A 57,671-nucleotide genomic window follows, 5' to 3' on the forward strand; every position below is an offset into this window, starting at 1 on the left:
GAAAATCTTTCAGCCTTGCAGGGTGGCGATGAAGCGCTCGGCGTCCAGCGCGGCCGCACAGCCCGTGCCGGCCGCCGTGATGGCCTGCCGGTAGGTGTGGTCGACCACGTCACCGGCGGCGAAGACACCCGGAATGCTGGTGCGGGTGCTCGGCGCCTGCACCTTCACGTACCCCTCGTCGTCCAGCTCCACCTGGTCGCGGAACAGCTCGCTGCGCGGGTCGTGACCGATCGCCACGAAGACGCCGGTGACGTCGAGCACCTTGCTCTCGCCGCTGTGCACGTTGCGCAGACGTACGCCGCTGACCTTGCCGTCCTCGCCGAGGATCTCCTCGATGACGCTGTTCCACTCGACCTTGATCTTCTCGTTGCCGAGGGCGCGGGCGGCCATGATCTTGCTGGCGCGGAACGAGTCGCGGCGGTGGATGATCGTCACGGACTCGGCGAACCGCGTGAGGAAGCTGGCCTCCTCCATCGCCGAGTCGCCGCCGCCGACCACCACGATGTGCTGGTTGCGGAAGAAGAAGCCGTCACAGGTGGCACAGGACGACACGCCGTGGCCCAGGTATTCCTGCTCGCCCGGCACGCCCAGCGGGCGCCAGGCCGAGCCGGTGGAGAGGATGACCGCCTTGGCCCGGTAGGCCGTCTCGCCCACCCAGACGGTGCTCACCGTGTTGGAGCCGACCTCGCCGGTGTCCTTCAGCTCGACACGGGTCACGTCGTCGGTGAGGAACTCGGCGCCGAACCGCTCGGCCTGCTTGCGCATGTTGTCCATCAGCTCGGGGCCGAGGATGCCGTCCGCGAACCCGGGGAAGTTCTCCACCTCGGTCGTGGTCATCAGCGCACCGCCGGACTGCACGCCCTCGATGACCAGCGGCTTGAGGTTGGCGCGCGCGGCGTAGACCGCCGCCGTGTAACCGGCCGGCCCGGAGCCGATGATGATCAGGTTGCGGACCTCGTCCACTGCCGTCTCCCGATGTGTGTGTTCGTCACCGGCGCGCACCGATGTCGATCCCGAGTGCCGACAGCTCAGCGACAGCGGCACCTGACTTGCAGAACGTCATCGTACGAAGCGGGGATTCCCGAGCCGGTCATCCGGTGGGTCACGTCACGTGGCAGAACCCGCCCGGGTGACCGCGACCTCACCCTACCCGCGTGGTGAAGCGGGTGTCCGCGCCGGACCCGGGGACCCCGCACTCGGGTCCGCTCACCCAGGCCCACCTGGCGCCACCCGCGTCGGTGAAGGTGACGACCAGCGCCGGGCGGCCCTGGAACCGGGCGTAGTCGATCAGATCGACGGTGAGGGGGCCGGCGCGGTGTTCGGCGCCGATCTCGGACAGGCAGGAGGCCAGCGCCTCGGGACGGGCGAGCCGTTCCAGCCCGACGGCCTCCGAGAGCCGGTGCACGTCCTGACCCTCCGCCGAGCTCGCCTTGTCGCTCGCCGTCGCCGAGGGCCCGGCGATCTCGGTTCGCAGCCCGGAGAAGGCGTCCGGGGTGTAGTCGGTGCCGCTGTGCCGGGCCGGCCCGGTGGTCTGGAACGGCGCGGCGGCCATCGGGGCGGCCCCGCCGTCGGCCCGGCTGCCCGCGTTGTCGACCGCCCCGGTGGTCTGGCCGGCACCCGTGTCGACCAGGTGGCTGACCCCGAACCCGACAGCGGTCACCGACGCGGCGGCCAGCGCCACCGGACCGGCGAGCCGGGCCCAGCGCCGCGAGCGGCGACCCGGTCCGGTGTTCCGGTCCTTCCGACCCGCCGCGCTCGCCGGGTGGGCACCCCGGTTGGGTTGTGCCGGCACGGCGGCCGGGGTCGAGCCCGGCTCGGCCGGGTCGAAGGCCAGGTCGCCGGCCGGGGCCGGGCCGGCGCCGGCGAGCGCCGCGGTGATCCGGTCCGCCACGGCGGGCGGTAGCTCCGGCGCGGGCGCGGCGGCCCACTGGGCCAGGTCGGCCTCGACCAGGTCGACCGCCCGGGCCAGAGCGGCGTGCGCCTCGGCCCAGGCCGGGTCCTGCTCGACCAGCCGGGCGACGGTGGCCTGCTCCGGGGTGCCGTCCAGCGCCCCGCCGAGGTAGTCGGCGAGCAGGTCGTGGTCGACCTCGCTGAACTTCCGGGACGTCACGTCTCCTCCTGGCTGGCGTCGCGCCGGGACCATCCCGACGTGGATCCGACGCCCTCGGGTGGCCGCGGGTTCCCGCCGGTGACCCGGGGCACGTCCGCGACCTCGTCGGAGCCGGTCCGCAGGTGCCCGAGGAGCACGGCCAGCCGGGCCCGGCCCCGGGCGCACCGGCTCTTCACCGTCCCCTCGGCGACCCCGAGGATCCGGGCCACCTCGGCCACCGGGTAGCCCTGCACGTCCACCAGCACCAGCGCGGCCCGCTGCTCGACCGGGAGCGCGGCGAGGGCCTGCCGGACCACCAGGGCGGTGTCGTGGTCCCGGGCCGGCGCGGCCGGCTCCACCCCGCCGGTGTGCGGGCCGGGCTCCCCGTCGGTGTGTACGCCGTCCGGCAGTGGGACGGTCGCGTGCGCCTGCCGCCGCCGGATCCGGTCCAGGCAGGCGTTGACCACGATCCGGTGCAGCCAGGTGGTGACCGCCGAGTCGCCCCGGAACCGGGCCGCGGCCCGGTGCGCCGACAGCAGCGCGTCCTGGAGGGCGTCGGCCGCCTCCTCGCGGTCCCCGAGCGTCCGCAGGGCCACCGCCCAGAGCCGGTCGCGGTGGCGGTGGAACAGCTCGGTGAAGGCGTCCCGGTCTCCGGCGGCGTGCGCCCGCAGCAGGTCGAGGTCGGACACGCCGGCCGCCGGGCCGTCCCCGGTCGCCGGCTCGGGCGTACGCCCACCGCGACCCGCCATCACCACGTCCGGCGGAGGCGGTGCACCGGGTGCGGCGAACGGCTCACGAGCCCTCGACCGTCAGTTCCTGGACCCCGAGCTTCCAGCCACCGCCGCCGTCCTTCTCCGGCAGCTCGGTGATCCAGAAGAGGAGGTACTGGTATTTCTTCTCCGGGTCGAACCCGTCGAAGACCATCGTGGTGCCGTCGTGCTCCTCGAACGGTTGCCCGATGCGCTCCGTGTAGGCGTCGACGAGCTTCTTGTCGCCGGAGGAGCTGGACTCGAACTCCTTCGTGCCGGCGCGCAGCTCGGCCGAGGCGCCGGTGGACGACAGCGTGGCCTGGATCGACTTGACCGTGTGCGGGGCGCCGAGGTCGATCCAGATCCCCATGCCGTCCTTCAGGCCGCCGAACTTGCCGTTGTTCCGGTAGCTCTGGGTCTCCCAACCCTCGTTCGGGTCGCCGTCGATGACCTTCTCGGCGTCCCGCACCTCGGCGCGGTCCCGGCTGTCCGGGTCGATGATCCGCACGTCCTGGATGGTCAGCTTGCGGACCGGCGCGGCCGGCGCGCTGGTGCCTCCCCCGGCGGGCGCACTGCTGGACGGCTGGCCCACCGGTTCCTGCCGAGGGTCCTTGTCGTCGCCGAGGGCGCTGATCCCGATGAGCAGCCCGACCAGGGCCACCGCCAGCAGTGCGGCGATGCCCAGGGCGACCTTGCGGCCGCCGGCCGCGGCCAGCGGCGAGGGCTCGTCCCCGGTGTCGGCGGTGAAGCGCAGCGGGCCGGCCTGCTCCAGGAAGTGCTCGTCGGCCGGGATGTCGAGCCGGTTCAGCTCGGCCGACAGCACGTCCGACGAGGGCGGGGCCATCTCCGGGTCGAGCAGGTCCATGCAGAGGTCGTCGAGGTACGCCGGCACCCCGGCGCGCACCTGGCGGGGAGCGGCGATGGCGCCGCCGGCGTCCCGGACCGCGTCGGGGAGGGCGGCGCGACCGTGGCCGGCGGTGGCGCCGTGCAGCGGGGCCTCGCCGTGCGGCCAGTGCCCGGTCAGGGCGAAGTAGAGCACCCCGCCGACCGCGCGCAGGTCGTTCTCCTGGCTGTCCGCCCCGTCGGTGCGCGCGTCGGCCAGCACCACGCGGCCGTCGTCGCTGATCATCACGGTGCCGGGGTGGACGTTGCCGTGCACCATGCCGGTGGCGTGCACGGCGGCGAGGGCGCTGGCGACCGCGCTGCCGATGGCCGTGGCGCGGGCCGGGTCCAGCGGACCGTCGGCGGTGACCAGCTCACGCAGCGACTGGCCGTCCACCCACTCGCGGACCACGTAGGCCCGGTCGGCCTCGTCGATCGCGTCGTAGACGCCGACCAGGTTGGGGTGGATCACCCGGCTCGCCGCGACGGCCGCCTGGAGCATCTCGGTGGCGGAGTCGCCACCGGGGTAGCGGAGGACCACCGCGACGGGGCGGCGCAGCACGACGTCGACACCGCGCCAGACCAGCCGGCCCGCGCTGTCGTTGTTGATGTGCTCGACCAGCTCGTACCGCTCGGCAAGGACTTCACCGACCGCGGGAGCACCGAAGGTCACGACCGGAGGAGAAGTCTCCTCCGCCTCCTGACCCTCGCCGACCTGGGTCACCCGTCCTCCCTCGGTGATCGTGTCGATCGATGGACCCGTGCTGCTGGGCATGTGGCTTCCCGCTCTGCCTTGGCTGGAACCGGCAGACCGGTGTCGACGCCCACGTCGGCACCTGCCGTACCCGTCGAGAGCGACCTTACCCGGGATGCCCGGTTCTCCGACATGTCATCTTCCCGCCGGAGCCGGTGGGACGCCAGTGACCATGGTGATCGGCCGGGTGAACGGCCCGGTTCGGCCACGTCGCTGGGACACGCACGCCCAATCTAGATGTTGACGGCAAGTAGTCGGCGCAGGGGCGCACCGGTGTGGCGGCCTTTGCGACCCGGGTGAGTTTCCCCAGCTCCGGCCCGTCACCCTCAGCCGTACGGTTGGTTGTCCACAGGCCGAGAGGCCCATTGGGCGGGGGAACACCGAGTTATCCACAGCCGTATCCCCAGGCTGGTGATCGTCGTTCACCGTCCGTCATCGGGGCTGGTCGACGTCACCGGCCGATCCGACGGCGGACCATCCCGACCACCTCGGTGATCTCGCCGATGCGCAGCGCCATGGCCAGCCCGAGGTACGTCACGCCGATCACCGCGCCGCCGATCACCAGCTGGACGGCCGCGGCCAGCCAGCTCAGGTGCGCCGGGTCGCCGGGAAGCACCTTCACCACGAGCAGGCCGACCAGCGCGGCGCCCAACGCGGCGACCACCACCCGGCCCATGGTCCGCATGATCCCGCCCAGCCCGATCCGGCCCACCCGGGGCCGCAGCAGCAGCGCCGAGACGACCGCCGCCGCCACGTACGAGATCGCGTTGCCGAGCATCATGCCGGCCGCCGCGAAGGTGGCCGAGAAGGCCAGGTAGAGGCCCACCTGGAGGAGCACGCGCAGGGCCACCACCGGGATGTTGACCAGCGCCGGGGTGCGGGTGTCCGGCAGCGCGTAGAAGGCGAAGGTGAAGAGCTGGCTGATCGCGAAGGGCACCAGGCCGACCGCCGCCACCAGCAGCACGGTCGACGTGGCCACCGCGTTGTCGCCGGTGAAGGCGCCGTACCGGAAGACCACCACCGAGATCGGGCCGGCCAGCACGGCGTAGCAGACCGCGACCGGGGCGAGCACCGCGGTGACCATCCGGGTGCCCCGGGACAGGTCGGCGGTGACGTCGCGGAACCGGCCGTCGGCGGCGGCCGCGCTCATCCGGGGCATGAGCGCCGTGATGATCGAGACGGCGATGATGCCGTGCGCCATCATCAGCAGCAGGAAGACGTTGTTGTAGATGAGCAGGCCGGCGTTCTTGCGGTCGCCGCCGGAGGCCCGGGTGAGCAGGTTGACCACCACGAAGAGACCGAGCTGGTTGACCGCGACGTAGCAGAACATCCAGGCGCCGAGCCGGGCCAGCTCACGCAGGCCGAGCTCGCGGAAGTCGAAACGCAGCTTCCACCGGAAGCCGACCTTCCGCAGCGCCGGCAGGAGGCCGACCGCCTGCACCGCCACGCCGAGCAGCGTGCCGCCGCCGACCAGCAGGATCCGGTCCCAGCCCACCTCGCCGGGCCGCAGCGCGGTCGCGCCGTACACGACGATGTACAGGCCGAAGGTGCCGATGGAGACGATGTTGTTGAGGATCGGTGCCCACATCGGGGCGGCGAAGTGTCCGCGGGTGTTCAGCACCGCGGCGATCAACGCGCTGATGCCGGTGAAGAACAGCATCGGCAGCATCAGGTAGGACAGCCGGGTGACCAGTTGGGTGTACTGCGGGTCCTTCCCACCGGCGGCGTAGAGCGCGGTCAGCACCGGGGCCAGCAGGACGGCGATCAGCGCGGTGGCGGCGAGTGCCAGCACCGCCAGGGTCAGCAGCCGCTGCGCGTACGCCTCACCGCGGTCCGTGTCGACCTTGCGGCGGCGGACCAGCACCGGCACGAGCACGCTGGTCAGCACGCCGCCGAGCAGGAACTCGTAGACCTGGTTCGGCAGGAACTGAGCGGTCGTGAACGCGTCGCCGACCATGGTGCCCAGCGCGGCGCCGATCATCAGGTTGCGGACGAAGCCGGTGCCCCGGCTGACCAGGCTGCCGATCGCCATCACCGCGCTGTTCGCCGCGGCGCTGGTCTCGGCCACCACCTCCTGGGGCGGCGCGGTGGCCTCGACGCCCGGCTGGTTCAGCGGCTCCGCCGAGATGAAGGTGGCACCGTCGTCCGGCGGCAGGCCGCCGCCGTGCGCGTTCGCGCTGCGGTAGAGCCCGCCGCTCATCTCCCAGCCTCCAAGGGGTACGCGAGAGCCGGGCCTCCCCGGCCCCGCCCAACGGAAACCTTAGTCAACCTCGGCCGGATACCCGCGCCCGGCGCAGGAGCCACGGCCCCGGCCCGATAGGCTGGCGATCCCATGTCCGAAGCCTCCGCCTCCCACGCCGCCGACCGCCGCGACCTGACCGCCGCGCAGCGCAACGCCGTCGCCGAACTGCTCCGCGTCTCCCCGGTCGCCGACGAGCTGGGCCGGCGTTTCGCCCAGGCCGGTCACGAACTGCACCTGGTGGGCGGATCGGTCCGGGACGCCCTGCTCGGTCGCCTCGGCGACGATCTGGACTTCTGCACCGACGCCCACCCGGATGAGACCATCCGGATCATCCGCGGCTGGGCCGAGTCGATCTGGGAGACCGGGCGGGAGTTCGGCACCATCGGCTGCCAGCGCGACGGTCTCCGGCTGGAGATCACCACCTTCCGCGCGGAGGCGTACGACCAGATCAGCCGGAACCCGGTCGTCGAGTACGGGACCAACCTGGTCGACGATCTCAAGCGCCGGGACTTCACCGTCAACGCGATGGCGGTCAGCGTCCCCGACCACCGGTTCACCGACCCGTACGGCGGCCTGGCCGACCTGGCCGCGAAGGTCATCCGTACCCCCGGCACGCCGGAGGAGTCGTTCCGGGACGACCCGCTGCGGATGCTGCGCGCGGCCCGGTTCGCGGCGCAACTGCGCTTCACGGTCCACCCGGACGTCCGCGCGGCCATGACCCGGATGGCGGCCGACCTCGACCGGATCACCGCCGAGCGGATCCGGGACGAGTTCACCAAGCTGCTCTGCGGCGCCGACCCGATCACCGGGCTGCGGCTGCTGGTCGACACCGGCCTGGCCGAGCGCTTCCTCCCGGAGCTGACCGGGCTCAAGCTGGAGATCGACGAGCACGCCCAGCACAAGGACGTCTACGAGCACACGCTGACCGTGGTCGACAACGCCATGTCGATGGAGGAGGACGGCTGCGATTTCGTGCTGCGGATGGCCGCGCTCATGCACGACGTCGGCAAGCCGGCCACCAAGGCGGTCGGGCCGGACGGCCGGGTCAGCTTCCACCACCACGAGATCGTCGGCGCCCGGCTGACCAAGGCCCGGATGAAGGCCATGCGCTACCCCAAGGACGTGACGTCCCAGGTGGTCAAGCTCGTCGGCCTGCACCTGCGCTTCTACGGGTACGGCCGGGGCGAGTGGACCGACTCGGCGGTCCGCCGGTACGTCACGGACGCCGGTGACCTGCTGACCCGTCTGCACAAGCTGACCCGCTCCGACTGCACCACCCGCAACCGGCGCAAGGCGGCCCAGCTCGCCGCCGACTACGACGCGCTGGAGGAGCGGATCGCCCGGATCGCCGCCGAGGAGGACCTGGCCCGGGTGCGCCCCGACCTCGACGGCAACGCGATCATGGAACTGCTCGGCGTGCCGCCGGGGCCCGTCGTCGGGCGGGCCTGGCAGTACCTCAAGGAGCTGCGGCTGGAGCGCGGCCCGCTGGACCGCGACGAGGCGGAGGCCGAGCTGCTCCGCTGGGCCCGGGAGCAGGACGTCCTCGGCTGAGGCCGGCGACCCTCGCACGACGATACGCCGGCGTGTCGACCGAACGGTTGACGCGCGACGGTCGATGTCTCCCGCATGATGTTGGTCATCACCGACCTCCCCGGTACCGAGGGCGAGGCGGTTCTGATCGCATCCGCCCGTCCGATCCGGACGGTCGCCGGACACGGGGAGAAAATCTCAGTGAGACGTCACGGCGTGTTGCGCCGCTCTGCGCTGGTGGGGCTCGCCCTCACCTCGGCAACCTCCGTCATCTGCGCCGCCACCGGCGGCCCCGCCCTGGCCGACCCGAGCAACCCGCCGCGGGCCGCGGTCCGGGGCGCCGACACCGCCGGTGCGGTGCCGGACCGCTACATCGTCGTCCTCGCCGACGGCAAGGCCACCCCCGCCGAGGTGCGGGCGAACGCGTCGGCGCTGGCCGACGAGCACGGCGGCTCGGTCCGCCGGGTGTTCAGCAAGGCACTGCGCGGCTACTCCGCCACCATGAACCGCCGGCAGGCGGAGAAGCTCGCGGCCGATCCGGACGTCGCCTACGTCCAGCAGGTCCAGCGCTATTCCGCCAGCGGCACCCAGAGCACCCCGCCCTGGGGCCTGGACCGGATCGACCAGACCAAGACGAGGACCGACGGCAGGTACACGTACCCGGCGACCGGTGCCGGGGTGACCGCGTACGTCATCGACACCGGCATCGACATCGCCCACCAGGACTTCGGCGGGCGGGCCAGCAACGGCTACGACGCCGTCGACCAGGACAACGTGGCCCAGGACTGCGACGGGCACGGCACGCACGTGGCCGGCACCATCGGCGGCACGAAGTACGGCGTCGCCAAGGACGTCAACCTCGTCGCCGTACGGGTGCTGGACTGCGAGGGCAGCGGCACCTCCGAGCAGGTGCTCGCCGGCATCGACTGGGTCACCACCAACGCCGTCAAGCCGGCCGTGGCCAACATGAGCCTCGGCTTCGGCGGCACCGACCAGGCGGTCAACGACGCGGTCAACCGCTCGATCGCCTCCGGGGTCACGTACGCCGTGGCGGCCGGCAACAGCATGCAGAACGCCTGCGGCGTCTCCCCGGCGAACGTGCCGGCGGCCATCACGGTCGGCGCCACCGACCAGGTGGACTTCCGCGCCTGGTTCTCCAACTACGGCAGCTGCCTCGACACCTTCGCGCCGGGCACCGGCATCGTCTCCGCCAAGATGGGCACCACCGACGGCTCGGTGGCCATGAACGGCACGTCGATGGCCTCCCCGCACGTGGCGGGCGCCGCCGCGCTGCTGCTGGAGGCGCACCCGACCTGGACCGCGCAGCAGGTGCGCGACTCGATCGTCACCACCGGCCTCGGCGGCGCCGTGCACGACACCATGGGTTCGATCGACCGGCTCCTGCACGTCGGCACGGTCCCGACCGCCCGCGGCTCGTACGGCCTGAAGTCCCGGTACAACGGTCGCTACGTGACTGCGGAGACCGCGGGCACCAAGCCGTTGATCGCCCGGGGCACCACCATCGGGGCCTGGGAGAAGTACGACGTGGTCGACGCGGGCACCGGCCTGGTCGGGCTGCGAGCCCGGGTCAACAACAAGTTCGTGACCGCGGAGAGCGCGGGCGCGAAGCCGCTGATCGCCCGCGCCGCCACCATCGGCGCGTGGGAGCAGTTCCAGATCATCGACAACACCGACGGCACGATCAGCCTGAAGGCGGTGGTCAACGGCCGGTACGTCACCGCGCCGAGCACCACCTCGCCGCTGATCGCCAGCAAGACCGCGATCGGCACGGCCGAGAAGTTCGACTTCGACGCGCCGGCCCCGGTCGTCGGCATCAAGTCGCTGGCCAACGGGCAGTTCGTCACCGCGGAGAGCGGCGGCAGCAAGCCGCTGATCGCCCGGTCCGCCACCGTCGGGGCCTGGGAGAAGTTCGAGATCGTCAGCGTCGGCGACGGCTTCTTCGGCCTCAAGGCACTGGTCAACGGCAAGTTCGTGACCGCGGAGAGCGCGGGCGCGAAGCCGCTGATCGCCCGGTCCACCGCGATCGGCCCGTGGGAGACGTTCGACTTCCTCGACTACAACCCGGACGGCTCGATCTACCTGCGGGCGTACGTCGACGGGCAGGCGGTCACCGCCGGCAGCACCGGCACCAGCCAGCTCATCTCCAGCCGCACCATCGACTGGGAGAGCGAGACCCTGGGTCTCGGCATCGGCGAGAAGTTCGTCGTCGCGGTCATCTGACCGTCCACATAACGGCGCCCGCCGGAATCCCCTGCAGGGGACCGGCGGGCGCCGTCGTGTCAGGTCACGGGTTGACGGCGGTGCCGTCCACGGTGTTCCTGCCGTTGGCGTGGGCGCTGCCCAGCTTGGCGAGCAGCCCGGCCAGGTCGATGCCGGTGAGGTCGCTGCCGAGCTGGAGGCCCTGCGCCACGTTGCCGGCGACCGACTTCGTCAGCGACGAGGCGCCGTCCGTCGAGATGACCGTCATCTTGTCGATCGCGCCGATCGGGGCGCTGGCCGCCTCGACCACCTGCGGCAGCACCTTGACCAGCAGGTCCAGCACCGCGGCCTCGCCGTACGCGGCGAACGCCTCGGCCTTGCGGGCCATCGCGTCGGCCTCCGCCTGCCCCCTGGCCAGGATGGCCGCGGCCTCGGCCTGACCCTCGCGCTCGACCGCCTCGGCGATCGCGGAACGCCGGCGCTGCTCGGCCTCACCCTCCTTGGCGCCCTCGATCGCGTTCGCCTCGGCCAGCGCGGCCCGCCGGGCCCGCTCGCCCTCACCGGTGAGCCGGGCCTGCTCGGCGGCGGCCTGAGCGGCGGCGATGGTGGCCTGCCGCTGCGCGTCCGCGTTGAGCACCGCCGCGTTCCGGGCCGCCTCGGCCTCCTGCTCGACCTTGTAACGGGCCGCGTCGGCCGGCTTGCGCACCTCGGTGTCGAGCTGGCGCTGCTTGAGCTCGGCGTTACGCTCGGCCACCTTCTGCTGCTCGGTGAGGATCGCCTGGTCCCGCTCGGCTTGGGCGAGAGGGCCGGCCGCCGCCGACTTCGCCTTTGCCGCGTCGATCTCGGCCTGGATGGCGGCCTGCTTGAGCGACAGGTTCCGGTTCGCCTCGGCGATGGCCTCCTCGGCGAGCAGCCGCTCCTGCTCGGCCTGCTGCCGGGCCCGCGCCTCGGCGATGGCCGCGTCCTTGAGCACCCGGGCTGCCTCGGGCCGGCCCAGGTCGGACAGGTAGGACCCCTCGGCCAGGATGTCCTGGAGCTGGAAGGTGTCCAGCACCAGGCCCTGGTTGGTCATCGAGTGCTCGGCCTCCTCGGCCACCGCGCTGGCGAACGCCGCCCGGTCCCGGATGACCTCCTCGACGGTGAGCCGGCCGACGATCGAGCGCAGCGCGCCGGCCAGCACCTCCCGCGTGAAGTCCTCGATCTCGTCCTGCTGGTGCAGGAACCGCTGGGCGGCCGCGCGGATGGCGTCCTCGGTGCCGCCGACCTTGACGATGGCCACGCCGTGCAGGTCGGTGCGGATGCCCTGCTTGCTCACCGCGCCCTTGATGCCTACGTCGATCCGCCGGCTGGACAGGTCGAGGGACTGGAGCTTCTGCACCACCGGCAGCACGAACACCGAGGCGCCGAGCACGACCTTCTGGCCGGACATGTCGGTGGAGCGTCCGCCGTCGGCGGTCTGGGTGGTCCGGCCCTTGCGGCCGGTGACGATGAACGCCTCGTTCGGGCCGGCCACCTTGATCCGGGAGAGCACGAAGAGGACGAGGACGACGGCGAGGAGGACCGCGCCGCCGATGGCGACGAGCAGGGGCATGGGATTTCCCGTCTGTGCTGGGGGAATCAGTAGGTCTCGACGTGCACGCTGGTCTCGCTGAGCGCTTCGACCACGAAGATCCGGGCGCCGACCGGGATGGGACGGTCGGCCCGGGCGTTGAGCTTGACCGGCTGACCGGCGAGGCGTACCCGGACCTCGCCGTAACCGTCGGCGGGGACCGGGGTCACCACCAGGCCGATCGCGCCGACCAGGTGGTCCCGGGTCGGCGTGGCGTCCGTGCGCATGTTCCGGGCCGCGCGGCTGAGCCGGGCCGCCAGCCAGCCGGTGGGCACGGCGGCGAGCGCGCCGCCGGCCACCGCCGCCGCGATCATCCCGGGGGTACGCCCACCGAGCAGCTCGTTGACGATCGCGGCGCCGAAGCCGAACGCCCCGGTGAACCCGGCGGCCGCCTCCAGCGACACCGGCCCGTCGACGTCCGGATGGCCGAGGTGCAGCACGCCCGACCCGAGCAGGGCGAGCGTCAGCACCGCGACCCCCGCCCCGCCGATGATCAGGAAGATGAGCGTCCCCGTGGCCACGACCTGCACGGTATCGACGTCGCGCAACATCAACGACCGACCGAACGGTCAGCGACGAGCGACGCTCAACTCAAGATCGACCAGCTGCTTCGGCAGTGGCTGGCGGACCACGGGGCGGGCGGAACTTTGTCTTACGGCACGGGGACAATGAGTGACATGCGTTGGACCGTGCTCGACTCACCGATCGGGGAGTTCTCCGTCGGCACCGACGACGACGCCGTCCGCGGGGCGCACTTCGGCCGCGTGGCGTCGGCGACCGACGAGCCCGGCGACGAGGTCGCGCGGCTGGCGGTGGCCGAGCTGCGGGCCTACTTCGCCGGCGACCTGACCGGGTTCACCGTGCCGGTGGTGGCGCCGCGTGGCTCGGAGTTCGAGCGCGCGGTCTGGCGCGAGATGACCCGGATCCCTTACGGGGAGACGAAGACCTACGGCGAGGTGGCGAAGGCCGTCGGCGACCCGGGCGGGGCCCGGGCGGTCGGGGTGGCCTGCAACCGCAACCCGATCCCGGTGCTCGTGCCCTGCCACCGGATCGTGGGTGCGGGCGGCAAGCTGGTGGGCTTCGGCGGGGGGCTGCCGCGCAAGGTGACCCTGCTCGAACTGGAAGCGGCCGTGGCGCTGCGGCGCGCCTGGTCCTGACGTACGCGAAGAAGAAGGCCGGGTCCGTGCGGACCCGGCCTTCTGCTCTGTGCTCAGCGCGTCAGCGCTCGACCTCGCCGGCGATGAACGCCTCGACGGCGGCGTGCGCGTCGTGGTCGGCGTACTGCTTCGGCGGGGACTTCATGAAGTACGAGGACGCGGAGAGGATCGGGCCACCGATCTTCCGGTCCAGCGCGATCTTCGCGGCCCGGACGGCGTCGATGATGACGCCGGCCGAGTTCGGCGAGTCCCACACCTCGAGCTTCAGCTCGGCGTTGAGCGGGGTGTCACCGAAGGAGCGGCCCTCCAGGCGGATGTACGCCCACTTGCGGTCGTCCAGCCACGGCACGTGGTCGGACGGGCCGATGTGCACGTCGCTCTTCTGCATCTCGTGCGGGATCTGGGAGGTCACCGACTGGGTCTTCGAGATCTTCTTCGAGACCAGGCGGTTGCGCTCCAGCATGTTCATGAAGTCCATGTTGCCGCCGAAGTTGAGCTGGTACGTGCGCAGCAGCTCGACCCCGCGGTCCTCGAAGAGCTTCGCCAGGGCGCGGTGCACGATGGTGGCGCCGACCTGGCTCTTGATGTCGTCACCGACGATCGGCAGGCCCGCGTCCTCGAACTTCTTCGCCCACTCGGGGTCGGAGGCGATGAAGACCGGCAGAGCGTTCACGAACGCGCAGCCCGCGTCGATGGCGGCCTGGGCGTAGAACTTGTCGGCCTGCTCGGAGCCCACCGGCAGGTAGGAGACGACCACGTCGACCTGCGCGTCACGCAGCGCCTGGACCACGTCGACCGGCTCGGCGTCCGACTCCTCGATGATCTCGCGGTAGTACTGGCCGAGACCGTCGAAGGTCGGGCCGCGCTGCACGGTGACGCCGGTCGGCGGCACGTCGCACAGCTTGATGGTGTTGTTTTCGCTGGCCACGATGGCCTCGGCGAGGTCCATGCCCACCTTCTTGGCGTCCACGTCGAACGCCGCGACGAACTTCACGTCGGAGACGTGGTAGTCGCCGAAGGTGACGTGCATGAGACCCGGGACGCGGTCGTTCGGGTCGGCGTTCCGGTAGTACTCCACGCCCTGCACGAGGGACGAGGCGCAGTTACCCACACCGACGATGGCGACGCGGACGGAGCCCATAACGTCTGCCTCCTTCTTCCTTCATCACGGCCGCTTCGTCCTGGACTCTCCAGGCGGGGGCGGGCTGTCGTTTTCTCTGCGGCCGCCGGCCGTCCCGGGTTGGGGGACCGTCGGGGCCCGGCCGGAGCGCTCGTTGGCGATGAGCTCCTCCAGCCAGCGGACCTCGCGCTCACAGGCGTCGAGCCCGTGGCGTTGCAGTTCCAGGGTGTACGCGTCGAGCCGCTCGGCCGCCCGGCCGAGCACGTCACGAAGGCCTTCGCGACGCTCCTCGATCTTCCGGCGACGACCTTCCAGGATCCGGAGACGGGTGGCCTGGTCGGTCCGGGCGAAGAACGCGAAGTGCACGCCGAAGCCCGTGTCGTCGTACGTCTCGGGTCCAGCCTGCGCTATGAGCTGGGCGAAGCGTTCCTTGCCCTCGGCGGTAATGGTGTAGACCACCCGACCGCGTCGGCTGGTCAGCGCGGGAACCTCCTCGGCGGTGGCGGGTGTCTCGGCGGCTTCGGTGATCCATCCCGCCGCCTGCAACCGGCGCAGGGTCGGGTACAGCGAGCCGTAGCTGATCGCCGCCCGGATCGCGCCGAGCTTGGCGGTCAACTCCTTGCGCAGCTCGTAGCCGTGCATCGGAGCCTCCTGCAGGAGACCCAGGATGGCGAACTCGAGCACGGGCCATCCCTTCTTACCCCCGGCGCGGAGCGGTAACCGCCGCGATGTATCGGTCCGATACATCGCACGTTAGCGGAGACGCATGATCAGGGCAAACCCCCGATTACGCGGTTCTGTCGTCACGGATCGTGACGGTGGTCGCCTCGTCCCGCCGGACCGCGTACCCTTTCCCGCATGCGTACGCAGCGCCAGGTCGTCGACTACTCGCTCCAGAAGCGAGCGGTGCTGCGTGAGCTCCTCACCGGGCGGATCGGCACCTACGACGTCTGCGACGCCTCGCCGTACCTGAAGAACGCCGCCCGCTTCCACGGTGAGCCCACCGACGAGCGCTGCCCGATCTGCCGCAGTGAGAACCTCATCCACGTCCACTACATTTACGGCGACGAACTCAAGCAGTCGGCCGGCCAGGCACGCACCCGGGCGGAGTTGCCGGTCCTGGCCATGACGCTGCGTGAGTTCCAGGTGTTCGTGGTGGAGGTGTGCCCCGGCTGTGACTGGAACCATCTCGTCGAGCAGTTCCTGCTCGGCCGGGACGGGCTGGTCGGCACGGAGGACGCGGCGGAGCAGGAGGCCGCGACCGGCTCCACCCCTCGGCGAAGGCGAGAGGCGCAACGGTGAACCCGGCTGTCCCGATCGAACCCGGCCCGATCCCCGGGCGGGACGACCGACAGCTACCAAGTCTGATAATTCCGAATAGCTCGGATTTGACGCCCGCGCCCCGGCACGCCCGGGGTGTAGCGTCTCGTGTTCCAGCTCACGGCAACCCGGTGGTGGCGCTGCCGCGCCCCACCGCGACCGGCAGGGTGTGAGGAATGAACTACGGCGATCCCAGTTCTTCGCGTGGGCGGGCCCAGATCCCGGGCCCGAACGGCGAGCCCGGTTCTCCCGGGAACGGCTGGTCCTCCGGGTCGGAGGGCGCTGCCTCGGCCCGGGCCTCCGTGACGCCGCGCGGCTCCGCGTCCGGCGGCCGGGCCTCGGTCGGCGGTGCCGCCCCGGCACCCCGTGGTGCCGCGGGCTCGGCCTCGGTGGGCCGGGCCGGCCCGGGGCGCGCCTCGGTGCCCGTCTCGCCGGCACCCGGCGGGCGGGCTTCCGTGCCGGTGTCCCCGGGAGCACCGGCCGGGCGTGCGTCCGTCGGCGCGGCGAGCGTCGGCACGGCCGGGCGGGCGAGCGTCGGCTCGGCGGCCGTGGGCGGCCGGGCCACGGTGGCCCGGGCCGGCATGGCCGGTGGCGGCCCCGGTGGGCCCGGCGGTCCGACCGGCCCCGGCCGGGGTGGTCGCGGCGGGCGCGGGGACGACCCGGCGTCGCGAGCCCGGGCGAAGAAGCGCCGGCGCATCAACATCATGATCGCCGGGTTCGCCGTCTTCATCATGCTCGCCGGCATGGGCGTGGTCGGCTTCACCTGGTATTCGCAGAAGGTGCTGCTCCCCGAGGACACCATCCCGCCGCTGTCGACCACCATCTATGACAGCACCGGCAAGACGGCCATCGCCAAGATCGGTGACCAGAACCGGCAGCTGGTCACCATCGACCAGATCCCGGAGCACGTCCAGCACGCCGTCGCGGCGGCCGAGGACCGGAACTTCTACCGGCACTCCGGTGTGGACTACAAGGGCATCGCCCGGGCCGCCTGGAACAACATCAGCGGCGGCGACAAGCAGGGTGCCTCGACGATCACCCAGCAGTACGCCCGCAACGCCTTCGACAACCTGAACCAGGACACGTACGGCCGCAAGGTGAAGGAGGCGATCCTCGCCTCCAAGCTGAACGACAAGTACGACAAGAAGCAGATCATGCAGCACTACCTGAACGTGATCTACTTCGGCCGCGGCGCGTACGGCATCCAGGCGGCGGCGCAGACGTACTTCAAGAAGGACGTCTCCAAGCTGACCGTGGCGGAGGCGGCCGTGCTCGCGGCGCTCATCAAGCAGCCCGAGCCGAGCGCCACGCACAAGGGCTACGACCCGGCCATCAACCAGCAGGCCGCGCTGGACCGGTGGAACTACGTCATCAACGGCATGATCACCGAGAAGTGGCTCGACGCGCCGAACATGCCGGAGCACCCCACCGAGTACCCGACCAAGACGCTGCAGAAGCCCTCGAAGACCAACGGTGGCTTCGGCATCGACACCCCGTACGGCAACGTCGTCAACTACGTCTCGCAGGAACTGCGCGAGATGAAGCTCTGCACCGACAACGAGGCCGAGGTGACCGAGAACAAGCCGCTCTGCTCGAAGGCGCTGAGCCGGGGCGGCTACAAGATCACCACCACCATCGACAAGAAGATGCAGGAGGCGGCGCTCGCCGCCGCCCAGCGGGCCAAGCGGGGCTCCGAACTCTACGGGCAGCCGAAGAACCTGATGGCCGCCGTGGTGTCGATCGACCCGAAGACGGGCCGAGTGCTCGCCTACTACGGTGGCGACAACGGCACCGACTTCGACTATGCCGGCAAGAACGTCGACAACGGAGTGTTGAGCGGTGGCCACTCGCCGGGTTCGAGCTTCAAGATCTACACCTTGGCCGCGGCGCTCGACAACGACATCTCCATCAAGTCGCGATGGAAGGGCAAGGCCTTCACGCCGGAAGGCTTCAAGGATCCGATCAGCAACGCGGGCGATCCCGACCCGTCCTGCCACGACTCGTGCACCCTTGAGAAGTCGACCCTCCTCTCGTTGAACGTACCGTTCTGGCACGTCACCCAACAGATCGGCCCGGACAAGGTCGTCGACATGGCCAAGCGCGCCGGCATCAGCACGATGTGGCGGACGGACACGACCCCGGCGAAGCCGTACGACCTCACCAAGGTAAAGAGCTCCGATGTGGCCCCGGAGCCGTTCTACTACAACGTCGGCTTCGGCAAATACCCGATCACGGTGCTGGACCACGCCAACGGCGTGGCGACCTTCGCCAACCGGGGCGTCTACAACAAGGCGCACTTCGTCAAGCTGGTGCAGAAGCAGAACACCGTCACCGGCAAGTGGGAGAAGATCGGCGGCGAGAAGCTCAATAGCCAGCCGCGCATCCGAGCGGACGTCGTAGCGGACGTCACCGCAGTGCTGCAGCAATACCCGGCGCAGGTGAACCGTCGACTCGAAGACGGCCGCAAGGCCGCCGAAAAGACGGGTACCTGGGAGCTCGGCGACCCGAAGGACCCGTTGGCCAACGGTGATGCCTGGATGATCGGCTTCACGCCGCAGCTCGCCACCGCCGTGTGGGTCGGCAACAAGGACGCCCGCAAGGCGATCGAGGACAAGAACGGCAACAAGATCAGCGGTGCCAAGATGCCCGGCGCCATCTTCCAGCGGTTCATGAACGAGGCGCTCAAGGGCGAGGACAAGGAAGACTTCCCGCCGGCCGCACACATCGGCAAGGACGACGCCGGGAACGGCGAGCAGCCGCCGCCGGAGGTGCCGCTGCCGGGCCAGCCGGGCGGAGCGGGCTGTGACCCGCTGGGCCTGTTCTGCCCGGGGGGCAACAACGGCGGTAACAACGGTGGCGGAGGGAACAACGGCGGCAACAACGGGCCGGGCCTTCCGCCGGGACCGGGTGACACCGGTGGTCGGGGTGGCGGCCTGCTACCGGGGACTCGCCAGACGTACTGACCACAGAACCAGGCGGCGGCCGAACCAAACGGTTCGGCCGCCGCCCAGTTTTATGCCTGACCTTTCCCGTGATTGGCGGGGTGTCGCTCAGGCGAGGGCTATCGCCAGGATCGACAGAGCGCGGGTCGTCTCGGTCAGGGCGCGGCGAAGCGCGTCCGCAGCGTCGCGGTCGAGTTGCAGGACCGTCGATGAAGTGCTTTCTTGACCCACCAGGATCCATCGCTCGAGATCATGTACGGCAGCGCCGGGCGCGATGCCCAGCTCCGCGTCGAGCCGCTGCCGCAGTTCGCGGACGACGGCCAACGACTCCGCTGTCCGACCTGCCTCGTGGAGGGCCTCTGCCAGCCGACAATGCAGACTCTCATGATAAGGATATTCGGCGATCCAGGATTGTAGTTCCGGAATCATCGCCGCGCTCTTACCCTGGCTGAATTCCATATTCACCAGTTGCTCGATCGCGTGGAGCCGCGACTCCTCCCACCGGACCGCATCAGCCTGCAAGGCGTTGGAATTAATGTCCTGCAGAGCGTTACCTCGCCACAATGTCAAGCCCTGCCGAAGGAGACGTGTAGCGTGTGGCAGATGGCCATGCCGATGCGCGATCTCGGCCTCGCCGCAGAGTTTACGGAACCTGAGGCCGTCCACGCACTCCTCGGCCGCGTCGAGCTGGTAGCAGTCTCCGTGGCGTTGAATCCGCTGGCCAGGTGCGTTGTGTGACACCATGAGCCGGAGGCGCCCAAGCCGGTTCTGGATCTGCTGACGAGCGGTGGCAGGTGGGTCGTCTCCCCACACGATGTCGATGAGCCGCTCGATACTGATTTTCTGGTTTGCGTGGACAACGAGACCGGCCAGCAGCTTTCGGCTTCGTTCGCCCGAAACGCTTATCGATGAATTGCCGGACCGCATGGTCAATGGACCAAGAAACTGATATTCCAACTTAGCCCCCGTGGTGCTGCCTTCCTGGCCCTGACGAGCCGCGCTCAGCATAGCTCTTCCTCGATGGCCGTCAAGAGTGACAATAGGGGCGAGTGGCTCTTTTGGTGGTTCGGTGGTGTGTCTGGCGCAACTGCTGTACCCAGGCAGTCGTGGCAGGGTGGGCAAGGTACTCGTTCTCCTGCCTGGCTTGGGGCAGGATGCATCCTCATGAGCATCCAGCCGGTCCCAGGCATTGGCGACGTCGCGCCCAGCGACCACCCGTCCCGGTCGGACGGCATCATCCGTGGCGTTTCCGAGCTGATCGGCGGCCCCTTGGGGGATCATGCCGTCGCGCTGGACCGACCGGTCGGGAGGGAAGGTCGGTTCTGGACCGCCGCCCGTATCGTTCTCGCCCTGGTCTGCCTGACCCTGGCTCTGCACTGGGTGCAGAAGTCCCCGTGCCAGGACGGCGCCTGGCAGAACAACGTCCAGTACACCCGGATGTGCTACACGGACGTGCTGGCGCTGTACTACGCCGAAGGGCTCAACGAGGGCAAGGTCCCCTATGCCGATCACCCCGTGGAGTACCCGGTGTTGACCGGCTACTTCATGGGCGCGATCGGCCTGCCGGTGCACGCCCTCGGCGTGGACAATCCGGGCATCAACCAGGGGCAGTGGTTCTACAACCTCAACGCGCTGGTGCTCAGCGCGCTCGCCGTCGCCACCGTCGCGGTCATCCTCAGCCTGCGCCGCCGACGACCATGGGACGCCGCCCTCTTCGCGCTTTCACCGGCCCTGGTGCTCACGGCCACCGTCAACTGGGACCTGCTCGCCGTCGGGCTCGCCGCGTTCGGGCTGCTGGCCTGGGCGCGCCGTCACCCCGCCACGGCCGGCGTGCTGCTCGGCCTGGCCGGAGCGGCGAAGATGTGGCCGCTCTTCCTGTTCGGTCCGATCCTCGTGCTCGCCCTGCGCGCCGGCCGTCTTCGGGCCGCACTCACCGCCGCCGCCACCGGCGCGGTGGCCCTGATTGCGGTCAACCTGCCGGTGGCGATCCCGTACCGGGAGAACTGGGAACGCTTCTTCGATTTGAACACGACCCGGCCGATCGACTGGGGCACGCTCTGGTACATCGGCCGTTACCTGGACGGCAGGATCAGCCCCTCCGCGCCGGGCGACCTCGGGCCCTTCGAGTGGCTGAACGCGCACATCTCCGCGCTCAACTGGCTGTCGTACCTGCTCTTCGGGCTGGCCTGCCTCGGCGTGGCCGCGTTGGGGCTGCTCGCCCCGCGCCGACCCCGGCTCGCCCAGTTGGCCTTCCTGGTGGTCGCCGCCTTCCTGATCTTCAGCAAGGTCTGGTCCCAGCAGTTCGTGCTCTGGCTGCTTCCGCTCGCGGTGCTCGCCCGGCCGCGCTGGGGTGCCTTCCTGGCCTGGCAGTTCGCCGAGGTCTGCTACTTCGCCGCCTTCTACGGGGAGCTGCTCGGGGCGGCCACGACCCGGCCGGTCTTCCCCGAAGGCGTCTTCGTGCTGGCCGCCAGCCTGCGCCTGATCACCGTGGCGGTGCTCTGTGGCTTTGTGATCCGGGACATCCTGCAACCGGAGCGGGACCCGGTGCGCGCGACCTACGCGGACGACCCCGACGGCGGTGTCCTCGACGGCGCCCCTGATGTTGGCTGGCTCCCGCGTCGGCGGCAACGGCCCGAACTCGAGGCGGGCACGCCCGCTGGCACGCCCGCCTGAGTTCGCCGCCGTTTCACCACCAGCGGGTGCAGTTCCACCCCTCGTACGGACCGTTCGGGTGGTAGCAGGCCTGTGCCTCCAGCCCGGCGTCGTTCACCATCACGGTGTACTCGGCGGGGGAGCTTCCCGTCATCGTCGTCCGGTAGGTGCCGCTGGTGTAGCGGCTGACCACCTTGAACTGCACGTCACCTGCGCTGGTTCTCGCCCAGGCCGTGCGGCACCGCGGGCTGTACCGCAGGGTGACATTGCCCAGTACGTCTGACGCGGTGTAGACGTATGTGCCGGACGTGGGGATGATCGCGTCGTCGTTGCAGGTGTAGTAGCTGGAGCCGTTGTAGTAGATCTTGAAGTACGGGCTCTTGCCGTCGCACGAGGCTCCGCAGCCGGTCGTGGCCAGCGTCGTCGCGTCGATCCTGGTGCCCTCACCAGCGGCGATCACCGCGTCGACCTCGGCGGATGCAGTGGTCTGGACCGGTGCCGCCTGTGCCGGGGCGGGCGGCCCCAGCAGGCTCAGAGCGAGGGCCGACATGAGGCCGGGAATGAGTAGCAGTCGCTTCACGGTCTCTCCTTCTTGAGTAGGACGGACCGTGGCAGCCTGACGTCGCCTCTCATCGTCGGGCCATCAATCGCTCATCGGCACCGAATGAGCCGAGAGCACCGCTTCCGCAGCTCCCCGCCTCGCTGCTCGTCCGCACGGCGTCATACGCCGCGCTCCGGTGATGACGCCGTGGCCGGAACCGCCATCGTCCGTTGGTCCCCGTCCCTCACCGAAGAGGTAGGAAGGCCATGGACCGAAGACGTGCCGCGTTGGCGGCGGCCGCCGCCATCACGATCTCGATCATCCCCGGGCTCCCGGCGAGCGCCGCGACGCCCGATCCCGGCCCACCCCCACGGGCCGATCAGGAGACCAACGCCAGCAGCGTCCCACCCGCTCAGCGGGACCGGATACTGCCGAAGGGATGGCGTAGTTCCGCCGACCTCGCCTGGACGACGTCGGGTGACGCCGACGGTTTCCATGTGCTCACCGCCACCGCTCGCGACGGTTACACCTGGCGGACGGTGGCCGACCTGGCGGTGCCGGGCGTTGAAGCGGATCAGTGGATCGGGAACGCCTGCCTGACCGCGTCCGGCCGCCGGCTCGTGGTCGTCTACGCACCGCGGGCCTTCACCAACAAGGCGGACCTCTTCGACCGGGGCGGGTTCACGGCAACGGTCGACCTGAAGACCGGCGCCGTGACACGGCTGCCCATCCGGACGTCGCTGGCCTACTTCAACCCCGGCTGCGGGGCCGGGGAGACTGCGGTGCTCACCCAATTGAACGGTCAACGTGAGGAGAAGCTGACAGACCGTGCGCGTACCCGGCTGACCACCCTCGACGCCGCCACCGGGAAGCTCTCGCGGTCCACCGTCGTCGAAGCCGAGCTCACCTCGGCCGTGCCCACTCCGGCGGGCGTCGTGGCCGCCGGCGGTTCCCGGCTGGTGCGGGTCGAGAAGGGCGGTCGGCTGCTCCCACTCGTCCGCACCGCCGGCACCCCCTTCCAACTCGCCGCCGACCAGCAGGGCAACGTCGCCTTCGTCGACCGTCCGGACGGACGCGCGCGAGTCGGATACACCGAGCCGCGACCGGGGGCGAACGTCCGAACCCTGGCCACGGGGCGTCTCGGCGAGGTGTCGATCGAAGCCGGTGCACACCGTCGCCTCTTCATCACCGGACGGCCGATCGAGCTGCGCCCGTTGCCGGCCGGGATCGGACGGCTCGACGTACCGGCTGCGGCGGAGGTGTCCTCGGAGGGGCAACTGGCACTGACCGAGGTGCAGCGCACCGAGCAGGGCTCGGCGCCGCCGGCCGCCACCGACCTCAACCGGGTCGCCATCCGGGCGCGGGTCACCGGCACGGGCCGCGACGTCAGCTTCAAGGTGGTCCCGCGCTCCACGGGACTCGACCCGTCAGCGGGTCCGCAGCCCGGTCCCACGTCCGGCGGCGCGCAACGGTCAACCGATTCCGCCACGACATCGGGCGGCTCGGCGACGGATCCGCTCGAGGACGAGCGTTGGTGCTCGGTACCCCGTAACGATCCCCGCAGCCAGGCGCTGCAGCCCAAGCCGCGCCAGGTGGAGTGGGCCATCGACCAGGCCATCACCAAATCGTTGTACGTCCAGCGGCCGGCCAACTGGAAGAACCTCGGCATGCCGGCCTACACCCCGCAGGGACTCTTCGAACCGCACGACCTGCTCGGTGGCGGGCGGGTGCCCGCCCAGGTGATGCTCGGGATCGTCGCTCAGGAATCGAACATGTGGCAGGCGTCGCGCAACGCCCTGCCGGGAGTCACCGGCAACCCACTGATCGGCAACTACTACGGGCGAGACATCTACAACGAGAATCCGGACGACGACTGGGACGTGCACTGGGACAAGGCTGACTGCGGCTACGGCGTGACCCAGCTCACTGACGGGATGCGCCGCGCGGGCCACGCGAAGCCGGGTGAGACCCTGCTGCCGTACGACTCGCAACGGGCGGTCGCACTCGACTTCGCCGCGAACGTGGCTGCTGGTCTCCAGGTGCTGCAGGACAAGTGGAACCAGGCGCGGGCCGCCAACCTCATCATCAACGACGGCGATCCGGCTGGCCTGGAGAACTGGTTCTTCGCCCTGTGGGCGTACAACTCCGGCCTGCACCCGAACCTGGGCACCGGGGAGCCCTGGGGTCTCGGTTGGGGCAACAACCCGGCCAATCCGAGGTACAAGCCGGACCGTCGGCCCTTCCTCGAGGACACCTACAGCGACGCGGCCCACCCCCAGGACTGGCCCTATCAGGAGAAGGTGCTGGGCTTCGCCGGGCACCCGCCGAACCTGCTGGAGGGACCGGACACGTTCGTGGCGGGCTTCCGGGCGGCCTGGTGGACCTCGGTCGACGACCGGGTCAACGTGAAGCCACCGACCAACCTCTTCTGTGACGACTCGAACGACTGTCATCCCGGAGAGCTGCACACCCCCGACGATCCCGACGTCGTCGGCGAACCCGCGGGACCCTGCGCGCACCGGAACGCCGCAGGCAGGTACGACCTGGTGTGCTGGTACCACCAGTCGGCCACCTGGAAGGGCGGCAGCCAGCTCGGCAACGAGGTGCTCCGGTTCGATCCCGGGTACGCGTACCAGGACGACGCCAACACCTACCCGCCGAAGTGTGACCTGTCCGGCCTGCCCTCCGGCAGCCTGGTGATCGACGACCTGCCCGGTGGGACCCCACCGGTCCGCACGGGCTGCATGAACAGCTGGACCAACTCCGGAACCTTTGGCTTGACCTTCGCCAACGACTCGGCCGGCCAGTTTCCGTCCAAGGTCGACTTCCATCAGATCGGGGGCGGCTTCGGAGCCCACTTCTGGTTCGCCCACACCTGGAAGCCGGGTGACCTGGGCGGGAAGATGAAGGTCACGGGCACCTGGACCTTGAACCAGGCGGTCAACGGCTGGGCCCGCGTGATGGTGCACGTGCCGGACCACGGCGCGCACACCCGGCAGGCCGCGTACGAGATCGACCTCGGCACCGGATTCAGTGCCGACAGAAAACGCGTGATCCTGCAGCGGGTACAGCGCAACCAGTGGGTATCCCTCGGGGTCTTCAAGTTCGCCGGCACACCGAGGGTGCGGTTGACCAATGAGGCGTACGACGGCACGGGCGACGAGGACGTGGCGTGGGACGCGATCGCGGTCAAGAAGCTGAGCGCCAAGCCGCGACACCAGATCGTCGCGCTCGGCGACTCGTACTCCTCGGGTGAGGGCGTCTCCAGCCTCGACGGCGCCGACTACTACCCCGAGACCAACTACAAGGAGATCGTCAACAACAAGGTTCTCCACCAGGACGTCTGCCACCGGTCGCGGAACGCGTGGTCGCGGTTGGCGGTGCTGTCCGACAGCACGTCGAACATCGGCAGCCGGGCGGACAACTGGGACCCGAACATGGACTACCAGTTCCTCGCCTGTTCTGGAGCGGAGACGGAGAACCTGCTTCCGGCCTACACCGTGCCGGTCGGGCAGCCGTGGCCGGAGAACGCCTGGCAGCAGCGTGCCGCCTACCACTGGGGAGAACTGCCTCAGCTCGACCGGGGCTTCCTCGACGAGAACACCACCCTGGTGACCCTGTCCATCGGTGGTAACGACGCGCGCTTCGCCGATGTGCTCCAGTTCTGCATCCTGCACAGCTACCAGTGCGACACCGACACCTATCCGGGTGATGCGGAGCCGCTCGCGGCGACCGTGAAGAAGGACATCGAGGGGCCGGTCAAGCAGTCGATCAAAACGGTGCTGCGGGAGATCCACAAGAAGGCGCCCCATGCGCAGATCCTGCTGATGGGCTATCCGAGGCTGTTCGAGGAGACGAGCACCTTCTGCTTCAACGACATCAACGACGGGGAGCGGACCTGGCTGAACAACACGGCGTTGCTGCTCGCCACAGTGATGGGGCAGGCCACCACGGAGGCGAGCGCCGAGGGGATCCCCACCTACTTCGGGGACCCGTCGACCGCGTTCGCCGGCCACGGGGTCTGCGGTGAGCCGGAGGCCCTCAACAAGATCGTCGTCACCCTCACGGCAGGCGAGAACGGTCCGATGCCGGACTCGCTGCCCGAGAGCTGGAACAGGTGGGGCCTGTCCCAGCAGTCGTTCCATCCGAACCTGGACGGATCGAATCGATACGCATCGGTCATGAACCATGTCGCCGTCGATATGATGGGCCTGTGACGGGAGCCGTCCGGGTGACGCCCGCGAGGAGGCTCCCCCTCCTCGCGGGCGTCGCCCTGCTCTGCCTGGCCGGCTGTGGCCTGGTGGACTCCGAGGGACAGGCGACCGAGGCGGCGACCGAGGCGGTGCGTTCCCGCGCGGCACTGGCCCGACGTACGGCCACCGCCGTGCTCGCCGACGCGGACACGGCGAAACTCGACACGGCCGGGCGGCTCGACGCGCTCGCCGAAGCCGCAGGCGCCGCGGACCGCGACGGGACGGTCTTCGACCGCCGCGCGATGCCGGACGGCCGGTACGAGGTGGATGTCGCCTACGACGGCACCGGCAACGGCGGAGGGTACGTGGCCGCCGAGGTCCATGTTCGGCTCTGCGTACGGCTGGCTGGCGCGGTAGCCGCCGACCCCCGGGTGACGATGACCGACGTGGCGTGCGGAGAGTCGCTCGACCAGCAGCCCGGCCGGCCCGACCGCGTGGTCACCTTGGCGGACTGAGCCAGGGAGACGGACGGGCCGCCGGAGCATTCCGGCGGCCCGTCCTGGTCGTGCCGGTCAGGAGCCTCCACCGGGCACGAACGCGACCGCGTCGAACCCGATCGTCTTCTCCGAGGGTGCCGGCTTGAGCGAATCCAGCTGCACGCTCGCCCCGGAACGAAGTTGGAAGTTGCCCAACCACACCCACGAGCCGTGGTGATACTCCTGGTCCACCTGCACGTGACGGATCCGGCCGTCACCCGTGTAGATGTCGTACACGGCGTCGGGCACCCGCGCTCCCGTCTTCGGGATGTACGCGTAGATCCCCGTCCACCCGGAGTACTCCACGGGCGGGCGCCAGGTGGCGATCACCTGGAACTTGCTCGACCCGCGGGCGCGGGTGAACCAGTGGTGCCCACCCATGCCGTTGTCGAGCTGGTGAAAGTCGACCTTGGAGGTGTACTCACCCGGCCAGCCGGCCTTGAACTCCAACTGCATCGACCCGTCGTTGCGGGGGTCCACCCCGGAACACCGCGGCATTCTCGTTCCGGCACGGATGTAATCGACGACGATCGCGTTGGTCGGCAACTGGCTCGCCGTGCACTGCGGCGGGTTGTGCGTGCCGTCCGCCGGCTCGGAGTAGTTGTCCGGCACGTCGTAGCGGATTCCCTCGAAGCCGCAACTCTCCTCGCAGTCGCCCTTCCAGCTGACCGGCTGGTGGTACCAGCACTTCAGGTCGTACTGGCCGGCGGCGTTCTTGTGCAGGCACGGGCCGGGCTTCTCGGTTTCCAGGCCCGGCTCGTTCGGCTGGACCTTCTGCAGGGGGTCGCAGTTGTTGCTGCTGTCGCAGAACACCCAGATGTTCGGCTTGGCCTGGGTGCGCCGCACCCGCGCGTCGACCGGCTCGCCGATCCAGAATGCGGTACGGAACCCGACGCCGTCGTCGCCGGTGTCGATGGACTGTGCCGCCCAGCCGATCACCTTCTCCTGGTAGGGCCAGTCCTGGGGGTGCGCCGCGTCGCTGAAGACCGGCACGTTGTCCTCCGGGTCGAACGGGTCCCGGACGTCCAGGAACGGGTGCCGGGTCGGGTCGTACCGGGGGTTGATCGGATTGTTGCCCCACCCGACGCCCCACGGCGAGCCGTCACCCTTGTTCGGGTAGAACCCGCTGTTGTACGCCCAGGCCGCGAAGAACCAGTTCTCGATCCGGGTCGGATCCGCGTTGTGGATCCGCAGGCCGGCGTTGTAGGTCTGGTTCCACTTGTCCTGAAGGATCTGCAGCGACGCGGCGATGTTGGCCGCGTAGTCCAGGGCGATCGCCCGTTGGTGGTTCACCGGCCGCGCAGTCTCACCCGGCTTCTCCTTGCCGGCCTTGCGCATGCCGTCGGTGACCTGCCCGACGCCGTATCCGCAGTCCGCCTCGTCCCAGTGGATCCGCCAGTCGTCACTGGTGTCGTCGTCGTAGTACCGCCGGCCGTAGTAGTTGCCGATCAGCGGGTTGCCGTACTCGCCGGACTCGGTCTGCGACGCCTGCCACAGGTTCGACTCCTGCGCCAGGATGCCAAGCATGATCTGCGCCGCCACGTGGCCGCCGCCGGCCAGGGGCCGCGGTGGGAACATTCCCTGTGGCGAGTACGCCGGCAGACCGAAGCCTCGGTAGTTGGCCGGGCGGGTCTGGGTCAGCGCGCCGAAGATGCCGTAGTCCACCGCCCACTCGATCTGACGGGGACGCGGGTGGTAGGCGAGGGTTGCCATGTCGTTCCGCGGCACCGAGCACCACGGATCAGGATCCTGCGGGGTGTACGGCTCGAACATGTCGTCCGCCGTCGCCCGGGCGCCCGAGGCACCGGCGGCCGTCGGCCGGGGCGACCCGAGCGCCGGACTGTCCGTCGCTCGGTCATTCCGCTCCGGGGTGAACCGGAAGGCGACCGTACGACCGGTCCTCGGCACCCGCGCGTCCAGCTCGATCGGCACCGTCACGTCCGCCGGCATGGAGGCACCCGGAAGCGTCTCGCCCGCCGTCATCACCCGCTCGAAGGCCAGGGCGCCGGTTGTGGAGACTTCCGCGGAGGCCGGCACCGCCAGCCTCGTGACCGCGGTCGGCAGCGGCTTGACCGCCTTCGGCTGCCCGGTAAGGAACACCCGGCCGCCGGTGCCGCGCTCCAGCCCGAAGGTGCCCGCCGATCCCTCCGCCAGCGTGGCCACCTGGGTGCCCTTCAGCCGGCGGGCCCGCATCGCCGTGTCCTGCAGTTCCATGAAGTTCACCCCGCCGTCCCGATCCGGCCGGACCGCGAACGGGACCCCATTGCTGGTGGCGAGGGTGCGCACCTTGCCCTTCCCGCTGACGGCGGCCAGCCGGTCGCCGAGCGCGCCCACGAAGCCGTCCGAGCTCGGCACGGCCGAGGTGAACTGGCCGTTGACCTCGACCTTCGGGCGTACGGTGCCCCGCTCGGCGTCGAGGCGCAGCAGCCGGGTGCCCGGCAGCTCCTCGTCCCCCTCCTGGGTCAGCGCCACCGATTCACCCGCGCCGCACCCCGGATTGAAGTAGGCAAGGCTGGTGGTGATCCTCAGCTTGGTCACCGCACCGGTCTCCAGGTCGACCACGGCCGTGAAGCCACCCCGGGCACTCAACTCCGCCTTGTTGGTGAATGCACGCGGCGCGTACACCACCACGGCGCGGCGTCCGGAGGACGTGACACAGGCGTTGCCGATCCACCGGTCGGTGTCGAATCCCGCCTCGCGCAACGTCGCCGCCGTGCGCCACGCGTACCCGTCGGCCGCGTCGGCGACCAGCACGTGAAAGCCCTCGGCATCGCCGGCGGTCGTCCACGCCCGGTCCTTCGAGCCGCGCCACGTGCTGCCCAGCACCCGGTCCCGATCGGCTGTCGCCACGGCGGCCACCGGCGCCTTGCTCCTTGCCGTCGGCTGCGGCTCCGGACGAGCCTGCGCCACGGGGCCCTGAAGCAGACTGACACCTACGGCACCGACGGTCAGCAGGCCGGCGTGCCGCGTCCAGCGACGCCGCCGCGATCCCTTGAACAGAGTCATCTCCGTCGGCCTCACTTCTGGTCGTTGTCGACGGTCAGGGCGGTGATGCCGGTGAAGCTGGCCGCGATCTTGTCGATGCCCACGAAGTCGTACCCGTACGGGCTGGCATCCGGAGCCTGATGCTGGTTGACCAGCACGCCCTTCACCAGCACCCCGGTCTGTGGGCCGTTCGCCGGGATGGTGTACACGACGGCCCCCATGTCACCCGGACCGAGCGGGTAGGGCGAGCAGTAGTCCGCGTCGAAATCCTCGAGGAAATCGAAGCCGAAGCAGGGGCTGCCGTCCTTCAGCGTGTACGGCTTGTTGTTGGGCCGGACCGGGCCGCTGTGGTAGGACGTGTCCAGCGAGGTCAATCCGAAAGCCTGATCCCCGCCACCCTGCGAGTTCGAGATCGAGGCGGTGCGGGTGCCCACCTCGTCGCCGATCTCCGCATCACAGAGCGTGCCCCGCTCCGCACCCGACACGCACACCTGTTGGCCGGCGATCGGGGATTCCCAGGCGGCAATCTGCCAACCGTTCTGGGTCCATGCGTCACCGTCGTAGACGAACGGCTCGGCGCCACCCTTCGGCTTGACGAGGCTGACCCCGCTGCTCGGCGCGTACCACCCGGAGCTGGTTCCGGCGGTGTCGTTGACCGCGTCGCCGCTCGGGTCGACGAGCGCGTGGGCAGGACGGGCGCAACTCGACGGCACCACCATCAGCTCCGCCCCGGAGTCGTGCCGGACCGGGAAGCCGGAGGTGCAGTGCCACTTCGTGTCGGCATCGGCGACCGTGCTGTCCGCCAGCCGCGTCTGCCAGCCGCCGTTCCCTCCGGTCGCGTTGGAATTGATGAGGTGGGCGCCGGCCCAGGCCGGGGTGGTGTCATCCTGCCGGCTCGGATCCGGCCACGTCACCGACGCGGCCGACAGCCCATCCTTGGCGGTGGCCCAGTTCTGCCGGGCCGGCGTCCGGGGGCTGTCGGTGCTCGGCTTCACCGCTCCGGTACGCGGCGCCGGTTCCCGGACGACCGTCACCGGCACGCCGACGTCCGGCAACCGTGGCGTCGTCCCGGCCCGAGCGTGGAGGGTGGCCCGCAGGCCGGTTCCCCGAACCGACCAACCGATCGACGACACCGTGCTCTCGCCGCCGATCCGGACCTTCCGGTTCAGCGCGGCGGCGGCCCGGTCCATCTCCTGGGCCGACCAGGCAGCGGTCCGTACCCGCACCGGGACCTTCCGGCTCTCCTGGTCGAGGACCGCCTGCATCTCAGCCGGGACGGATCCCTTCCAGTAGACCTGTACCTTGCCGTCGTCGAGGGCAACGCCGGCGAAGCCCGAGGGCTTGGCCTGTGCGGCTGTCCTGATCCGCACCGCGGCCTGCGCCAACGGTGCTTCCAAAGCCATGCGCGCCCGCTGCGCGGGAGTGGCCGTGTGCCCGTCGGTGGATGCGCCCGGACCGGCGGAGGTGGCGCTGGCAGGTGGTGCGACCGGCTTGGCCGCTGGACGCTCCGCAGCGCCCGCAGACAGCGGGTTCAGCGCCAGGGCGACGGTGGCGAACCCGACGCCCGCCAACCATCTTCTGCTGGTTGTGCGATTTCTCAACCGCTTCCCCTTCTCGAGGTCGGCCGCGCCGGGAAACAGGAGAGGTGGACGGCGCAGCCCGTGGGAGGCAGCGTCGTCCGGAACCTCACCGACCGCTCATCGTCTGGTCACCGCGTTGGGCAGGTGTATGCGGCGCTGGGGAGATGGCCTCCGCTCAACGACCGAACGCAAGGCATCGCTTTCTTCGCGGGTCGTGCCGAGCCGTCGCACGTAGTGGCCGAAGGGTGAGAGGACCGTGATGAGGTTCTCTAGCTTCCTTCCCAGTCAGCCGATCCGAGGAGTTGAGCATGTTCCTGGCGAAGCATTCCGCCCGCGTACGGCAGATGGCCGTCGCGTCGATGTTCGTGATGACCGCGGTCCTGGCCGCACCGGGCGCTGCGTCGGCCTCAACCACAACGGACCCCGACCTCTGCCGAAACGGCGGCGGTTCGGGTTACCTGTCGTGCAACGGCAAGGACCCGAACGCTTTGGGGTGCACGGGCGTCACTAAGGCAGATGGCCAGGCCAAGAACGGCGTCTACATCGAGCTGCGCTATTCGTCGACCTGCCAGGCGTACTGGACCCGCTACACGAATTCCGGGGGATCGACCGGCGAGGCGCAGATCAAGGGCACCTCGGTGACGTACAAGAAGACGCTGGCCGCCTACGCAGGCGAGACGGGGTGGACCCCGATGGCCGCGGCGAACCAGAGCCCGAAGGCCTGTCTGCACTTCTACTACGCGGCGACCAGCCAGTGGATGGACTACTGCGTGGGCTGACCTCCGGAGACAACCGCCCGGTAGGCACGTTTACCCGTTGTGGATGTGCCTACCGGGCCATGCTGTCACCGCCGCCGGTGCTCGGGGCGTCATCGATCCTCGTCGCGTCGCAGGCTGCTGGTGCCCCGACGACAGAGGTCACAGCCGGAACACCACGGCGTCGCCGACCTCCTCCCGGGTCACACCCAGCCCGTCGACCGGCCGGTCGAGCATCCCCTCCCACGGGGTGCCGCCGAGCCGGTCGCGCAGCACCACCACGTTCTTCACGCCCAGTTTCCGCAGGTAGTCCACGCTGCCAAAGTCGGGGAAGCTGACCGTCGCCTCGCGCGCCTGAGCCTGGGCGTTCGGGGTGAAGCCGCTGCCGCCGTTGACCATCGGCTGGAAGCGGTCGGTCGACCAGAGCATCACCGGCTGGTCCAGGTTCTGGCTGCTCGGCAGCACCAGCATCGGACCGTCGACCGTCCGCAGCACCGCCGGCTGCTGCGGCACGACCGGGTGCGGGGTGACGTTCAACCCCTCCACGAGGACCAGCAGCAGCGGCACCAGGGTGGCCAGTCGCAGCCACGGGCCCGGCCAGGCCGGGACCCGCTCGGCGGCGAGTTCGCGTACCCGGGCGCAGAACGCGGTGACCGCGCCGGCCGCGAGCAGGCCGAGCAGAAGGGTCGTCCAGAGCATCATCCGGCCCGGCGTGCGCAACCCGTTCCAGCCCGGCAGGTGCTCGAAGAGCGGCACGTAGGTGAACCGGCCGTCGAGGAACCGGGTGCCCATGGCCAGCGCCATCGTCACCAGCACCCCGGCCAGCAGGAAGATCCGGTGGCGCACCCGCCAGACCGAGAAGAACAGCCCGCCGGCCGCCAGCGCGTAGAGCACGAAGCCGGGTAGCAGCGTCATCTCCGGGTGCCACGGCAGCACGGCGCGGGCGCCCTCGTGCAGCCCACCCCAGATCCGCGACTCCGCCGGGGCGGTGAAGAACCCGCTGGCCGGCGGCGAGTAGAGCTGGATCTCGCCGAGCGTCCGCGCGGCGTTCGGGTGCAGCTCCGCCACCTTGAAGTACGGCACGGCCAGCATCGCGCCCACCGCGGCGAACACCAGCCCGCCGAGCAGGTCGGCGAGGAACAGCCGCCAGCCGAACGGGCGCTTCACCCGGCGCCGCCGCACGAACCAGAGGAGCGCCGAGACCAGCACGACACCGGCCAGCAGGTACGCGAACGGCAGCCCGATGCCGAAGCCGAGGCTGAGCTGCCAGGCGGCCACCAGCCAGCCCGCGAACGCCCAGCCGGCGTGCCGGCGCCGGGGCCGGTAGCCGTGCCGCAGCGACCAGCCGTGACCGCGGGCCAGCATGGCCAGCGCCAGCGGGATGCCGCCGTTGGAGATGATGTGCAGGTGCCCGGCCTGGGCCAGCAGCCATGGGGCGTAGGCGTAGCTGACGCCGGCCACCGCGCCGCCGATCCGGCCCGCGCCGAGCTGCCGCGCCAGCGCGTACGCCCCGAACGTGGCGAGGGCGTGCGCCAGCACGAACATGATGTTGTAGCGCAGCAGGGCGTCCCCGGGGCCGACCCCGATCATGCCGGCCGGGGCATAGCCGAGCAGCGTGTCCGAGAAGGCGAAGCTCCACGGCTCGGGGAAGAACGTGTTCGAGGTCCACAGCTGCGCCGGGTCGGTCAGCAGGATGTGGCCGGACCAGGCCATCTGCCACGCCTGGAGGCTCGGGTCCCAGTAGTCCTGCGGCAGCGTGTAGCGCGGGTAGCGCAGCGTGGGCCAGGTCATGAGCACGGCCAGCGCCAGCGCGGCGACGGCGGCCAGGGTCCACTCGTGCACCAGGAACCGGCCCACCGCGCGGACCACCCGCCGGGGCCGGGTGAGCACCGGATCGGGAGCCGGACCGAACGCCGTCCACGGATCGGCGGGCTTCTCGCCGCCCTTGCCGTCAGCCCCGGCCCTGCCGGCCTCGGCCCGACTTCCGGTCGCGCCCTTGTCGGTCGCGCTCTTGTCGGTCGCGGCCCTTCCGTCGGTGCCGGCCTTGCCGTCGCCCGCCGTCTTCCCGTCCTTGCCGGCCTTCCCGTCCGTGCCGGCCTTCCCGTCCGTGCCGGCCTTTCCGGCCTTGCCACCGATACGGCTGTCGGTCCCGGCTTCGCCGTCGGTCCCCGTCCCGTCCGACGATGCCCCACCCGCCGGGACGTCCTTCTTCGGAGCCTTTCGACGTTTCGTCGCCTTCGGCTTCGCGCCGGACGCGGTCTCGCCGGTGGCCGCCGCCGGGTCGCTGTCGGCCCGATCGCCGGTCGCGTCGGACTGCTCGGTGGTCATGCGGTCGGGCCCAGCTGCCCGCGCAGGAATGCGATGTCGGCCGCCTGGCCCTCGGTGCCGCCGGGGGTCTCCACGATCACCGGCGCGCCCGCCGCCCGGATCACCGCGACCACGAGCTCCGGGTCGATCGTGCCGCCGGTGAGGTTGTCGTGCCGGTCCTGGCCGGAGTTGAACGCGCCCTTGGAGTTGTTCGCGTGGATCAGGTCGATCCGGCCGGTGATGGCCTTCACCCGGTCGACGAGCCCCAGCAGGTCCTCGCCCCCGGCATGCGCGTGGCAGGTGTCGAGGCAGAAGCCCACCTCGTAGTCGCCGAGCGCGTCCCAGAGCCGGGCCAGCGCGTCGAGGTGCCGGGCGCAGGCGTTGTCGCCGCCGGCGGTGTTCTCGATCAGGATCGGGAGCGGGAAGCCGCCCGAGTCCGCCGCGTACGCGAAGGTCTTCCGCCAGTTGTCGAAGCCGACGGTGAGGTCGTCACCGGCGTTGACGTGGCCGCCGTGCACGATCAGCCCGCGGGCGCCGACCGCCGCCGCGGCGGCGGCGTGGCCGAGCAGCAGCTTGCGGCTGGGGATGCGGATCCGGTTGTTCAGCGTGGCCACGTTGATGACGTACGGCGCGTGTACGTAGAGGTCGACGTCGGCGGCCCGGAGGCGGTCGGCGTCCTCGCGCGGCTTCGGGGCCTTCCAGCCCTGGGGATCGGCGAGGAAGAACTGCACCGCCTCGGCGTCCCGGGCGGCCGCCTCGGCCAGCGGGTCGGTCGGATCGACGTGGGCTCCGATTCGCATGCAGGGCAGCCTACGTCGCGCCTCCGACGCCCGGGGTTCCCGCGCGCGGGCGTTCCGCGGTACGGATCGCGTCACCACCCGGCTTGGTGGTCGTTGTCCGAGGTGGGATCGATGGTCGACGCTCCGGCCGGACGCGGGTCCACAGCGCGTGCGGGTGAAGCCGAGACCCCCGGCAACGGGACGCCCCGCCGTGCGGCCCGGCACGACGGGGCGGGATCCGCTCGTCACACCTGAAGGCCGCCGCAGAACCAGTCCGGCGAATTCCTCCATTTCCCCCAAGAGGTGACGAGAGCCGTTGTATGGTCAGACCAGGTAACAACACGATAAAGCTCCGCGGGGCGTCCTCGATCCAACCTCATCGGTGTGGTCGTTCCTCCCCAGGTCCCACCCAAGGAATGCGGACGGGACGCCCCGCGGCCCCGTGGACAGGGGTCCACCTTCCGGTACGCGAGCCGGGGGTGGGCCCCTGTCGCCGCGTTCCGGAGCCCGGGGCGACCTGCCCCGGCATGATCGTCCGGACCGGGTATCCTGGTCCGGTTGTCCGCGTCCGGCCGGGTTCCCCCGGGCACCGGTCGCGGGCCACGACGCACGACCTCCTGCCACGGAAGGACCGTGGCCGCTTAGCCCACAGGAGGTGAGCACGTCTTGCGTCATTACGAAGTCATGGTGATCCTCGACCCCAGCCTCGAGGAGCGCACCGTCGCCCCGTCGCTCGACACGTACCTGAACGTGATCCGGACCGCGGGTGGCTCGGTGGAGAAGACCGACGTGTGGGGCCGCCGGCGCCTCGCGTACGAGATCAACAAGAAGGCCGAGGGCATCTACGCCGTCATCGACCTCCAGGCGTCGCCGGAGGCCGTGGCTGAGCTGGACCGTCAGCTCCGACTCAACGAGTCGGTGCTGCGCACCAAGGTCATCCGCCCGGAGATGCGCTGAGCATCTAGACCCGGCACGTCCGGATCAAGCCTCATCGACGCTGTCGGAGGGCTCTGAGAGCCTGTAGGGCACAGAGATGAGTGCGCGAGGAGATGGTCATGGCAGGAGACACCACCATCACGGTCATCGGCAACCTGACCGATGACCCCGAGTTGCGGTTCACCCCCTCCGGGGCGGCGGTCGCCAAGTTCCGCGTCGCCTCGACGCCCCGCTTCATGGACAAGGCGTCCGGCGAGTGGAAGGACGGCGAGCCGCTGTTCCTCTCGTGCACGGTCTGGCGGCAGGCCGCCGAGAACGTCGCCGAGTCGCTGCAGCGCGGCGCCCGGGTGATCGTGTCCGGCCGGCTGCGCCAGCGGTCGTACGAGACGCGCGAGGGTGAGAAGCGCACCGTCATCGAGCTGGAGGTCGACGAGATCGGCCCGTCGCTGCGCTACGCCACAGCGAAGGTGCAGAAGATGTCCCGCTCGGGTGGCGGTGGCGGCTTCGGTGGTGGTGGTGGCCAGGGTGGCGGCGGAGGCAACTTCGACGACCCCTGGGCCTCGGCTGCCCCGGCTCCCTCGCGCGGTGGTTCGGGCGGCGGAAACTTCGACGAGGAGCCCCCGTTCTAATGGCGCCGAGCGCCCGCGATCGCAAACCAGGAGCAAGAGCAATGGCCAAGGCTGCGGCACTTCGCAAGCCGAAGAAGAAGGTGAACCCGCTCGACAAGGACGGGATCACCTACATCGACTACAAGGACACCGCGCTGCTGCGCAAGTTCATCTCCGACCGCGGCAAGATCCGCGCTCGGCGGGTGACCGGCGTCACCTCGCAGCAGCAGCGGCAGATCGCCCGTGCGGTCAAGAACGCCCGCGAGATGGCGCTCCTGCCGTACACGGCCACGACCCGCTGAGAGGAGGCACCGACATGAAGATCATCCTGACTCAGGAGGTGTCCGGCCTCGGTGCCCCGGGCGACATCGTCGAGGTGAAGGACGGCTACGGCCGTAACTACCTGCTGCCGCAGGGCTTCGCGATCGCCTGGACCAAGGGCGCGGAGAAGCAGGTCACGGTCATCCAGCGGGCCCGCGCGGCCCGTGAGATCCGCGACCTCGACCACGCCAACGAGGTCAAGGCCCAGGTCGAGGGTCTGAAGGTCAACCTGAAGGCCCGCGCCGGCGACGGCGGCCGGCTCTTCGGCTCGGTCACCCCGGCCGAGATCGTCGACGCCGTCAAGGCGGCCGGCGGCCCGACCCTGGACCGCCGCCGGCTGGTGCTGCCCAGCCACATCAAGTCGCTCGGCGCCTACCCGGTCAGCATCCGGCTGCACCCCGAGGTGACCGCCAAGTTCGACCTGAACGTGGTCAAGGGCTGACACCCGACAGCACGACGGAAGGGCCCGCACCGACACCCGGTGCGGGCCCTTCCGCATGTCCGGCCGGAGTCGCCCGGCCGTGCGTCACCCGATCGGCTGGCCCGTCACCGCGCTGATCACCACGGTGGAGAGCCCACCGCCCACCACGGCCGCCGCCAACGCCACCGTCGCCGACCGCCAGGTCGTGCCGACCCGACGCAGCATCACCGCCACCACGAGACTGCTCAGCAGCGCCAACCCGAACCGCGGCGCCCCCGCCACCAACGAGGCGACGGCGTGCGCCCGCGGCGACTCACAACCACCCCCGGTGATGTCCGTGACGCACCCCGCCGGAGGCTGCCCGTCGAGGAACACCAGCCCGACCACCAGCAGCAACGCCGGCACCAGATAGCACGCGGCCGTGTAGACCAGGGGCCGCAGCGGCCCACCCGGATCCGGGTCGAGCAGGTCGTCCTCCAGCCGGCGCCCCCACGAGCCGCCGACCGTCTCCACCCGCCGCCGCAACGTCGGCGCGCCGGCCCGGCCTGCCGCCATCGGTTCCACCGGCCGCCGGGCGGGCGCCGGGCGGGGCGCGGTGGAGGCGACCATCGGCGAGCGAGGGGCCGACGGCGGCGTCTCCGTCCAGCGCGGGTCGTCACCGGCCAGCCGCGTCCCGGACCAGAACGCCTCGGCCCGCTCCGGCGACGCCCAACCCTCCCGGCGCGGCACCGGCGGCGCCGTCCGGTCCCACGGGTTGACCTCCGCGTACCGGTCCCAGGCACCCGTCTCCCGGACCCGGTCCCACTGGCCGGTGTCATCGGGCCGGTCCCACTGGCCGGTGCCGGGACGCCGATCCCACGCGCTGGTCTCGGCACGCCGGTCCCACGTGCCGGTGTCCGTGAACCGGTCCCACTCGCCGGTGTGCTCCGTTCGGTCCCAGCGGCCCTCCGCCTGCTCCCACCGGCCGGCGCCGGCGGGACGACCCCATGCGTGCACGCCCGACGCGTCCCACGGGTCGACCGCCGGCTGCTCCACCGGATCCGGCTCGGCCGCCCGGCCCCGCTCCCACGGGTCCACCGCCGGCCGTGACCACGAATCCGCCGTCACGCGCCGGCTCCGCCGGGTCGGCCGCTCGGCCTCCCACCGGTCACCGTCCTCGCCCGACGCGGGCGACTCCTCCAGCCCCGACCAGGTCACCTGCGGCCGCCGGGTCGCCGCGCGACGCGGCCGGCTCCGCGGGGCCACCCCGGACACCGGCTCACCCTCGACCCCGTCGGCCCGCCGGCTCCCCACGTACCCCTGATCCTGCGGGGTGTCCATGGTCCACTCGGCGGTGTGGTCCGACACCGGGCCGGCGCCGATGGCGCGCAGGTCGCGGCGGTCGTCCGAGCGGCGCCGGGCAGGCTCGTCCCGCCAGCCCCCACCCGAGTACGGCGGCTCCACGTCCTCGTCGTCGCGCGCGGCGTGCCGGCCTCCGCCGTCGGCCCGGCGGATCCCCGATTCCAGCGCCCACCGTGGAAGGTAGGTCTCGGCCGGCTCGTCCTGGCCACGCTCGACGGCGCGCCGGCGGCTCGGTGTGCGGTAGCTCTCGGGGGCGGACGACTCGATCGGGAGCGGACCGGCGGGAGCGGCCCAGGAGGGTCTCGGGCGGCGTTCGCGCGGGCTGCCCTCCCCGCTTCCCCAGTCCCGGTTTCTCACGGCCGGAGCGTGACCCTTCTCAACCCATAGCGCAATCCGCTGTCCAGGTGTAGCCGTTCGCAGAGATAGTACGGGACGAAAGGCGCCCAAGCTCGACCCGAAATCTTCCGTCCACAGGGTGGGGATTAAAGAACCGCAGGTCAGCGCCGAGCGAGCCGAAATTCCCCATCACTTATCCACACCCTGTGCACACCCTGCGCACATGCCCGTCCACCGGCGTCCACAGGTTGTCCCGAGGCTCGTCCACCGGTGCTGTTGAGCGGCTGACCTCGGCTTCCGTATCGTGGTCCCCCGACCGCCCGGGCGATGGCCCCCGATCGACCGGAGGGTCGTCGGAAGTTGTCACACCCGGCGGCGAAGCTGGATCCGATCCGACGCAGCAAGGGGGGACCCGTGTCGGTCACCGACGAGACGCGCTCGGAGCGGGCCGGGGGGCAGCCACCCCCGCCGGCGCAGCGGGACGGCCAGTTCGAGAAGACCCCGCCTCAGGACGTGGCCGCCGAGCAGTGCGTCCTCGGCGGCATGCTGCTCTCCAAGGACGCCATCGCCGACGTCGTCGAGATCCTCAAGTCGAACGACTTCTACCGCCCGGTGCACGCCACCATCTTCGACGCGATCCTCGACATCTACGGCCGGGGTGAGCCGGCCGACCCGATCACCGTGGCCGCCGCGCTCGCCGACTCCGGCGACCTGGCCCGGATCGGCGGCGCGCCCTACCTGCACACGCTGATCGCCAGCGTCCCCACCGCGGCCAACGCGGCCTACTACGCCCGCATCGTCGGCGAGCGGGCCGTGCTCCGCCGGCTGGTCGAGGCCGGCACCCGGATCGTCCAGCTCGGCTACGGCACCGGTCAGGGCGGCAGCCGGGACGTCGACGACGTCGTCGACCTCGCCCAGCAGGCCGTCTACGAGGTGACCGAGAAGCGGGTCAGCGAGGACTTCGCCGTCCTGGCCGACATGCTCCAGCCGACCCTCGACGAGATCGAGGCGGTGGGCGCCCAGGGCGGCGTGATGACCGGGGTGCCGACCGGGTTCAGCGACCTCGACCGCCTGCTCAACGGTCTGCACCCGGGGCAGCTCATCATCGTGGCCGGCCGGCCTGGCTTGGGTAAAAGTACAGCATCTATGGACTTTGCCCGGAATGCCGCTATCCGCTACAACCAGGCGTCGGCGATCTTCTCGCTGGAAATGAGCAAGGTCGAGATCGTCATGCGACTCCTCTCGGCCGAGGCGCGCGTCCCGCTGCACGTGCTGCGCAGCGGCCAGCTCTCCGACGACGACTGGACCAAGCTCGCCCGGTGCATGGGCGAGATCAGCGAGGCACCGCTCTTCGTCGACGACACGCCGAGCATGAACCTCATGGAGATCCGGGCCAAGGCGCGTCGGCTCAAGCAGAAGCACGACCTCAAGCTGATCGTGGTCGACTACCTCCAGCTGATGACCTCACCGAAGCGCACCGAGAGCCGGCAGCAGGAGGTCGCGGACCTGTCCCGTGGCCTGAAGCTGCTGGCCAAGGAGGTCGAGTGCCCGGTGATCGCGGTGAGCCAGCTGAACCGTGGCCCCGAGCAGCGCACCGACAAGCGACCTCAGCTGTCCGATTTGCGCGAATCTGGCTCGATCGAGCAGGACGCCGACGTGGTCCTGCTTCTGCACCGCGACGACTACTACGACAAGGAGTCGCCGCGAGCCGGGGAGGCGGATTTCATTGTCGCCAAGCACAGGAATGGCCCGACCGACACGGTGACGGTGGCCGCGCAGCTGCACCTGTCCCGCTTCGTCGACATGGCCATCGTCTGACCCGCAGCGGCGGAGCGGTCAGCCGAGCAGGGGGAACCAGCCGGCGGCCTCCCCCAGCTCCAGCCGGTCGCGGTCGGTGAGCGGGAGCCGGCCGGTGGCCTTGAGGAGGTAGTCCCGGTCGTCCCAGCCGGTCGGCCGGACCGCGTCGTCGGGGAGCAGCCCGTCCACGGTGGCCACCGCCACCCGGGTGGGGGCCTCCGCGGGGAGCGGCGCGTCGGGCAGGTCCACCACCAGGTCGAGGTGGTGGATGACCGCCTCGGTGGTCAGGGTGGCGAGGAAATCGGGTACGCGCAGCACGTGGCCCTGCGTGGTCACGTGTCCGTCGGGGTCCACGGCGGCGGCCGCCCGCGCGGCGGCGGGCGCGGTGTCGGACCAGATGCGCACCACACCGCTGGGCCGGTCGAAGGCGGCGGCGGAGCGGCGGGCCCACCAGGCGTGCTTCACGCTCGCCTCGTCGTCGCCGCCGGGGCTGAACGCGCGCCAGTAGCTGACGTCGTCGACGTCGGCCGGGCCGGGTGCCGGGCTGGCGAGGGCGACGAGCGCCCGTTGCGCGTCGCAGAGCACGTGGAAGAGCAGGTCGGCGACGAGCCAACCCCGGCAGCGGGTGGGTCGTTGCAGGCCGGCGTCGTCGAGTGGGGTGACGACGGCGGTGATGCCGTCGTACGCCTGCGCCAGCGCCTCGTGCTGCCGGATCGCCGTCATGTCGTGCAGCCTGCCACGGCGTGGCGGACTCGGCACGGCGGTGACGCCGGGCCGGTGCGTCGCCGGCCCGGCGTGGCGACGGTCAGTCGAAGAGCTCGCCGAGGAAGCCCTGGTGCCTCTTCTTCCGGCGGTAGTGGCCGTGGTAGCCGTAGTGCTGCTGGCCGTACGCGGGCTGCGCGTAGCCGTGGCCGGGCGGCGGCGGGGGCGGCGGGGGGACGGCGCCGTAGCCGGGCTGGTGGGGAGCGGCGGCGGGCGGCGGGGGCGGGGGCGGGGTGTAGCCGCCTCCGGCCGGAGCGGCCTGCCGCGCGCCGTGCTGCTGGTTCCAGTTCGCCTCGGCCTCGAACAGCTTCTCGAGTTCGCCGCGGTCGAGGAAGATGCCGCGGCATTCGCCGCACTGGTCGATGATCACTCCGCTGCGCTCGTACTGGCGCATCTCTCCGTGGCATTTGGGACAGGTGAGCTGCATGACACCGAAGGTACCCGGTGAAATCACGCGGTGGCGGTGAGCGCCTGCGTCACCTCGTCGTCGGAGACCTCGTGGAAGTCGTCGTAGTAGGCCCCGACGGCGGCGAAGTCGGGTGGGGTCTGGTCGGAGATCACCTGGTCGGCCTCGGCGGCGAGCATCTCGTACGCCTGGTCGGAGCCGACCGGGACGGCCACCACCACGCGGGCGGCGCCCAGGTGCCGGGCCACCTGCACGGCGGCGCGGGCGGTGGCGCCGGTGGCCAGCCCGTCGTCGACGATGACGGCGGTGCGCCCGGTCAGGTCGAGCTGGGGGCGGTCACCCCGGTAGAGCTGCTCGCGGCGGTCCAGTTCGGCCTGCTCGCGGCGGCGCACGTCGGCGCGCTCGTCCGGGTCGATCCGGTCGGCGATCATGTCGTTGAGCACCTGCACCCCGCCGGGGCCGAGCGCGCCGTAGGCGACCTCGGGCGCCCAGGGCATGCCGAGCTTGCGGACCACCAGCACGTCCAGCGGCGCGCCGAGCCGTTCGGCGATCACCCGGGCGACGGGTACGCCGCCGCGGACCAGCCCCAGGACGATGACGTCGGGTCCGGCTATGTCGCCGAGCCGGTCGGCGAGGATGCGTCCGGCCTCGGCGCGGTCGCGGTAGGTGGTCATGCCTCAGGTCTACGCCCTCCGGCCGGGCCGCGCCGCCCAGTTGCCGGGAAAGGCGGTCCGGAGGCGACCTCGGGGCGGTGCTCGGCGGGGGCGAGGGCGGGGGCGAGGACCAGCAGGGCGATCGGGTAGAGCAGGTAGCCGAAGCGGGTCGAGGGCATCAGCAGGATCGCGGCGAGCAGCCCGTACCCGCAGATCAGCGCGGTGGCGGCGGCGGTGCGCGGCGGGCGGCGCAGCAGCCGGACGGCGATCGCCACCGCGACGGCGGCCAGCAGCGCGGCGGCGACCAGCCGGCCGGCGGGCAGCGCGCTCGCGATCAGGTGGCCGGGGAACGGGGACTGCGCGGGGCTGGTCACCAGTCCGTGCCCGAGCGGGAAGCGCAGCACGTTCTCCACCAGGGCGTCGCGGTCGACCAGCAGCACGGGGAGCAGCGCGAGGACCGGCAGGCCGAGCGCCCCCAGGGCGGTGCGCGTGCCGGCCCGACGGGTGACGGCCCAGCCGACCAGCACGACCGCCACCGGCCAGGCGAAGAGCTTCAACGCGCCGGCCGCGCCGACCGCCAGGCCCGCGCGGCCGGGCCGGCCGGCGGCGGCGAGGGCGAGGGCGAGGAGGCAGAGCGCGAGTACGGGCAGGTCGTCGCCGCCGGTGGCGAGGGTGAGCGCGCAGATGGGCAGGACGGTGGCGGCCTGGGCGGCGCGCAGCACGGCGGCGTCCCGCCGGGGTGCCGTGGGGCCGGCGGGGGTCCGGAGGGCGCGCACGGCGGCGGCCAGCACGAGCGCGGTGACCAGGGCGAACCAGACCCGCGCGTCGGTCCACCAGGTGTCGACGGCGGCCCGGGGAAGCCCGAACAGCGCCATCCCGGGCTGGTAGGGGGTGTAGCCGAGCAGCTGCTCGCCGGGCGGCAGGGCGGCGATCGCGTCGTGCCCGAGGTAGGGGGTGCCGTGCTCGGCGAGCCGCGCGCCGGCGTGCTCCACCACCACCACCTCCTCCTGCGCCCGGTCGGTCCGGCCGCCGGCCCGCTGGATGCTCTGGGTGACCACCGGCAGCAGGGCGGTGGTGGCCCAGGCGAAGCCGGTGACCGCCCAGCGGGCGGGCAGGGCCGCGAGGGGGGTGCCCGGACGCCGGCGTCGGGCCAGGAGCTGGGCGGTCGCGGCGAGCGCCGCCAGGGCGTAGCCGATCGTGGCGAGGGTGCCCCAGGCACGGTGCGGCAGCAGCGTGGAGGTGGCGGCGGTGACCGCCGCGAAGACCGCGGAGACGGCGTAGAGGCCCAGGTCGAGGCCGAGGCCACCGGCGGCGGTGTCGACCGCCTGCCAGCGGCGGAGGGCGGGGTCGGTCCGGTCGGCGTCGGCGGTCACGCGGGCCAGTCTGGCAGACGGGTACGGCGCCGCCGTCGCGGATCTTGGTGGGCGGCGGTGGTCAGGGGGTGGCGGTGCGGTTGCGGCTACCGCCGGTGCGGCGGCCGGGCAGGCGGATCACCGCGCCGGCGTCGTGCAGCGGCGGCGCGAGGGCGCCGGGCCGACCGCCGGCTCCCCGCTGGAGAGCGGCGAGCAGCGTGCCGGACGGCAGCGGCCGGGCGAACAGGTGGCCCTGCCCGGCGGCGCAGCCCAGCTCCCAGAGCGCCCGCCGCTGGGGTTCGCTCTCCACGCCCTCGGCCACCACGGTCAGGTCGAGGCTGCGGCCCAGGTCCAGGGTGGAGCGGATCACCGCGGCGGCCTCGGCGGCGCTCTCCATCGCCGTGACGAAGCTCCGGTCGATCTTCAGCTCGTGCACGGGGATCCGGGAGAGCAGCGAGAGCGACGAGTAGCCGGTGCCGAAGTCGTCCAGGGCCAGCCGTACGCCGGAGTCGCGGAGCCGGCTGAGCACGCGGTCGACCACGTCGAGCTGGCTGAGCGTCAGGGTCTCGGTCAGCTCCAGCACGAGCCGGTCCGGCGGCAGGTCGTGCGCCCGCAGCCGGGCCAGCACCGCACCGGGGAAGCGGGCGTCGAGGAGACTGCGTGGCGACACGTTGACCGAGACCGGCAGGTCGAAGCCGGCGTCCCGCCACGAGCCGGCGGCGATGAGAGCCTGGTCGAGGATCGCCTCGGCGAAGGCGGGCAGCAGCCCGGAGCGCTCGACGGCCTCGATGAAGCGCAGCGGGTCGATCATGCCGTGCGTGGGGTGGTGCCAGCGGGCCAGCGCCTCGGCGCCGATCACCTCGCCGCTGCCCAGGTCGACGATCGGCTGGAAGTTGACGGTGAACTCGTGGTCGGCGACCGCCCGGGGCAGCTCGCCACCGAGGGTGAGCCGGCCCAGGTCGGCGGTGTCGCGGGTCGGGGCATAGGTGGCGATGCGCTGGCCGGCCCGCTTGGCCTGGTACATCGCCACGTCGGCGCGCCGCAGCAGCTCGGGCATGCCGCCGCTGGCCGGGGCGACCGCGATGCCGCCGCTGGCCTCCACGCTGATCCGCATGCCGTCCAGGTCGAGCGGCTCGTGCAGCGCGGTCAGCAGCGCCTCGGCCCGGTGCGCGGCGACCGCCGGGGCGGGCAGGCCGCGCAGCAGCACGGCGAACTCGTCGCCGCCGAGGCGGGCCACCAGGTCGTCGGGGCGGGCCGCGCCGCGCAGCCGGTCGGCGACCTGCGTGAGCACCCGGTCCCCGGCGCCGTGCCCCAGGGTGTCGTTGACCTCCTTGAAGTGGTTGAGGTCGATCAGCACCAGGGCGGTGACGCCTTCGGCGTGCCGGTTGGTGAGCTGCTCGGTGCCCTCGTCGAGCAGGTGCCGGCGGTTGGACAGCCCGGTGAGCGCGTCGTGGGTGGCGGCGTACGCGTGCTCGTCGGCGATCCGGGCCAGCTCGGCGTACGCCTGGGCGTTGCGCACGGCGGTGCAGAGCGCCGAGGCGAAGGTGCGCAGGGTGTACTGCTCCCGCTCGGACAGCTCGACCGGCCCGGCGAACCGCAGTCGCAGCACGCCGAGGTCCACCGCCCGGTCGTGCCCCTCCAGCGCGACCGGCATGACCCTGCCGTTCACCGTGCTCGGCTCGGATGCCGCCCCGTCGTACGCGATGCCGCCGGCGTTGCCGCGGACCGTGCGCCCCCGGTCGCGCAGCTCGATCTCGACCTCGTCGGCGGAGAAGAGCTCGGCGGCCTCGGTGACGGCGGTGGTCAGCACCTGGTCGAGGTCGACCACGTTGAGCGCGTCGGTGGCCCGGGCGAGCCGCTGCCAGGCCTGCTGCTCGGTGCGTGTGCGGACCCGCGTCGAGTAGGCGAGGTGCAGGCTGAGCACCAGCGGCGGCACGGCCAGCAGCAGCCGGGGGTCGGCCCGGAGGATGAGCACGGTGCAGGCGGCCACCACGAACCGGACGGCGAAGCCGGCGACCCGCAGGTCCAGGTCGACGCGGAACTGGCGGGAGATCGGCGTGCCCGAGGCGAGCGCGATGACCGGCATCGCGAGAACGTCATCCAGCAGTGCTGCGACCAGGTAGACGACGCCCAGCAGCAGGACGATGCCGAGCGGTTCGCGTGGCGGCCAGGCGTCCCCCATCAGCAGGATGGCGACGGTGGCGCCGCCGGCCACCAATGTGTGCTTCGCGATGGCGAACGCCATCTTGATGGGAGCCAGACGGGTCACCGACCCGAAGGCGACACCGATGCCCGTCACGAGGATCACCCAGGAGGGCGGTGCGACGGCGAGCCCGATGACGATTGCGGTCTCGACCCAGGCGAACGCCAGCGTGGTCGACCGGATCCGCAGGGGGGTCTTGATGACCGTGGCCAGCGCGATCGTCACCACCAGGGACGTGATGGTGACGATGTTGCCGACGGAATTCGGGAGCTGCTTCCGGGTCGAGAAGAGGGCAACGAGCGCGACCACCGTCGCGCACGCGACCAAAGTGAACACGAGCGCACGCAGGCGCGGTTCGACAGCTCTTCGACCGTCCGCCGTGCGGCTCAACCGGCATCACCTGTCGCTCACGATCACCATGCGCTGACAGGCAGCCTACCGCTCCCGGCAGATGAGGAACACCGCTCAGGTCCATTCGGTGCTGCGCACTGCTCCGCCCTCCTCTGAATGCTGAAGTCGAAATCGGATACGTGACCGGAACATTTGTCAGGTCCATTCGGTGCTACGCATCGTTCTCGACCCCCTCAAACGTCTCGTTGCGCGTAATTTGCGCCCTGCTTGGTGAAGAGCAGGTTAGAGGAGGAGATGGCCGATATCAAAGAATGAATGTCGGTATGCGCAATATAAGTAAGTAGCCACCGCTATATGACGTTCTGTCCACAAGAAGTGTGCGGAGCGAAGCGAGCCGTATCTGCTCGTGTCGGCGTGGTCGCTGACTGCCATCTGGAATTTGCGGTGGAGCGCGCCTGTCAGCCTTGCCCCGCAAGGGAAACATTTCAACCGTGCTTTGGCCGACTTCTATCACCGGGTTGGCTGAACGTGCGGTCGGCAGGGCGTGGTGCGGTCGGTCCCGTCCGGGCGGCGACCAATGGGCACATGAATTAGTCTGTCGGTTCGGCTTGGAGGAGGCGTCAGCAAAGCGGAGCAGTCCTCGTGGAAATTCGAGTCATCGGCGGCCTGGCGGTGCGGTTCGACGGGGCGGGCCTGGCACTCGGAACGCCCAAGCAGCAGCTTGTACTGGCGATGCTCGCCCTCCATGTCGGCCGGCTGGTCACCGTGGACGAACTGGTGGACGAGCTGTGGCCGCAGGCCCCGCCGCGTTCTGCCGTACCCAACGTCCGTACGTACGCCGCTAATCTGCGGCGGAGCCTCAACTCGGCTGGTGACGGGCGAGTTGCAATCGTCCGCGAACCCGGGGGCTACCGACTTCACATCGACGAGGACCGGATCGACCTGCACCGCCTGTCGCCCGGCTGGCACGACGCACGGAACATGGCCGATCAGGGCAGACCTATCGAAGCCATCCCGCTGCTCGCGGAGGTGGTCGACGCCTGGTCGGGTCCGCTGCTCGCCGGGCTGCCGCTGGGACCTGGCCTGACGGCGCGGCGCGAGGCGGTGGACCGCGACCGGCAGTCGGCCGTGGAGTTGCTGGCCGAGCTGCGGCTGCGGACCGATCGCGCCGACCTGGCTCTCCCGCTCCTGCGTGCACACGCATCGCGGTATCCGCTGCGCGAACCCGCCCAGGCCCTGCTCATGCGGGCGCTCATCGGCACCCACGACGTGAGCGGGGCGCTCGCCGTCTATCAGGCCGCGCGCGACGCGCTCGCCGCGCAGCTCGGTGTGCCACCCGGGCCCGAGTTGGAGCGGGTCCACCGTGCCACGCTCGACGCCCGGCGGGCGCGGCGGAGACCCGCGGGCGGCCCGGTGGAAGCCGCTGCGGTCGGGCGGAACGAGGATGCCGGCCGGGGTGCGAACTGGCTGCCCCGGGTGGTGCCGGACTTCGTCGGACGGCGGGAGGTCATCGAGCGGACGCTCGGCGACATCGCCGCCGACGAGGCAGGGCCGGTGGTGCGGGTGATCGACGGCATGGCGGGCTGCGGCAAGACAACCCTCGCGGTCCACCTCGCCCACCGTCTCGCGGACCGGTTTCCCGGCGGGCAACTGTTCGTCGACCTCGGTGGCCATGCGGAGGGTGCGCCGGTCCCACCCGCATCCGCCCTGGTCACCCTGCTCCGCCAGCTCGGTCTGCCGGCCGGTCGGATCCCCGGGGAGCTGCCCGACCGGATCGAGATGTGGCGGCGGGAACTCGCCCTCCGCAGGGCCGTGGTGGTGCTCGACAACGCCGCGGACAGCGCGCAGGTCGAGCCCCTGCTGCCCGCCACCGGTCGTGCCGTGGTCCTGGTGACCAGCCGGCGTCGGCTCCTGGCGCTCACCGAGCGGCCTCCGGTGTCGCTTTCCGTGTTGCCCGAGTCCGAAGCGTTGGCCCTGCTCACGTCCCTCGTCGGCGAGCAGCGGGTCAGGGCCGATCCCGACGGCGCGTCGGAGATGGTGCGCATCTGCGGAGGGCTGCCGCTCGCCATCCGGCTGGCCGGCACGCGGCTGGCCCATCGCCCGGCGTGGACCATGTCCGACATGGTTCGCCGGCTGTCGGGGAAGCCGGCGTTCCTTCCCCGGTTGCAGGCGGAGGCGCGAACCGTGGTCGAGGCCTTCGCCGAATCGTACGAGCCGCTGGACAGCTCGGCCAGGCGCGTCTTCCGGTCCTTGGGACTGGTCGCCGCGGGTCACTACGACACCGCCATGGTGGGCGCGCTCACCGATCTGCCACTGGACGAGGCCGCCGACCTGATCGACGAACTGGTCGACCGTCACCTGGTGGAGGAGATCGCCGACGGGCGCTACCGCCTGCACGATCTGATGCGGCAGTACGCCTACGAACTGTCACTCCAGACGGACCCGGAGCCGATCCGGAAAGCGGTGGTGGCGGGCCTCCTCGATCACCTCCTGCACTCGGTCGTGGTGGTCTCCGCGCCGATGGAGGAGAAGCGCCTGGTCGACCGGAATCTCCGCCTGGAGGCGCCTCTGCGTCCCGATCTGCTCTCGGCGCGGCTGCCCGGTGACCTCGAGTGGCTGGAGGAGCAGCGCCTCAATCTGAACTCCCTCGTCCGGCAGGCCGCTCGCGAGGGCCACGAGGCGATGGCGTGGCGGCTGGCCCGGGCGGCCTGGCGCTTCTTCTACATGCGCAGCTACTTCGACGACATCTCCGCCACGCATGGCGAGGGGCTGGTCGCGGCACGCCGGACGGATGATCGCCACGCCGTTGCCCTCATGCACAACTACCTCGCCTCGGCCTGCGTGCGTACGGGCGCCTACCAGGAGGCGTCGGCCCACCTCCACGAGGTGGTGTCGATCCGGGCGGAACTCGGCGACGTCGAAGGCACGGATCGTGCGCGGGTGAACCTGGGCGTCGTGTACTGGCTGACCGGCCGCATCCAGGATTCCCTCGACGTCAACCAGGCCGCGGTGCGGGCCGGTGCCCTGGACACCCTGCCCGTGCTGCCCAACCTGGGCCTCACCCTGCGGTTCCTGGGCCGACACGACGAGTCCATGGCCGTCCATCGGCTCCACCTGTTCGTCGCCCGGGTCAGAGGGGACCTGTTCCACCTGTCCAACGCGCTCGGTCACCTCGGCGGCGTCCGCTACCGCCTCGGCCACGACGCACAGGCGGAACGCCTGCTCCGGGCCTCCCTGGCGCTGCGGGACCGTACCGGCAACGGGTATGCCCGGGCCGAGACCCTCAGCGACCTGGCCGGTACCTACCGGCACTTAGGCCGGCTCGACGAGGCGCTACGACACCACCATGCCGCGATCGAGGCGGCGGCCAATGCCGGCGAACGCCACGTCCAGGCCGAGGCCCGCAACGAACTGGCCATGACACTGCGGGTCGCCGGGCGGCAGGAGGAGTCAGTGGCGATGTTCCGTCAGGCGCTCGACATCGCCACCCGCATCGCACACCCCTACGAGCAGGGCCGGGCGCTCAGCGGCCTCGCCGAACACCTGGCGGACAACGACCCCGAGGACGCACGCCGATACCGGCGGCGGGCCCTGGCGATCTTCGAGCGGATGGGGGTACCGGAGCAGCACGAGATCCGCCGGCTGCTGGCGGAGGTCTCGCCGGATCGGGTCTGAACCGCTTTATCGATTTCTTATCGCCTGGCCCGTTAGCGTCGCCGGCATGTCGACCAACGGGGGCGGTCCGCTGCACGGGGGACCCGGTCGACGAGGCCCCCGCCGTCAGTTTCCCCCCCAGCGAATCGACGGCGGGCAAGGTGCGGGAGGGGTGCCGAGCGGCGCCCCTCCCCGCCGCCGGCCGCGAAGCGCGCGCCCGGTCGTACCGGACGGATAGGCTCGCGGCCGTGACCGAACCCGCGCAGCTCACCCACGTCGACCCGGCCGGCGCGGCCCGGATGGTCGACGTCTCCGCCAAGCCGGTCTCCGGCCGGCTCGCGGTCGCCGCCGGCCGCCTCCGCACCACCGCCGAGGTGGTGGAGCTGCTGCGCCGCGACGGCCTGCCCAAGGGGGACGCCCTGGCGGTCGGCCGGCTCGCCGGGATCATGGGGGCCAAGCGCACCCCCGACCTGATCCCGCTCTGCCACCCGATCGCCCTGCACGGCGTCACCGTCGACCTGCGGCTCACCGAGGACACGGTCGAGATCACCGCCACGGCGAAGACCGCCGACCGGACGGGGGTCGAGATGGAAGCGCTCACCGCGGTGGCCGTCGCCGGCCTCGCCCTGGTCGACATGGTCAAGGCGGTCGACCCGGCGGCCTCGGTGGACGCGGTCCGGGTGCTGCGCAAGGAGGGCGGCAAGACCGGCGAGTGGGTCCGGCCGGAGGACCGGCCGTGATCCGGGCCCGGGTGATCGTCGCCTCGAACCGGGCGGCCGCCGGGGTCTACGCGGACACGAGCGGCCCGCTCCTCGCCGCCGGCCTGCGGGAGCTGGGCTGCGAGGTCGACGAGCCGGTGGTGGTGCCCGACGGCGAGCCGGTCGGCGCGGCGCTGCGGGCGGCCCGCGACGAGGGCGTCGACGTGGTGCTGACCAGCGGCGGCACCGGCGTCACCCCGACCGATCGCACCCCCGAGGTGACCCGCCCCCTGCTCGACTACGAGATTCCCGGCATCGCCGAGGCGATCCGGGCGCACAGCCGTGCCGCCGTGCCGACGGCCGCGCTGTCGCGCGGGCTGGCCGGGGTGTCCGGCCGGATGCTGGTGGTCAACCTGCCCGGGTCGCGGGGCGGGGCGAAGGACGGCCTCGCGGTGCTCGGCCCGATCCTGCGGCACACCGTCGACCAGCTCCGTGGCGGCGACCACTGACCGCACGCCCCCGCCGCACCGGCGATAGGCTCGGCCGATGAGCACGGAAACCGCAGCCGGCGCGGTCGAGGTCGCCGCGCCGCCGCCGGCCGGGTGGGAGGAGGCCCGCTCCCGGGTGTACGCGGTGGGTCTCGCCGCCGCGCTCCCCACGGTCGGCCGGTCGCTCGCCGACGCCGACGGGCACACCCTGACCGAGCCGCTGACGACGCGGACCGACCTGCCGGCGTTCCCCACCTCCAGCGTGGACGGCTGGGCGGTGCGCGGGGACGGCCCGTGGCGGGTGGTCGGCCGCGTGCTCGCCGGGCAGACCCCGCCCCCGCTGGCGGCCGACGGCAGCACGGTGGAGATCGCCACCGGTGCGATGGTCCCCGAGGGCACGACCGCGATTCTGCGGATCGAGGAGTCGACCCGCACCGCCGACGGCCGGGTGACCGGCACGCCCCGCCCCGCGCCGGAGTGGCGGGAGCCGGGCGAGGAGGCGTACGCCGGGGAGGAGCTGTTGCCGGCCGGCACGCCCGTCGACCCGGCGGTGATCGGTCTGGCCGCCTCCTGCGGGCACGACACCCTGCGGGTCCGTCGCCGGCCCCGCGCCGCCCTGCTGGTCTTCGGTGACGAGCTGCTGACCGCGGGCCCGCCCGGAGCCGGCCGGGTCCGGGACGCGCTCGGCCCGGCGGTGCCCGCCTGGCTACGCCGTTACGGCTGCCAGGTGCGCCCCGCCGACGTGGTCGGCCCGGTGGCCGACACGCTCCCCGACCACGTGGCCGCGCTGCGCACCGCGCTCGCCGACGCCGACCTGGTCTGCACCACCGGCGGCACGATGCACGGCCCGGTCGACCACCTGCACCCGACGCTGGAGACGCTGGGCGCCGACTACGTGGTGAACACCGTGGCGGTCCGCCCCGGATTCCCGATGCTGCTGGCCCGGCTGGTCGGCGACGACGGTCGCGTCCGCTTCGTGGCCGGCCTGCCGGGCAATCCGCAGTCCGCCGTCGTGGCGCTGGTCTCGCTGGTCGCGCCGCTGCTCGCGGGCCTGCAGGGCCGGCCCATGCCGGTGCTGCCGCAGGCCACCCTGGCCGAGCCGGTCGCCGGACGCGGCGACTACACCCACCTCGCCCTGGTGCGGTGGGACCGGGTGACCGGCACGGCGCACCCGGTGCGCCACGTCGGCTCGGCGATGCTGCGGGGACTGGCCGGCGCCGACGGCTTCGCGGTGATCCGGCCGGGCACGAGCGGCGCGGCGGGCGACCGGGTGCCACTCGTGCCGCTCCCGTTGACTCTCGGGGAGCGGCCATGGTGAGCGCGAGGAGTGAGCCGGGGTTGCGAGCCCCGCAGTCGCGAACCGGGGAGGCTCAGTGAGCACGGCAGTCGGCGTCGTCCTCGGCGCGGTCACCGACCAGCCGCTGGACCTGGCCGCGCACGAGGCGGCGGTCGCGGACCGCCGCGCCGGTGCGGTGGTCTCGTTCCAGGGCGTGGTCCGCGACCACGACCACGGCCGCACGGTCACCCTGCTGGAGTACGAGGGCCACCCGACCGCCGAGGCCGTGCTGCGCGAGGTGGCGGCCGAGATCGCCGCCCACCCCCAGGTGTACGCGGTGGCCGTGTCCCACCGGATCGGCCCGCTGGAGATCGGCGACGTGGCCCTGGTCGCGGCGGTCAGCACCGCGCACCGTGCGGCGGCCTTCGCGGCCTGCGCGCGGCTGGTCGACGAGGTGAAGGCGCGGCTGCCGATCTGGAAGCGGCAGGTGTTCGCCGACGGCGCCGAGGAGTGGGTGAACTGCCCCTGACTCCTCAGCGTCGGGCGGCGGGCTGAGCCGCCCGGGCGAGCCGGTCGTGATAGAACGCCGGCTCGGCGCCGGGGCGCCAGGGCAGCGCCGCGACCAGCACGATCAGGGCGACGGCCAGGGAGTTCTCCATCAGCGCGCCGAACAGGCCGTCCTGGTAGTGGGACACCTCGGGGAGCTGGTGCTCGTACGGCCAGATCGGCGAGACGAGGAAGAGCAGGTAGAGCCCGAGCGCGCCGACCCCGTGCCGGAACCCGGTGAGGGTCGGATACCAGATCGGCGGCCGGAGCGCCGGAACCCCGGTGGCCGGTGGCGCGCCGGTGGCCCGGGGCAGCAGGCCGCGGCTCGCCTCGCGGCGGCGTAGGGCGGCGTCGGCCAGCACGATGATCGCCGGGATGACCCAGACCAGGTGGTGCGACCAGGAGATCGGGCTGATCACGTTGGCGGTGAGCCCGACCAGGGTGAACGCGGTGAGCTCGTCGCCGTCGGCGCGGGCACTGGTCGCACGGGACAGCCCGAGCGCCAGCATCAGCACCGCGAAGGCCAGCCAGAGCAGGCCGGGCGTCTCGATCGAGTCGTAGAGCCGGGCCAGCAGGCCGGCCAGCGACTGGTTGGCGGTCATGTCCGCCGCCCCGACCCGCTCGGTCTGCCAGAGCACGTTGGTGAAGTACGTCCGAGACTCCTCGCCGACCACCCCGAACGTCACGATGGTCACGCCGATGGTGGTGCCGACCGCGGTCAGCGCGGCCCGCCACTGCCGGGTGATCATCAGGTACGCCACGAACAGCGCCGGGGTGAGCTTGACCGCGGTGGCCAGCCCGATGCCGACCCCGGCCCAGGTGCCGCTGTAGACGAACCGGGCCAGCGCCGAGTCGGCGGTCTCGTGGTGGGTGCCGCGCCGGGCCCGCCAGCGCAGGCCGACCAGGTCCGCCATGATCAGCGCGAAGAGCAGCAGGTTGACCTGGCCGTAGCCGAGGGTCTCCCGGGACGGCTCGATGGCCACGGCCAGCGGGGTGGCGATGCCCACGGTGAACCAGAGCGACCAGCCCAGCCGGTCGATGATCGGGCGCAGCAGCGCGGCCAGCACGACGGCGAGGGCGGCGATGCTGGCCAGGGCGTTGAGCCAGCCGGCGGCGTCGACCGGCAGCCAGGACATCGGCAGCATGGCCAGGCCGGCGAACGGCGGGTAGGTGAAGCCCAGGGTCGTGGAGGGGGCGATGAAGTCGTACAGCTCGTTGCCGTTCGCCCACCACACCACGGCACCGTGGTAGATCTTCATGTCGAAGAAGTTGTACGGCCGGCCGAAGGCCCCGATGGCGAGCCAGGAGGCGTAGGAGACGGCGGCCACGACGCCGGTCCGGACGAGGATGCGGCGGTCGACCCCCCGCGCCACACGTTGGAGGGGAGGAAGGCGGTCCATCCGTCTACCGACTGTCGTCGGCATGGCGTGGCCACCCCCGTACCAAGGTCGTCCTGCCCGTCCAGGTCCAGCACGGAGCCTAGAACGGCGCCTCACGTCACTGCCTCCCGCGTTATGCGACCGTGTCCGATCCCACACGTGTTTTTGACATTTCCACCGCGTTAACGGGTGTCGGACGGTTCAGGTGATTGGTGGCCTTGCGGGGGTGGTGGCCGTATTGATGCAGGTCAGCCCGGGATTCGGCGGGCGGTGGCCGCCGAGCGTACGGCGATCTTCGCCTCCCGGCGGGCGGTCCGGACCGCGCGCTGCACCGAGCGGCGCGAGTGGTTGATCCGGTGGCCGGTGCGCCAGCGGAGCCCCGGCTTGCCCTCGGTGTCGGCGGCCGCGAGGAGGAGACCGCCGAAGAGCCCGAGGTTCTTCAGGAAGTGGATCTGGTTGTTGTTCCGTGCCGCCGGGTCGTCGTTGTTCCAGAAGGGATGGCCGGCGGCGGTGGTCGGCACCAGGGTGGCGGCGAGGACGAGCGCGGCCGGCCGGGTGAACTTGCCGGTCGCCAGCATCAGCCCGCCGATCAACTGGGTGGCCGAGTTGGCCCGTACCAGCGTCGCGGTGTCGGTGGGGATGCGGGGGTGGATGCTCTGGAGCAGCGGCGTGACCTTGTCGGTGATCGGCTGCGCGGCCGGGACCAGCCGTCCCGGGTTCTGCAGGTTGCGGGCGCCGCTGACCACGAAGATGCCGCTCAACATGACGCGGGCGAGGGAGCGCACGGGCTTCATGGCTCAGTCATACCCCGTCGCGGCCCTCAGCACCCCTGCAACACCCGAAAGGGATCGGCCGACGTGGACGTCCGGCGCGTACCGATTTCAGCGACCGTCGCGGATGGACGGGCTCCGGACGGTAAGGTCGCGCGGGTGACGACGCTGCGACTCCGACCCGAGGACCCGGCGGACGAGGAGCCGGTCGCCCGGGTGCTGGCCGGCGCGTTCGCCCGTCCCGACGTGGCCACCCCGCCCGAGGTGGGGCTGGTCGACGACCTGCGGCGCAGCGACGCCTGGATCCGGGAGCTGGCCATGGTCGCCGAGTACGGCGGCGAGGTGGTGGGCTACGCGCTGCTCACCCGGGTGCAGGTGCGCACCGACGGTGGCGCCTGGCCGGCGTTGGCCCTCGGCCCGGTGGCGGTCGCCCCGCACCGGCAGCGGGTCGGGCACGGCGTGGCGGTGGTGCAGGCCGCCCTCGACGCGGCCACCGAGCTGGGCGAGCGGCTGGTGGTGGTGCTGGGCGACCCGGCGTACTACCGCCGGTTCGGGTTCGGGCGCGCGGACCGGCTGGGGTTGACCAGCCCGTGGTCGGGGCTGGGTGAGCCGTGGCAGGCGCTGGTGCTTCCGCCCTCCACGAGCGACGAGCCGCCGCCCCCGGCCGGGGAGGTGGTCTTCCCGCCGCCCTGGTCGAAGGTCTGACCGTCAGGCCGGTTGGGTGCGCAGGTAGCGGCCGAAGTGCGGGACGGTGAAGGCGACCGTGCCCCGCTCGCCCGAGTAGATCAGCCCCTTCTTGATCAGCGCGTCCCGGGCCGGCGAGAGGCTGGCCGGCTTGCGGCCGAGCGCCCGGGCGATCTCCGCGGTGGGCACCGCCGCGTCCATGTCGTCGCGGCCGCTCTCCTCCCCGTCCACCAGCGCGAGCGTCGCCATGGCGCGCATGTACTCGCGCTCGGCGGGGGTGGCGCGCTCGAACCGCGAGCCGAAGAAGCCCACCGCCAGTTCCGCCTCCGCCTCGGGCGCGGCAACCCGGACGTCCGCCGCGGTTATCGGCGAGCGGGGCGCGTGGTCCCAGGTGGCCTTCCCGTACGCCTGGACGAAGTACGGGTAGCCGCCGGACTTCTCGTAGAGCAGGTCGAGGGCCTTCTGCTCGTACTCGACCTCCTCCCGCTCGGCCGGGGCGCAGAGCGCCTGGTCGGCGGCGATCCGGTCCAGCCGGTCGATCCGCTGGTAGCGGAAGAGCCGCTCCGAGTACGACTTCGCGGCGCTCAGCACGGCCGGCAGGTGCGGCAGCCCGGCGCCCACCACGATCAGCGGCGCGCCGAGCTGGGACAGCTCGTGGCAGGCGGCGCAGAGTGCGGAGACGTCCTCCGCGCCGAGGTCCTGCATCTCGTCGATGAAGATCGCGACGCCGGTGCCCACGTCGGTCGCCACCGCGGCGGCGTCGGTGAGCAGCTCGACCAGGTCGATCTCGATGTCGCCGGAGTCGGCCCGGCCGCTGCTGGCCGGCACGTCGATGCCGGGCTGCCAGCGGTCGCGCAGCTTCGGGGCGGCCCCGCCGCGCCCGGCCGGGGCGGCGCGCTGGGCGAACGCCTTGAGCACCCCGAGAAAGGCGTCGATCCGGTCGGGGGCGCGGTGCCGGGGAGCCAGCTCGCGGACCGCCATGTGCAGCGCGGCGGCGACCGGCCGGCGCAGCGACTGGTCCGGCCGGGCCTCGATCTTGCCGGTGCCCCAGAGGTGGTTGATGGCCTGCGAGCGCAGCGTGTTGAGCAGGACGGTCTTGCCCACGCCGCGGAGCCCGGTGAGCATGAGGCTGCGTTCCGGCCGGCCGCGGGCGATCCGCTCCAGCACCACGTCGAAGACGTCCAGCTCCCGCCCCCGCCCGGCGAGTTCGGGCGGGCGCTGACCGGCGCCCGGGGCGTACGGGTTGCGGACCGGATCCACGAATCGCACAGTATCGGGCCGTCTAGCGGCGGGGCTAGACATGCGTAGATGCGGCTACCGCGTGTCGGGCCGTCGAGATAAAACTAGGGCTGTCTAGCCTCGACGCTAGACAGCCCTAGTTTTGGCTACGAGTGCCCTACCGCCGCTTGAGGCAGAGCACGAAGTCGAGGTCGTTGAGCTGGCTGTCGAAGAAGTACCAGTCGGTGTAGCCCGCGACCTTCGCGCACTTCGACTCGGCGTCCTTCTTGCCGCTGGTCGATCCGTCGATGCGGCGCAGCACCTGGTAGGTCTTCGCCCCGCACTCGGCGATCACCAGCTTGGGCTCGGCGGCACCGCCCTCGTTGGCGACGCACTGGCCCGCCTTCACGAAGCGCGGGTCGGTCGAGGAGGCCGGGGCCGGCGGGGTCGTGGGCACGTCGGCCGGCTCGCCCGCGGCTCCGGTGGGACCGGCGGCCGGCGCGGAGGCGGACGCCGTCCCGCTCGGGGT

At 71.5% G+C, this 57,671-nt stretch carries 45 protein-coding genes (1 of these 45 only partly in view); 20 read left to right on the forward strand and 25 right to left on the reverse strand.

Going from position 1 to position 57,671, the window contains the following annotated elements; translation table 11 throughout:
* Positions 1-9: 9 nt before the first annotated feature.
* The 5 genes from trxB to murJ form a co-directional block, all read right to left on the reverse strand.
* Positions 10-963, reverse strand: a complete 954-nt coding sequence (gene trxB / locus GA0070214_RS18520) for a thioredoxin-disulfide reductase (RefSeq protein WP_091264958.1) — start codon at positions 961-963, stop codon at positions 10-12.
* A 178-nt stretch (positions 964-1,141) separates the two neighbouring features.
* Positions 1,142-2,110: a hypothetical protein gene (locus GA0070214_RS18525; protein ID WP_091264961.1), complete on the reverse strand. Its 969-nt coding sequence runs from the start codon at positions 2,108-2,110 to the stop codon at positions 1,142-1,144.
* Positions 2,107-2,838, reverse strand: a complete 732-nt coding sequence (sigM, locus tag GA0070214_RS18530; RefSeq protein WP_091264965.1) for an RNA polymerase sigma factor SigM — start codon at positions 2,836-2,838, stop codon at positions 2,107-2,109. The genes GA0070214_RS18525 and sigM overlap by 4 nt, the downstream gene beginning before the upstream one ends.
* 43 nt (positions 2,839-2,881) lie before the next feature.
* Positions 2,882-4,495, reverse strand: coding sequence for a protein kinase family protein (locus tag GA0070214_RS18535; protein WP_091264968.1), 1,614 nt, complete (start codon positions 4,493-4,495; stop codon positions 2,882-2,884).
* A gap of 430 nt (positions 4,496-4,925) precedes the next feature.
* A complete protein-coding gene (murJ, locus tag GA0070214_RS18540) occupies positions 4,926-6,674 on the reverse strand; it encodes a murein biosynthesis integral membrane protein MurJ (RefSeq protein ID WP_091264972.1) in 1,749 nt (582 codons plus the stop codon).
* A 132-nt stretch (positions 6,675-6,806) separates the two neighbouring features.
* Here murJ and GA0070214_RS18545 point away from each other — a divergent pair, with 132 nt between their 5' ends.
* Together GA0070214_RS18545 and GA0070214_RS32840 are read left to right on the forward strand one after the other, a co-directional pair.
* On the forward strand, positions 6,807-8,267 hold the full coding sequence (locus tag GA0070214_RS18545) for a CCA tRNA nucleotidyltransferase (RefSeq protein WP_091264976.1): 1,461 nt from the start codon (positions 6,807-6,809) through the stop codon (positions 8,265-8,267).
* A gap of 180 nt (positions 8,268-8,447) precedes the next feature.
* Positions 8,448-10,487 (forward strand): S8 family serine peptidase, encoded by a 2,040-nt coding sequence (locus GA0070214_RS32840; protein ID WP_091265578.1) that lies wholly within the window; start codon positions 8,448-8,450, stop codon positions 10,485-10,487.
* A 64-nt stretch (positions 10,488-10,551) separates the two neighbouring features.
* Here the strand turns inward: GA0070214_RS32840 and GA0070214_RS18555 are convergent, their stop codons facing one another.
* On the reverse strand, positions 10,552-12,057 hold the full coding sequence (locus GA0070214_RS18555) for a flotillin family protein (protein ID WP_091264979.1): 1,506 nt from the start codon (positions 12,055-12,057) through the stop codon (positions 10,552-10,554).
* 26 nt (positions 12,058-12,083) lie between these two features.
* The gene (locus GA0070214_RS18560; protein ID WP_091264982.1) at positions 12,084-12,626 is read right to left on the reverse strand and encodes an NfeD family protein; all 543 of its coding nucleotides are present in this window, start codon (positions 12,624-12,626) and stop codon (positions 12,084-12,086) included.
* A gap of 126 nt (positions 12,627-12,752) precedes the next feature.
* On the opposite strand from GA0070214_RS18560, the gene GA0070214_RS18565 reads away from it, so the two are divergent.
* On the forward strand, positions 12,753-13,232 hold the full coding sequence (locus tag GA0070214_RS18565) for a methylated-DNA--[protein]-cysteine S-methyltransferase (RefSeq protein WP_091264986.1): 480 nt from the start codon (positions 12,753-12,755) through the stop codon (positions 13,230-13,232).
* Positions 13,233-13,293: 61 nt separating this feature from the next.
* On the opposite strand, the gene GA0070214_RS18570 is transcribed toward GA0070214_RS18565, so the two are convergent.
* Together GA0070214_RS18570 and GA0070214_RS18575 are read right to left on the reverse strand one after the other, a co-directional pair.
* The gene (locus GA0070214_RS18570) at positions 13,294-14,373 is read right to left on the reverse strand and encodes an inositol-3-phosphate synthase (RefSeq protein ID WP_091264990.1); all 1,080 of its coding nucleotides are present in this window, start codon (positions 14,371-14,373) and stop codon (positions 13,294-13,296) included.
* Positions 14,374-14,397: 24 nt separating this feature from the next.
* Positions 14,398-15,036 carry a PadR family transcriptional regulator gene (locus GA0070214_RS18575; RefSeq protein ID WP_091264993.1) on the reverse strand — a complete coding sequence of 213 codons (639 nt, stop codon included), beginning with the start codon at positions 15,034-15,036 and terminating at the stop codon, positions 14,398-14,400.
* Positions 15,037-15,210: 174 nt separating this feature from the next.
* Between GA0070214_RS18575 and GA0070214_RS18580 the strand changes: the two genes are divergently transcribed.
* Together GA0070214_RS18580 and GA0070214_RS18585 are read left to right on the forward strand one after the other, a co-directional pair.
* A complete protein-coding gene (locus tag GA0070214_RS18580) occupies positions 15,211-15,654 on the forward strand; it encodes a DUF5318 domain-containing protein (RefSeq protein ID WP_091264997.1) in 444 nt (147 codons plus the stop codon).
* 194 nt (positions 15,655-15,848) lie between these two features.
* On the forward strand, positions 15,849-18,635 hold the full coding sequence (locus tag GA0070214_RS18585; protein WP_091265001.1) for a transglycosylase domain-containing protein: 2,787 nt from the start codon (positions 15,849-15,851) through the stop codon (positions 18,633-18,635).
* An 87-nt stretch (positions 18,636-18,722) separates the two neighbouring features.
* On the opposite strand, the gene GA0070214_RS18590 is transcribed toward GA0070214_RS18585, so the two are convergent.
* The gene (locus GA0070214_RS18590; RefSeq protein ID WP_091265005.1) at positions 18,723-19,622 is read right to left on the reverse strand and encodes an AfsR/SARP family transcriptional regulator; all 900 of its coding nucleotides are present in this window, start codon (positions 19,620-19,622) and stop codon (positions 18,723-18,725) included.
* A gap of 156 nt (positions 19,623-19,778) precedes the next feature.
* On the opposite strand from GA0070214_RS18590, the gene GA0070214_RS18595 reads away from it, so the two are divergent.
* On the forward strand, positions 19,779-21,287 hold the full coding sequence (locus GA0070214_RS18595; protein WP_091265008.1) for a glycosyltransferase family 87 protein: 1,509 nt from the start codon (positions 19,779-19,781) through the stop codon (positions 21,285-21,287).
* Positions 21,288-21,300: 13 nt separating this feature from the next.
* Here GA0070214_RS18595 and GA0070214_RS18600 read toward each other — a convergent pair whose 3' ends face one another.
* Positions 21,301-21,846, reverse strand: a complete 546-nt coding sequence (locus GA0070214_RS18600; RefSeq protein ID WP_091265011.1) for a DUF2690 domain-containing protein — start codon at positions 21,844-21,846, stop codon at positions 21,301-21,303.
* Positions 21,847-22,073: 227 nt separating this feature from the next.
* Between GA0070214_RS18600 and GA0070214_RS18605 the strand changes: the two genes are divergently transcribed.
* Both GA0070214_RS18605 and GA0070214_RS18610 read left to right on the forward strand, forming a co-directional pair.
* Positions 22,074-26,024, forward strand: coding sequence for an SGNH/GDSL hydrolase family protein (locus GA0070214_RS18605; RefSeq protein ID WP_091265015.1), 3,951 nt, complete (start codon positions 22,074-22,076; stop codon positions 26,022-26,024).
* A complete protein-coding gene (locus GA0070214_RS18610) occupies positions 26,021-26,515 on the forward strand; it encodes a hypothetical protein (RefSeq protein ID WP_091265019.1) in 495 nt (164 codons plus the stop codon). The genes GA0070214_RS18605 and GA0070214_RS18610 overlap by 4 nt, the downstream gene beginning before the upstream one ends.
* A gap of 57 nt (positions 26,516-26,572) precedes the next feature.
* On the opposite strand, the gene GA0070214_RS18615 is transcribed toward GA0070214_RS18610, so the two are convergent.
* Positions 26,573-29,386: a golvesin C-terminal-like domain-containing protein gene (locus tag GA0070214_RS18615; protein WP_139141875.1), complete on the reverse strand. Its 2,814-nt coding sequence runs from the start codon at positions 29,384-29,386 to the stop codon at positions 26,573-26,575.
* Positions 29,387-29,553: 167 nt separating this feature from the next.
* The gene (locus GA0070214_RS18620; protein WP_139141876.1) at positions 29,554-31,092 is read right to left on the reverse strand and encodes a chymotrypsin family serine protease; all 1,539 of its coding nucleotides are present in this window, start codon (positions 31,090-31,092) and stop codon (positions 29,554-29,556) included.
* Between the two features lie 317 nt (positions 31,093-31,409).
* Here GA0070214_RS18620 and GA0070214_RS18625 point away from each other — a divergent pair, with 317 nt between their 5' ends.
* Positions 31,410-31,880, forward strand: coding sequence for a DUF2690 domain-containing protein (locus GA0070214_RS18625; protein ID WP_091265030.1), 471 nt, complete (start codon positions 31,410-31,412; stop codon positions 31,878-31,880).
* A gap of 138 nt (positions 31,881-32,018) precedes the next feature.
* On the opposite strand, the gene GA0070214_RS18630 is transcribed toward GA0070214_RS18625, so the two are convergent.
* Entirely contained in the window at positions 32,019-34,184 is a 2,166-nt protein-coding gene (locus GA0070214_RS18630; protein WP_091265034.1) for a hypothetical protein, read from the reverse strand.
* Positions 34,181-34,963: a deoxyribonuclease IV gene (locus tag GA0070214_RS18635; RefSeq protein ID WP_091265037.1), complete on the reverse strand. Its 783-nt coding sequence runs from the start codon at positions 34,961-34,963 to the stop codon at positions 34,181-34,183. Before GA0070214_RS18635 ends, GA0070214_RS18630 begins: the two co-directional genes overlap by 4 nt.
* Positions 34,964-35,608: 645 nt before the next feature.
* On the opposite strand from GA0070214_RS18635, the gene rpsF reads away from it, so the two are divergent.
* The 4 genes from rpsF (at position 35,609) to rplI (ending at position 37,249) form a co-directional block, all read left to right on the forward strand.
* The gene (rpsF, locus tag GA0070214_RS18640) at positions 35,609-35,899 is read left to right on the forward strand and encodes a 30S ribosomal protein S6 (RefSeq protein WP_046563719.1); all 291 of its coding nucleotides are present in this window, start codon (positions 35,609-35,611) and stop codon (positions 35,897-35,899) included.
* 80 nt (positions 35,900-35,979) lie between these two features.
* The gene (locus GA0070214_RS18645) at positions 35,980-36,507 is read left to right on the forward strand and encodes a single-stranded DNA-binding protein (protein ID WP_198940427.1); all 528 of its coding nucleotides are present in this window, start codon (positions 35,980-35,982) and stop codon (positions 36,505-36,507) included.
* A gap of 41 nt (positions 36,508-36,548) precedes the next feature.
* Positions 36,549-36,788, forward strand: coding sequence for a 30S ribosomal protein S18 (gene rpsR / locus GA0070214_RS18650; protein ID WP_013289355.1), 240 nt, complete (start codon positions 36,549-36,551; stop codon positions 36,786-36,788).
* Positions 36,789-36,802: 14 nt separating this feature from the next.
* Positions 36,803-37,249: a 50S ribosomal protein L9 gene (gene rplI / locus GA0070214_RS18655; RefSeq protein WP_091265040.1), complete on the forward strand. Its 447-nt coding sequence runs from the start codon at positions 36,803-36,805 to the stop codon at positions 37,247-37,249.
* Positions 37,250-37,333: 84 nt separating this feature from the next.
* Here the strand turns inward: rplI and GA0070214_RS18660 are convergent, their stop codons facing one another.
* A complete protein-coding gene (locus tag GA0070214_RS18660; RefSeq protein ID WP_091265044.1) occupies positions 37,334-38,926 on the reverse strand; it encodes a hypothetical protein in 1,593 nt (530 codons plus the stop codon).
* A gap of 393 nt (positions 38,927-39,319) precedes the next feature.
* On the opposite strand from GA0070214_RS18660, the gene dnaB reads away from it, so the two are divergent.
* Entirely contained in the window at positions 39,320-40,723 is a 1,404-nt protein-coding gene (dnaB, locus tag GA0070214_RS18665) for a replicative DNA helicase (protein WP_091265048.1), read from the forward strand.
* A gap of 18 nt (positions 40,724-40,741) precedes the next feature.
* On the opposite strand, the gene GA0070214_RS18670 is transcribed toward dnaB, so the two are convergent.
* The 5 genes from GA0070214_RS18670 to GA0070214_RS18690 all read right to left on the reverse strand — a co-directional run bounded on the left by GA0070214_RS18670 (position 40,742) and on the right by GA0070214_RS18690 (position 46,468).
* Entirely contained in the window at positions 40,742-41,425 is a 684-nt protein-coding gene (locus GA0070214_RS18670; RefSeq protein ID WP_091265051.1) for a maleylpyruvate isomerase N-terminal domain-containing protein, read from the reverse strand.
* A gap of 82 nt (positions 41,426-41,507) precedes the next feature.
* Complete coding sequence (locus GA0070214_RS18675) at positions 41,508-41,891, reverse strand: TFIIB-type zinc ribbon-containing protein (protein WP_091265055.1); 384 nt, start codon at positions 41,889-41,891, stop codon at positions 41,508-41,510.
* 23 nt (positions 41,892-41,914) lie between these two features.
* Entirely contained in the window at positions 41,915-42,544 is a 630-nt protein-coding gene (locus tag GA0070214_RS18680) for a phosphoribosyltransferase (protein ID WP_091265058.1), read from the reverse strand.
* Positions 42,541-43,896, reverse strand: coding sequence for a glycosyltransferase 87 family protein (locus tag GA0070214_RS18685; RefSeq protein ID WP_091265061.1), 1,356 nt, complete (start codon positions 43,894-43,896; stop codon positions 42,541-42,543). Before GA0070214_RS18685 ends, GA0070214_RS18680 begins: the two co-directional genes overlap by 4 nt.
* A 61-nt stretch (positions 43,897-43,957) precedes the next feature.
* Positions 43,958-46,468 (reverse strand): putative bifunctional diguanylate cyclase/phosphodiesterase, encoded by a 2,511-nt coding sequence (locus GA0070214_RS18690; protein ID WP_377462928.1) that lies wholly within the window; start codon positions 46,466-46,468, stop codon positions 43,958-43,960.
* A gap of 603 nt (positions 46,469-47,071) precedes the next feature.
* Between GA0070214_RS18690 and GA0070214_RS18695 the strand changes: the two genes are divergently transcribed.
* From GA0070214_RS18695 to GA0070214_RS18715, 5 genes are all read left to right on the forward strand, one after another.
* Positions 47,072-50,104 (forward strand): AfsR/SARP family transcriptional regulator, encoded by a 3,033-nt coding sequence (locus GA0070214_RS18695; RefSeq protein WP_091265067.1) that lies wholly within the window; start codon positions 47,072-47,074, stop codon positions 50,102-50,104.
* Positions 50,105-50,331: 227 nt separating this feature from the next.
* Positions 50,332-50,823, forward strand: coding sequence for a cyclic pyranopterin monophosphate synthase MoaC (gene moaC / locus GA0070214_RS18700; protein WP_091265071.1), 492 nt, complete (start codon positions 50,332-50,334; stop codon positions 50,821-50,823).
* Positions 50,820-51,290, forward strand: a complete 471-nt coding sequence (locus GA0070214_RS18705; protein ID WP_091265581.1) for a MogA/MoaB family molybdenum cofactor biosynthesis protein — start codon at positions 50,820-50,822, stop codon at positions 51,288-51,290. The genes moaC and GA0070214_RS18705 overlap by 4 nt, the downstream gene beginning before the upstream one ends.
* Positions 51,291-51,327: 37 nt before the next feature.
* The gene (locus GA0070214_RS18710; protein ID WP_091265075.1) at positions 51,328-52,587 is read left to right on the forward strand and encodes a molybdopterin molybdotransferase MoeA; all 1,260 of its coding nucleotides are present in this window, start codon (positions 51,328-51,330) and stop codon (positions 52,585-52,587) included.
* Positions 52,588-52,642: 55 nt separating this feature from the next.
* A complete protein-coding gene (locus GA0070214_RS18715; protein WP_091265078.1) occupies positions 52,643-53,074 on the forward strand; it encodes a molybdenum cofactor biosynthesis protein MoaE in 432 nt (143 codons plus the stop codon).
* A 4-nt stretch (positions 53,075-53,078) separates the two neighbouring features.
* Here the strand turns inward: GA0070214_RS18715 and GA0070214_RS18720 are convergent, their stop codons facing one another.
* Positions 53,079-54,515, reverse strand: coding sequence for a glycosyltransferase 87 family protein (locus GA0070214_RS18720; RefSeq protein ID WP_091265080.1), 1,437 nt, complete (start codon positions 54,513-54,515; stop codon positions 53,079-53,081).
* Positions 54,516-54,718: 203 nt separating this feature from the next.
* Positions 54,719-55,264, reverse strand: a complete 546-nt coding sequence (locus GA0070214_RS18725; protein WP_091265083.1) for a DoxX family protein — start codon at positions 55,262-55,264, stop codon at positions 54,719-54,721.
* A gap of 135 nt (positions 55,265-55,399) precedes the next feature.
* On the opposite strand from GA0070214_RS18725, the gene GA0070214_RS18730 reads away from it, so the two are divergent.
* Entirely contained in the window at positions 55,400-55,945 is a 546-nt protein-coding gene (locus GA0070214_RS18730) for a GNAT family N-acetyltransferase (RefSeq protein WP_091265085.1), read from the forward strand.
* 3 nt (positions 55,946-55,948) lie between these two features.
* On the opposite strand, the gene GA0070214_RS18735 is transcribed toward GA0070214_RS18730, so the two are convergent.
* Together GA0070214_RS18735 and GA0070214_RS18740 are read right to left on the reverse strand one after the other, a co-directional pair.
* A complete protein-coding gene (locus GA0070214_RS18735) occupies positions 55,949-57,184 on the reverse strand; it encodes an ATP-binding protein (protein WP_091265089.1) in 1,236 nt (411 codons plus the stop codon).
* A 136-nt stretch (positions 57,185-57,320) separates the two neighbouring features.
* Positions 57,321-57,671, reverse strand: the end of a protein-coding gene (locus GA0070214_RS18740) for an LppU/SCO3897 family protein (protein ID WP_091265091.1). 429 nt of this gene lie beyond the right edge of the window; the window shows 351 of its 780 coding nt (coding positions 430-780); its start codon lies off the right edge, out of view; the stop codon is at positions 57,321-57,323.

This window comes from Micromonospora chaiyaphumensis, assembly GCF_900091435.1.
GTDB lineage: Bacteria > Actinomycetota > Actinomycetes > Mycobacteriales > Micromonosporaceae > Micromonospora > Micromonospora chaiyaphumensis.

Coding starts and splice junctions, on each gene's coding strand:
- sigM (WP_091264965.1), bottom strand. CDS start 2,838: ATGGCGGGTCGCGGTGGGCGTACGCCCGAGCCGGCGACCGGGGACGGC.
- GA0070214_RS18535 (WP_091264968.1), bottom strand. CDS start 4,495: ATGCCCAGCAGCACGGGTCCATCGATCGACACGATCACCGAGGGAGGA.
- murJ (WP_091264972.1), bottom strand. CDS start 6,674: ATGAGCGGCGGGCTCTACCGCAGCGCGAACGCGCACGGCGGCGGCCTG.
- GA0070214_RS18545 (WP_091264976.1), top strand. CDS start 6,807: ATGTCCGAAGCCTCCGCCTCCCACGCCGCCGACCGCCGCGACCTGACC.
- GA0070214_RS18555 (WP_091264979.1), bottom strand. CDS start 12,057: ATGCCCCTGCTCGTCGCCATCGGCGGCGCGGTCCTCCTCGCCGTCGTC.
- GA0070214_RS18560 (WP_091264982.1), bottom strand. CDS start 12,626: ATGTTGCGCGACGTCGATACCGTGCAGGTCGTGGCCACGGGGACGCTC.
- GA0070214_RS18565 (WP_091264986.1), top strand. CDS start 12,753: ATGCGTTGGACCGTGCTCGACTCACCGATCGGGGAGTTCTCCGTCGGC.
- GA0070214_RS18570 (WP_091264990.1), bottom strand. CDS start 14,373: ATGGGCTCCGTCCGCGTCGCCATCGTCGGTGTGGGTAACTGCGCCTCG.
- GA0070214_RS18580 (WP_091264997.1), top strand. CDS start 15,211: ATGCGTACGCAGCGCCAGGTCGTCGACTACTCGCTCCAGAAGCGAGCG.
- GA0070214_RS18585 (WP_091265001.1), top strand. CDS start 15,849: ATGAACTACGGCGATCCCAGTTCTTCGCGTGGGCGGGCCCAGATCCCG.
- GA0070214_RS18590 (WP_091265005.1), bottom strand. CDS start 19,622: ATGCTGAGCGCGGCTCGTCAGGGCCAGGAAGGCAGCACCACGGGGGCT.
- GA0070214_RS18595 (WP_091265008.1), top strand. CDS start 19,779: ATGAGCATCCAGCCGGTCCCAGGCATTGGCGACGTCGCGCCCAGCGAC.
- GA0070214_RS18605 (WP_091265015.1), top strand. CDS start 22,074: ATGGACCGAAGACGTGCCGCGTTGGCGGCGGCCGCCGCCATCACGATC.
- GA0070214_RS18625 (WP_091265030.1), top strand. CDS start 31,410: ATGTTCCTGGCGAAGCATTCCGCCCGCGTACGGCAGATGGCCGTCGCG.
- GA0070214_RS18630 (WP_091265034.1), bottom strand. CDS start 34,184: ATGACCACCGAGCAGTCCGACGCGACCGGCGATCGGGCCGACAGCGAC.
- GA0070214_RS18635 (WP_091265037.1), bottom strand. CDS start 34,963: ATGCGAATCGGAGCCCACGTCGATCCGACCGACCCGCTGGCCGAGGCG.
- rpsR (WP_013289355.1), top strand. CDS start 36,549: ATGGCCAAGGCTGCGGCACTTCGCAAGCCGAAGAAGAAGGTGAACCCG.
- rplI (WP_091265040.1), top strand. CDS start 36,803: ATGAAGATCATCCTGACTCAGGAGGTGTCCGGCCTCGGTGCCCCGGGC.
- GA0070214_RS18670 (WP_091265051.1), bottom strand. CDS start 41,425: ATGACGGCGATCCGGCAGCACGAGGCGCTGGCGCAGGCGTACGACGGC.
- GA0070214_RS18675 (WP_091265055.1), bottom strand. CDS start 41,891: ATGCAGCTCACCTGTCCCAAATGCCACGGAGAGATGCGCCAGTACGAG.
- GA0070214_RS18680 (WP_091265058.1), bottom strand. CDS start 42,544: ATGACCACCTACCGCGACCGCGCCGAGGCCGGACGCATCCTCGCCGAC.
- GA0070214_RS18710 (WP_091265075.1), top strand. CDS start 51,328: ATGAGCACGGAAACCGCAGCCGGCGCGGTCGAGGTCGCCGCGCCGCCG.
- GA0070214_RS18720 (WP_091265080.1), bottom strand. CDS start 54,515: ATGCCGACGACAGTCGGTAGACGGATGGACCGCCTTCCTCCCCTCCAA.
- GA0070214_RS18725 (WP_091265083.1), bottom strand. CDS start 55,264: ATGAAGCCCGTGCGCTCCCTCGCCCGCGTCATGTTGAGCGGCATCTTC.